Below are 52,600 nucleotides of genomic sequence, written 5' to 3'. Positions count from 1 at the left end.
AAACGATGGAAAGCAGCACTGTCCTCACGGGAATAAATAGCGACAGTGTTGATCTTAAGCTCCGTACATGCACGGAAAATACGAATTGCAATTTCCCCACGATTAGCTACAAGAATTTTACGAATTGTCTTCATTTTAACTCCTCCAATATTTTGTATTTAATCACCATTTTTGAATCATCCAAGCTAGTACGTTACTTTACAAGAATGTTAGAATAGAAACAAATAACTGTAGTATCACACTTTACTTCTACGCAAAACGCAGCAATTTCGATTATTTACCGTGAATCCCATCTAAACGTGCAATGTCGTAAAACTAGTCATATGTACTTTCAATTTTTTATTGCTAAAGCCTTACTTGAATACCAAAACCCCTACCCCCAGAAGGTTACTTCACACAACAAAAGATTAGGTCGTCGGACGACCTCGTGTTATGATTATATGTACTAAATTCTTAAAATTCAATATCTTTTTTATTTTTCATCAATTACTGAACTCTAATTTGTAAAAGATACGTATACGACTATACTTCATGATTAATAAAACAAATTATTGAAAGAACTAATGTGGTATAGTGTTTGAAATTTAATAAAATTCAACAAAGAAATTTTCTCACGTGAACTGATGCCCAGAGATTGTCTAAGTATTGTGGAGCAACTAGCAGACCAGTAACAAATAAGTATATGTGTCATATGAGAGGCACTTTCCGCAATAAAAGCAATGGGCTTAATAGAAATCAAACAAGACACTGGAACATTTATGAAAGAAATCCCCAAAAGTCAATTGTTTTCCCCATTATCTACATCGATGCTAACAAATAATCAAAGTTGTCTAATCTTAATATAGCAGTTTATATTTTAAGAACACTAAATTAAATACTTTCATAATTCTGAAAAATTGTAGTATTATAATAGACAATAAGTTTTTTACTAAGTCATCTGATGACCGGTTGTTTGGTTGTCTTTAAGAAAAGAGCTAAGGAGCGATGAATATGAAAGTAACACTTTTTGCGACTTGTTTAGTCGACATGTTTCAAGGGGATGTAGGAAAAGCAGTCGTCGAAGTATTGGAAAGACTAGGCTGCGACATTGACTTTCCTGAAAGTCAAATTTGCTGTGGTCAACCAGCCTACAATAGTGGCTATGTAGAGGATTCAAAAAAAGCGATGAAAAAAATGATAACTTCCTTCGAGCATGCACAATATGTCGTATGCCCTTCTGGTTCATGCGCTTACATGTTCAAAGAATATCCAGAAGTATTTATGGGCGACCCTGTTTGGGAGAAAAAAGCACAAGAACTTGCAGATAAAACATATGAATTTACTGAATTTATAGTAGATGTTTTAAAAGTAGAAGACGTAGGTGCGCAATTAAAAGGCACAGCAACGTTTCATACATCTTGCCATATGACACGCTTACTTGGTGTGACGGAAGCCCCTTTTACTTTGCTAAGTAATGTAAAAAACTTGAACTACGTTGATTTACCAGGAAAAGATCGTTGTTGTGGATTTGGCGGCACATTCTCTGTAAAAATGGGCAATATTTCAGGACAAATGGTCGACGAAAAGGTACTTAATATTGAAGAAACAGAAGCTGATATCTTAGTTGGCGCCGATGCAGGATGCCTACTCAATATAGGCGGTCGTATTAACCGACAGGGTAAACCGATTAAAGTCATGCATATTGCGGAAGTTTTGAATAGCCGTTAAACGATTTCGAGGAGGGATAACGTATGTCCATGAAAACAAGCAATGATCCATTTAAAAATCGGGTCTCAAAAGAATTAACAAATACATTTATGCGTGGAGCTGTGTCAAGTGCGCAAGAACGGTTCCAAACACGCCGACTTCAACAAGCTGAATACCTAGGACATTGGGAAGAATGGCGCTCACACGGTGAAGAAATTCGCCAGCATGTACTCGAAAATTTAGATTATTACTTAAATGAATTAAGTGAAAATGTTGCCAAAAGAGGTGGAAACGTCTTTTTTGCACAAACAGCTGAAGAAGCAACTGCTTATATCCAAAACATCGCCAAAGAAAAAAACGCCAAAAAAATCGTAAAATCAAAATCAATGGTAACTGAGGAAATCAACATGAACGCTGCCCTCGAGCAGCTTGGTTGTGAAGTGATTGAGACGGACCTTGGCGAATATATTTTGCAAGTAGACGATCATGAACCACCCTCTCACATCGTTGTTCCTGCGTTACATAAAAACAAAGAGCAAATACGCGATGTTTTTAAAGAAAAGCAAGGTTACGACAAAACGGAAAAACCTGAGGAACTAGCACTGTATGTACGTGAGAAACTGCGTAATGAATACTTAACAGCTGATATTGGCATTACGGGCTGTAACTTTGCCATCGCAGAAAGCGGTTCCATTACATTAGTAACAAACGAAGGTAACGCTGATTTAGTGACAGCATTACCAAAAACACAAATTACTGTAATGGGGATGGAACGAATTGTCCCAACATTTGAAGAAATGGAAGTACTCGTTAGTTTATTAACAAGAAGTGCTGTTGGTCAAAAACTAACAAGTTATATTACAACATTAACTGGTGTTAAGGATGAGGGCGATACCGACGGGCCTGAAGAATTCCATTTAGTCATCGTAGATAACGGCCGCTCCGATATTTTAGGTAGTGAATTCCAGCCGATTTTACAATGTATTCGCTGTGCTGCCTGTGTAAACGCTTGCCCAGTTTACCGTCATGTTGGTGGTCATACGTATGGCTCCATTTATTCAGGTCCTGTCGGTGTTGTCTTATCACCATTATTAGGTGGCTACGAGGACTTCAAAGAGCTACCCTATGCCTCTACATTATGCGGCGCTTGTACAGATGCATGTCCTGTGAAAATTCCATTGCATCAGCTAATTCATAGACATCGCCAAGTAATTGTGGAAAACGAAGGAAAAGCACCCGTTTCTGAAAAGCTTTTAATGAAAGCATTCGGTCTTGGCGCCTCTTCCCCATCCTTATATAAAATGGCGACGAAAATGGCTTCACCTGTCATGTCACCTTTTACAAAGGACAATAAAATTTCAAACGGACCTGGTCCATTAAAGGCCTGGACAGAGGAAAGAGATTTCCCTGCACCAAACAAAGAAAATTTCCGTAACTGGTTCCATAACCGTCCAAAAGGAGGCAATGAACAATGACAGGTATCATTCAAAACAAAGATGCATTTTTAAATAAAATTGCCAACCAACTTGGGCGCGCACCGAAGACAAAAATCGAGCGCCCTACGTGGCAATACCAACCACAGGACCGCGTACTCAAAGATGCAACAAAGGACGACTTAGTGGCCGTCTTACAAGAGCAATGCAAAAATATTCATACGAACATGGTCCTTACAAACACAGTCGACCTACCAAATGCACTCCAAACAGTGGTCGATGGCTTTGGCGGTCGTTCCATAATCACATGGAAAGACGAACGTTTTACGCAATATGGTCTAACTAATTTAATGACCGAACAATGGGCCGGGGATGGCATCGAGCTGTATACGTGGGATGAGAAACAGCCAGAGGAAAATATCCGACAAGCAGAACAAGCAAATATCGGCATTACAATCAGTGAAATGACTTTAGCTGAATCCGGAACAGCTGTGTTATTTAGTGACAAAGATAAAGGTAGATCTGTCAGCTTCCTACCTGAAAAATCGATAATTTTGATACCGAAAAGTACAATTGTTCCACGTATGACACAAGCAGCACGATGGATTAGTGAAAAGGTACAAAAAGGTGAGAAAGTCGCTTCATGCATCAATTTCATTACGGGTCCAAGTAACTCGGCGGATATTGAAATGATCCTAGTAGTTGGTGTACACGGACCGATCAAAGCTACTTACATTGTTATAGAAGATCAGTAAAACGATTTATTAATGAGGCTGTCCAAAAAGTCTCTAAAAGCAAAACAACTAGATTTCTATATGGTAAAAACCCGCTACGCTTTCCGCGGGCAAGGCACGAGCCGCATCGCTCGCTGACGCTCCCTGCTGGGTCTCGTGCTCTTGCTTTTCCCGCAGGAGTCTACGCGGGTTTTTACCTGTATATCAAAAAAAAACAGCATGATAGAGCGCTCAGCATAATATTATCACTTTCAAGACAGTCCCCTTCTTTTAGCCTCAGCATCAAATTTCCTGCTTGTTTGTAAACTTCTATCGCTAAGAGTGTGAAATAAAAATTACCTACGCCAAAATTGTGTAAACCTCATGTATTTATTAATTTACAACTTCTTCTACTACTTTACCGTAAAATTCAGGATGCGCCTCTTTTAGGACAGCTGGTCGTAGCAATATGAGTGTTATTACAACAACAATTGTACTCGTCACAAGCAAAATACCCGTCGCTGGTAAATAATCAAACAGTACACCGTAAACTAACATACCAATTGGCATCATTGACATCGCCATCGTTTCCATTAGCCCGAGTACCCTCCCTCGATAGTCCTCTGCAATGAGCTTTTGCATATAAACCCCAAGTGGCATATTAATACCCATTTCAAAAATCGCGAAGATGAAATATAACCCAATAAAAAATAAAACTATATTCATATATGAGAAGTCTACAATTAATGGTAGCACTGCAAATAGTAAGCTACCCGATAGTAGCAATAAATTGATTTTTGAAAAGCGCAATGGTATTTTGATTTCTGCCCGGGTTGCAAAATATAAGGAGGCTGCGAGCATTCCTGCAGCTCCTGCACCCTCTATAAAACCAAAATGTCTAGAATTCACCTCTAGTAATTGGATAATTATATACGTACTACCTATCGCCACCCCAGAGAAAAATAAATTAATCCACACTGAAAGCAACATGATAATCATTATAATTTTATGTTGTTTGACATAACGGAAGCCACCCTTCAAACTAGCAATCACCTTTTCCTTTTCCACATCTTTCTCTCGTGTACTATATAAAGTGAAATTCATTGTTGCCTCTAAACAAAATGCAATCCCATATGCTACCATATGCACAATTAAGAATACATTCATTGGTAAGAATCCATACATCATCCCACCTATTACAGGGCCACCAATTGCGGCTATTGAGATGGACATTTGGTTAAATGACATAGCACTTTGCAAACGCTCAGGATTAACGAGTGTGGCAATTGCAGAACTAAACGTTACCCCTGAAAATGCCGAACATAACGTATATAAAATTGTTGCTACATAAATCGCATTTACCGACATACCGATTGTTTCCGTATAAAGTAACAAGCCACCTGCTGTTAGTATTCCCCCAGCCTGCGCAAGTAAAATCGTACGCTTTTTCGGGAAATTATCTGCTACATAACCTGCAAATGGCGCAACAAGTGCTCTCGGTAATACAGAGCAAATCATATTAATCGCAAAACTCATTGCTGAACCGGTCAACGCTAAAATATACAAACTAATACCGAAAGAAAGGACACTCGATCCCAACATTGCAATCATTTTACTCGCCGTAAATGTCCACAAATGATACGTCGCTTTTCTATACTTCTCTGCTTCACTCATCAAACCCCTCCAATTGTTTAACTTAACTAAAATGTTTAATTTAATTAAACAAAATATACCATATTCTTCTCTTTTCACGCAAGTAAAAGTTTAATATAATTAAACATATGAAAGGGTGAGGCTATGGAGTCTTTAGGCACGCGTATTAGAAAATTACGTAAAGAACAAAAATTAACATTAGAGGCACTAGCCGGAGATCGTTTGACAAAGGGCATGCTGAGCCAAATAGAAAACGATAAAGCCAAGCCTTCGATTGAAAGTTTGCAATATATCGCAGAGCGTCTCGGTGTCGAGGCAAGTGAATTATTGGAACAAGTAAATCCAACTTCATTACGCAATCTTTTAGAGGATGTTGAGTCATTATTTACGAAGTTGAAAAACGGTGATCAGGACAACCATCAACAAATTGTGGATATGATTGAGCCATATGTGACGGAATTGCCACTTTGTTATGAGTCAGGTCGATTACTTTATATTTATGCTGCTGCTCTAAATACGGCTGGTATCGGGACTTGGGAACCTCCACTTATCCAGGCACGTGCAATTTTCAAAGACATTAATTTACTAAGTCATTGGTTTGAAACCTATGTATTACAACTCGGCATATTATTAGAAGACCGCCAGTATGACGCTGCATATGACTGTATTTTGCAAGCAAAAATGGAAAGCGAGCAAGACAACGTTCAATTAGATACACGTGATGCAAGCAAACTGTCGTACTATATTGCCATCATGCAACTAGCAATAGGTGAATACGAAGCCGGGAAAAAGTTAATAAATGAATCAATTACTAATGCACACCAAAATCAGTTGTATTATTACATTGACGATATGTATCGCATTGCTGCTTACTGTGACATGATTGATGGTGATTTCAAACAAGCAGAACATATGTTGAAGAAGCTGGAGCAGTATCGAGTGTTTGCAGAGCATGAAATTGTGGATGCATTGATATTTGTGTTAAAAGCACATTATTATAGTAACTATCTACAGGATTATCAAAAAGCATTAGAAGAAATAGAGTGTTTTAAAGCACTCACACATAGTGATTCTCCACAAATTGATGAAAGCTTTTATTTCGCAGAAAAAGGGAAATCATTGTATTTACTCGGACGTTATGATGAAGCAAAAAAAGCATTTGAACAATTTACTAATGTCCCTGCTTTCATTTTACATCCGTACGATATACTGAGTATGAATGAGTGCTTCTCTTACAAAGCACTTTGCTACGTACAGTTTGGCGAGCTTACAACTGCTTTTGAAATTGCGAAAAAAGCCTATGTTGATACGCTAGATTTAATTGATTTACCGTATAAGCAAACCATCGAGCGTGTTTACTTTGACATTAAAGCACAAATTGACACGAAAAAGGACCTGTAGAAAATTCTTCTACAAGTCCCTTTTTTAAGCCGATTTATGTTGGGCCCTTCTTATTTCGAAAATTTTCGAACCTGAAAACAATAGTAAAGCTAACCAAATAATACTGAATGCCAGTAATTCTACATTACTAAATGGTTCTTTATACAACACTACCCCTAAAATTAACATGGTCGTTGGTGACACGTATTGAATAAACCCTAATAAGTATAGTGGTATATTTTGTGCGCCTTTCGCAAATAAAATTAACGGCACTGCTGTGACGACTCCACTCAAGATCATCAAAATATTTGTTTTTGCATCTACATGTAAAAATGATGCCTGCTCCGTCATAAATAAATAGACATAATAACCAAGCGCAAATGGCAAGATAAATAACGTCTCAAGGGCTAAGCCTCGTGTGGCATCGAACGTAATTTTCTTTTTCAGCACACCATACGTAGCAAATGATAATGCAAGAAGTAAAGCTACCCAAGGGACTGTACCATAATTAATCGTTAAAATAAGGACGGCGATAAACGCAATACCTGTTGCTGCCCATTGTATGCGATTCAGTGATTCTTTGAAGAAAATCACGCCAAAAATAACTGATAGCAATGGGTTGATATAATACCCAAGGCTTGTCTCAATGATACGCTCATGCGTCACAGCCCAAATATATAAATACCAGTTCATCGAAATGAAAAATGAAGCCGCTGCTAACAACCAAAAAACCTTCTTATTTGTCCATAAGTACTTTATATCAGCTACTAACATCTTACGTTTACCAATTAGTATCACGACTAATACCGTAAAGACAAAGGACCAAATAACGCGTCCTAATAATATTTCCATACTGTCCACATGCTCAAGCATTTTCCAGTAAAGTGGGAAAGAACCCCAGATGGCATAAGCTAGAAACGCTGCCCATACCCCTTTTTTCTCGTTTGACATTGCACTATATCTCCTACTCTAGTTGTATCTCTGCAGATTAGACTAATTATAGGACTTAAGCTAAGTACTGTAAATGCTCATTTTGTGTTTGTTGCATTTCAATGTCTATGCGAGCGATATAATAGGTTGATAAGCGTATATAAATGGTGAGTAGCTCTACTTGTTACCCCCTCAAAAAAAGCATCCTGATTAGATTTCATTAATAGTTAAGCTATTGGGGATAATCATGTTATAAAATATCGCATGTTATATAGCGTAAAATGATGGGCTTCAACAAGCGATTGTATCACTCATTAGGTATATTAATTAAGGATGAACTGAGGATTAACCTTATTGATTAATTTACTTAAGTGGCATGAATGTCTAATTAGTTCGAAAAAAACGAACTGGACGTATGGGAGGTAAATATGAATATACAAATATTGAGCTTTAAAGAAAGCGATATTAAAGAAATTGTTTCACTGTTTTACGAAACAGTCCATTCAGTCAATTTAAAAGATTATTCCCAAAACGAATTAGATGCTTGGGCACCAAGAGAGGATAAAGAATCGAAAATTAATTCTTGGAGCGTTTCACTAAGTAAAAATTTATCATTTATAGCAAAAGTCGAGGGAAAAGTTGTGGGCTTTTGCGATTTAACCTATGATGGGCACTTAGACAGATTATATGTTCATAAAGATTATCAAGGTCAAGGTATAGCTTCCGCTTTAGTTGATAAGCTTGAAAGTGAAGCGAAAAAGTTAAATCTGTTTGAAATTGATACAGATGCAAGTATTACAGCCAAGCCATTCTTTGAACACAAAGGCTACTTTACTGTTTGCTCACAAACGGTTGAGCGAAAAGGTGTCAAATTGACTAATTATAAAATGGTAAAAAAGATAATTTGTTCATCCCCTTATACTCTCTTATAAAGTAAAACAAATTTTCTAATAAATATCTAGTTGATTGGAGTGGAAGAGGATGACTCCTAGGGGATCGGCGAGCACTTTGAGACCCTGCAGTAGCGATAGGGGAACGAAGGCTAAAAACGTCACGTCCTGTGACAACGCCTTCATGACCAACATCCTGTAGCTGACGCTTCGCTTTCGCTACATAAAACATCTGTTGACCCAAGCGGCTCAAAGCTCGCCCCTGGAAAGCACCGTCTGTAACGGAAATCAACGGGTCATTCATCTATTACCCTTTTTTGTTCGATTCTAGCTCAGATATGTATTTTCTCACCATACTGTAGCTGATATCAGGGTTAATCTGGCGTTTAATGCGAATGTGAATTTCTTTAATGCCTACCCCCTGCTCGCGTAAATCACGGATCATTGACTTAAGTGGGCCTGAAAGTGATTCCTTTGAGAAAACCGTGAATTTACTTAGCTCAATCAGTAATTCAGTATTTTGGCTACGAAGCTCTTTCATCTCATCTACAATGCAATTATTCTCCGTTATCTTTTTTTGTAACACAACATTTTTCTGTGTCAATTTTTGTATATCTGTTGTAAGTACATCATTTTGTTTTTTTAAGTTTTTTCGCTCTTGCTCTAATACGTATTGCTTTTCACCCAATCCCTCTTGAATGGCGTTGTATAATGCTTCTACTTGCAATAGCTCTTTGTAGCGATCTTGTGGTAACAGCATTAATGTATCAGTTGCTTTCACAGCAAGCGTTCCGTCTTTCAGCGTTTCATAGGATAGTGCTAATTGGTCCATTTTTTTGATCATTGGTCATTCACTCCATTACAAAGATGTTTGTGTAATGGTATAACGTACTTTAACATTCACTAACTTCCTTCGTTTTTGATAATCATTCTCAATTATGTATTATCATAGTTTCTTAAATTCATTTTGTCAAAGCAAAAAGCTCTTTGTACGCAGCTGGTACAAAGAGCTTCACATTTACATTTTTTTTAGTTTTTCATATTCGAGCTGTAATTGTTCAATACGCTTGCGGCCTTCTTCACGGTTTCTCGCTGTTTCTGCTTGAATTTGCTTCGTTTCTTGAATACCACTCATAATTGTTTGCCATGTTGTTTCAATTGTTTCAATCTTAATGCTTGGGCTACCTGCTGTACGTGCAATATTGACGCTATTTTTACTAATATTTTCAGCATTGCGCACTAGCATTTCGTTAGTACGACGATCAAGCTCACTCATTGAATCTGCGATTAACTTTTGACGCTGTAATGTCACCGCATGAATAAGGCCTTGCTTAAAAATCGGAATCGTCGTCACAAATGCTGAGTTAATTTTACCGATAAGGTGATTATTGCCTTGTTGCATTAAACGAATTTGCGGTGCCGATTGGAATGACACTTGCTGCGCCATTTCTAAATCATAACGACGTTGTTCAAGTAACTCAATCGCACGTTGCATAGACTCATATTCCATAGCCGCTAATTGGTCACCAGTTTGCGCTTTTTGCTCAAGTGCAGGTAGTGTCGCACGTACTTGATCTGCCTTTACTTCAATCGCCGCTACATATTTACTTAATGTTTGGAAGTAATTTAAGTTTTGATCATATAAATGTTCAAGGTCTACTGTATTGCGTTTCATTTCGACCTCATATTTTTGAATTTCATTGAAAATCACATCGATTTCCTTATTCATACTGTCATATTTAGAGAGGATTCTTTCAAGTTGCTCCTTACCCTTACTGAAAAGTCTTGTTAGGAAGCCGCCTTTTTTCTCCTCTGTAAAATCTTTCGGGTCGAATTTATCCATAATTTTATTTAAATTATTTAATAGCACACTCGATTCCTCAAGCTTGCTTGCTTTCATCGTAGCAAGCATTCTATCTGAGAACGTGGAAATACCACTTGCCGTTTCCTTCCCAAGTTCAAGCATTGCAATTTGATCTTTCACGTCAATTTTTTGCGCAAGTGCGTGCACTTCTGGATCTTGCTTTAACGCAAGCTGATTTTGTGCAATTTGCGAACGCTCTTGCTCAGACACAAGCTGTGTTGGTGCTGGTGTAGGTTGTAATAACGGATTTGACTGTGGCTGCAATAATGGATTTTCTGAAGCGAATGGATCTTTTGGTTTGAATAAATCATTGTCGAATTCTGACATGCGTAATACCCCCTGCAATTAATATCTATTATGTTAATACGATTGGAAGGTGAAAAAGGTTTCATTTTTTCGAGCACTATTAAAATTGACCATTTATGCCCCTTTAACATCTTCTTTTCCTAAATTATAGCTTGTTTGAAATACAAATACGACTGAATTGCCGAAATAACTCACATCATTTGTTTTGAACTTCAAAAAAGCAGCCACATTAAGTAGCTGCTTTTCCTCATCATGTAGTCACTTTTAGCACCGTTTTAATTTTTTGAATCAGTCCACCTGAGCTATATGTCAGTACACTTCGTTTGTAGAACGATAAGCTAAATAAGTACACGACAACAATTGTGCCAATTAAAAGACCAAGTGATAACATTGGCTCTATCACACCAATATCCGTCGCACCGATTCGCATTGGCATCACCATACCTGATGTAAATGGTATATACGAGAATACTTTGATAAGTATTGTATCTGGGTTACCAATGCCCGACAGCATGACATAAAAGCCGATCAGTGTAACCATTATCGCTGGCATTAAAACCTGCCCTGCTTCCTCCACTTTTGATACAAGTGAACCAAATAATGCCCCGACAATTAAAAATAGCACAATCGTTGAAAGTAAAAAGACAACTACATAAATCAAATACCCAATAGATAAGTCTTGAATGATACTTGTCGCCATATCCCAAATAGCGCCGTCTTTTGCAAACTTCGCGTACAGTAAGAATACCCCGAATATTATGGCCATTTGTGTAATTGCCAGTAGTAGTACCCCTGTGATTTTCGCTTTGAAATGTGTAGTTGGTTTAACACTTACTAGCAACATTTCCATTGCGCGCGAGCCCTTCTCAGATGCAATTTCAGTTGTAATCATCGATAAAAATGTTGAAATGAAGAAGTATATTAAAATACCAACCGCGTACGATACAAATTGACCTGCTTGCTTCTCTTCTTCGCTTTTCCCGCCAGTTGTCTCTTCATTTAGATTCTTATTCGTAATAATCGTTTCTGCCGCCATAATTTGTGCAGCTTGTTCTGGAGACAGTGATAATTGCTGTACAGCATAATGCTGACCTGCATATTGTAACAGTGAAGAAATCGTCGATTGATCATTTAGCTTCAACGGTGTGAATGTTGCAATTTCAGCATGTAATTGACCTTTTTGATCACTTACCTCAACAATTGCTGCTATGTCTCCATCTTTTGCCTGTTGCTCTAACACGCTTAAATCCGTTTCATCCTGAACAAATTCCATATCACCATTTGATATAAAAATCTCACTTAAATCAGCCTTCGTATCATTGATGATGGCAATTTTTTGCGCCTCGTCATCGCCTGTAAAGATTTCTTTAATATCCGACCAGAAAATTGCAACGGACATCACAGCGATATAAAGTAAAGTCATTAACACAAAGGACTTTGACTTTATTTTCGACATATATAGTTGCTTCATTAATAAATTAAACTTCGACAACGTTGCCACCTACCTTATCTTTGAATATTTCATCTAGTGATAAATAATCTAAGCTGAATTTTTCGATGTACTTCCCATTTGAAAGCTTTTCGAAGATAGCTTGTGCAAAACGCTCATCCTCAAGTGTTAACACAGTTTGCTCTTTTTCATCACGTACTTCTTTGACACCTTCAAGCGATTGTAGTTCCGCAATCGACCAATCTGTACGCACAGCGAGCTTCGTTTTACCATACTGTTTCTTCAAGTCTAGTAAGCTTCCTGAAAATAGTGAGACACCACGTTTTAATAAGCATAAATGGTCACATAGTTCCTCGACATTATCCATTTGATGACTTGAGAACAAAATCGTTGTGCCCTGCTCTTTTAAAAGTAAAATGGCATCTTTCAATAAATCTTTATTCAGCGGATCGAGCCCACTAAATGGTTCATCTAAAATTAAAAATTGCGGCTTATGAATGAAACTAGCGATCAACTGTACCTTTTGCTGATTCCCCTTCGACAGAGTCTCCGCTTTATCCTTACGCTTTTCCTCTAAATCAAAACGGCTAATCCAAAAATCGATATCCTTTTTCAGTTCTTCCTTCTTCATGCCGCGTAGTTCACCGAAAAATTGCAGTTGCTCATCTACTTTCATCGTCGGGAAAATACCACGTTCCTCAGGTAAATACCCGAGTACATCACGGTTAATGCTATTAACAGGCTGGCCGTTCCACGTTATCGTGCCAGCAGTCGTTTCCTGTAAATCTAAAATCATACGGAACGTCGTCGTTTTCCCCGCTCCATTTTGGCCAATCAGTCCGAAAATCTCACCTTTTTCAATCGTGAAATTTAAATTATCGACTGCTGTAAAATCCTTATACTTTTTCGTGACATGTTGTAATTGTAATGTCATCTCATATCCTCCTTAACCTTCATATACATGTAGTACTTGCTTCAGTTGTTTTTTACGACCTTGAATTTTCGAAATAGGTATCCACAACAGCAGCCCAACTACTAAACTTATGACACCTATTCCAAATGATGATAAACCTTCTGGAAATTCTGTTAATCCAATGCCTATATTGATAAAACCCAGCAAAATATTTAACAATGTTAATGGAATAAAGAGCTTATTCATTGATTGTAAATAATAAATTTTTGAAGGTGCATCTGAATACAACTCAAATTCTCCATCTGCTGCTTCTTTCCGGAAATAAGCCCAACCTGCGAATTTAGAGACACATTCAATATTCATCGTCTCTAAAAACTCATAATAATCTTTGCTTTTCTTATTGATCCATTCATTACGATAAATGTATTTACCTGGCTCACCCTTCACAAATGTAAAGTAGCCTAAAACATTTTTTCGGAGGTGCCAACCTTGTGTAGCCATTTCATTAACCCATTTTTCTTCTTTTTCATAGTCTAGAAAAAATCGAAACATTTTCTTCTTCATTTATGCTCCTCCTTAACATTTCAGCTTTTAGTGATTGGCGGCATTTTATCGTTTTCATATGTAACCCTCCACTAATCTGTAAACAGATCCAGTTATTCTTTCAATTGCTATCGTAACTTGAACTGGCTTATTAAAGGTATTCCAAATCATACAACCTCAGGATTATTAACAGTACTGATTGTGACTAATCGATATTCCGGAGTATCACTAATCTCAAAACTAAATATTCGGAGATTGAAGACCTAACTATGTTTTGCGAATAATTACCCTTCCCCCTCCGTTATACGGATACCATTGTCAAAAAGTTCCCTTAATCTTAAAATTTCATGATTTACTACTTGTTTGCCTGTTGCAGTAATGATGTATTCCTTTTTTCGACCATCGCCCTCAAGCGCTTCAATCCATTCTCGTTCTTGTAGTGTTTTAATGGCACCATAAATTGTTCCCGCTCCAAGACGTACACGCCCGTTACTCATTTCCTCAACCAATTGCATAATGCCGTACCCATGGCGCGCTTCATACAGCGCCAATAAAATATAATAAACGCCCTCTGTTAATGGCGGATGCTCCTGTGTCATGATAAAAACCTCCTCTATATCGACAATCAATATATCAGCTGACGATACAATTAAAATATATCAGCAGTCGATATAGTTGTCAATTATTATTTTCCATAAAAAAAACAGTGTAGCTATTTTATCTTCGCCACACTGTTTTCATTCAAATTAATTTTTTCGAAAGAATCGCACATAGCCCTAAGAAATCTATGTCGTTCAACTGCCGCTCCGGCCACACAGGCATAAAAGCATCCATTTCAATTCCCTTAGCAATAACCTGTTGACGCCAGTTTGTATTTTGTAATAACACATGTACCTTCTCCGTCAATGCGTTTGTTGAAAAGATGATATTTTCCGTTGGTATTGTTGGGGTAAGCGCATGTCCAACATAAGTAGCCAGTACCTCCGCAATAACTGTACATATCTTGTCAAAGTGCTTCTCATATAATTTGACATCCTCAGCAGAATTGACAAAACAAACTTCAATCAAAATTGCCGGCATTGTCGTACCATTTAAAAAAGCAAGTTCTTGTCTCTTTTTAGCCCCACGATTTTTCAAACCTGAGGCATTTGAAATTGCTTTACTCATTGTAGCAGCTAGTGAAACTGCGTCATAATACAGCACTTCTGTTCCTATACCATGCTGTACTCGCTCCTTACTTACGTTAAAATGTACACTTACATCTACTTTCCGCTTCGTCGTATTATGTTGTCGTACCAAATAACTTAAATTATTGGCCTGACTCTTCGATACATTATCTTCAATTTTTATCGTTGGTATTTTATTCGCCTTCAAGATCTCTTCTACTCGATTGACAACTTTTCTAGCTTCCTCAACCTCATCCAATATATCACTAGTGCCTGATCCAACACACCAATGCCCCGGGCTTATTGTAATCATTTTTAACATCCCTTCTCCCTTTATGAACTATATACAGATTTAATAAGGAAAAAGAGACAATAAACTCAATTACACTCGTAAAAATTGTTCCTCGTATGACCAACTCTGAAAATCCAAGACTATTTTTCGTGTGAGTATTAAAGGAATATGCGGTATCCATATAATATAAAGATATGATTGAAAAAAGAGCGATTTCGTATGAAGTATCTAAAGCCTAATCTCTCATTGTTGTATGTGAGAAATTAGGCTTTTTATTTTTAGGTTTGCGTTATGTTGTGTATACGCATTTTCCGGGCGTTACCCCATATATACTTCATTTCATCTTTTTTAAGTCCCTATTATAATACTGGTAACTTCGTCTTACTGAAAGAACGAAAATTCATCACTAGATGTGCTAACATACCTGCAACCAAACCCCAAAATGCACCACCTACTCCTAAGAGAGTCACATTTGCAGCAGTAGCTAAGAACGTGATAAGTGCTGTTTCACGATTATTTGGGTCCCCTAAAGCTTCTGATAGGCTACTGCCAATCGTCCCCAATAATGCCAAGCCCGCTAGAGTTGCGATAAAAGTCGGAGGTAATATTAAAAATAGTGTTACGAGTGTAACCCCAAAAATACCAACAACTATGTACATCAAGCCACATATTATTCCGGCTAGATAGCGTTTTGATTTGTCTTTATGGGCATCAGGGCTTGTACAAATTGCGGAAGATATGGCTGCGATATTAAAAGCATGTGAGCCAAACGGAGCCATAATTAATGAACCAATACCTGTAACGGCCAATATAGGATTTGCGCTGGTTTCAAATCCATCTCTCCTTAATATCAACATACCCGGGATATATTGCCCGCTTAAAGTGATGATAAATAACGGTAAAGCTACACCAAATAAAGACGTTAAAGAAAACTCAGGCATTGTTAACACTGGTAGCGCAAAATCAAGTCCAATACCTCGAAAATTAACTTTATTAAAAAGGATGAGATATAATAAACCAACAGCTAAAATTCCTACTACAGCAAACCGTGAAACAAGACGCTTTAATACGATATACGTAATAAACAACATTATAACGAAAGCCGGTTCCACTTGGGCTCCGCCAAATGCCGCTATACCAAACTGCAGCAATATACCAGCCAATAAACCAGCTGAAATGCCAGGGGGAATGTATTTAATAAGGCGTTCAAACATTCCCGTCATCCCCAAAATAATGAATCCTATTGCAGAAATGATGTAAGCACCGATTGCTTCATTATATGAAGTAAACAATAATGCCGATGCTAAAAATGCTACCCCCGGAGTAGACCAAGCTGTAATAATAGGCTCTTTATATTTGTAACTCAACCATACTCCTGTTATTCCCACACCTATAGAAAGGGAGAAAACCCATGAGGCGGTTAATTCGGGACTTAGGTTCGCAACTTTAGCAGCTTGGAATACAATCGCAAAAGTTCCTCCATAATTAATAAGAACGGATACTAATGCAGCTATTGATGGAAAAAAAAGATCATCTACATTAATCACATTAGTTTTGGATTTCATCTTGTACTCACCTCTTTAAATGTTAGATTGTTCATCATACTCAGTAACTTTGTAATTCATAATTCGTATTATTTATGAGAAATACTTTTTACAATCTACTGGAAGCAATCGCAAATCTTTAAAAGATTTGTGTTCCATGTTTACAAGTTAGAATATAAAGGGAAGCGGCTTGTTAAAGAAGACACTCGCCTACTCACTTTCGATAGCTCTTGCTCATTTTCGATATTCTTAAGAGTTATTGCAACGAGTTCGCCAATCTCATCCATCGCTTCCTCGTCAAAACCACGTGATGTCACGGCTGCCGTGCCAAGACGGATTCCGCTTGTTACAAACGGTTTCTCTGGATCAAAAGGGATTATATTCTTATTAGCCGTAATACCCACTTTATCAAGCGTTATTTCTGCAGCCTTTCCTGTTACGCCAAGTGAACGCAAATCCAACAAAAGCAAGTGGTTATCCGTTCCATTTGAAACAATGTCTATACCTTCCGATTTTAACTTCTCTGCCAATCGTCTTGCGTTCGTAACGATAGCTTGTGCATACACTTTAAAGTCATCAGTAAGCGCCTCGCCAAGTGCTACAGCTTTTGCGGCAATCACGTGCATAAGAGGTCCACCCTGAATACCTGGAAAAACGGATTTATCAAGCTTTTTACCATACTCTTTTGCAGTCTCCTCATTACACAAGATCATACCTCCACGAGGTCCACGGAGTGTTTTATGGGTTGTTGTTGTCACAAAATGAGCATAAGGAATTGGGTTTGGATGTAGGCCTACAGCGATTAGGCCGGCAATGTGCGCAATATCCGCCATAAAGAAAGCACCCACTTCATCGGCAATCTCGCGAAATTTCTTGAAATCAATTTCTCTTGGATAAGCGCTGGCCCCTGCAATAATCAGCTTCGGCTTTGTTTTCTGAGCAACTTCAAGGACATGATCGTAATCAATATGTTGGTTATCCTCACGAACACCGTACTGAACAAAGTTAAATTGCTTCCCGCTAAAATTGACTGGACTTCCGTGGGTTAAGTGTCCACCATGAGACAAATTCATCCCTAATACAGTGTCTCCTTGTTCAAGAATTGTGTAGTAAACAGCCATGTTTGCCTGTGAACCGGAATGAGGCTGAACATTCACATATGATGCACCAAAAATCTCTTTTGCGCGTTCACGAGCAATCTCTTCAGCAATATCAACGTACTCACAACCTGCATAATATCTGTGTCCTGGATAGCCTTCAGCATATTTATTCGTCAGAACTGACCCTTGCGCTTCCATCACTGCCTTTGAAACAAAGTTTTCAGAGGCGATTAATTCAATTTTTGCTCTCTGACGCTCTAGTTCGTTTTTAATAGCTTCATAAATTTTCAAATCTTGCATTTTGATATGATTCATCGCTTGATTCTCTCCATTCACTAATTAATTGGTCACCCTAATTCCTATCCGAGTAGGTTTTAATATCTCATCTAAAAGTTGAAGGTAACTATTAAACCAAATTGGGCTTAAATATCTTTCCATCTTCAAACGGACTCTCTTTTGCGGTTAGTTGATGTGGTTTAATGCAATAAACTTGGACTGCCGATCCATAAACAGCAGATCTATATTTATCAACATGTTGTTTGGAAAGTGGTCGACTATAGTAACCTGGAACGTATTTATCCATCATCTCCTGCAACATACTTGTCGCTTCCCCTAAATCAATGACAGGCTCCGCTTCCCCGAAAAGCATGACACTCATATAAGCTGTATCTGTCTTTGCTGGAACGGGGTCAGTAATTGTGCCGTATTCCGCACATACTGTGAAACAGACTTTAGCATTATCCTTCATGATTTGGTTCCTTCTTCCTCCCTCTGCACCATGAAAATAGATCTTGTCATGCAACCATACAAAATTTAGAGGTACTACATATGGATGTTTCCCGTCTGATAAGCCAAGATGACCAACCCTCGAAGTACGTAGAAAATTCTCGATTTTTTTCTGATTCTTACACTCCCGCGCCTGATACCGTACTGAATTCAAATCGGATCCACTCCTTTTTTGTTCTTCCTGCTGTCATCCTTAATGAACATACATTACGCAAACCTTTCGCGTATGTGTGAAAGTGGATGTATCAACAGGTTTTTCCACTTGTATGTAGTTTAGTAGTTATTGGAATGGTATGATATATCCAAATATACAGATTTTTATCAGTCCATAAAGGAGTGCGATGTAAAGTGCTGCAAATAGATCGACACGATAATAAACCAATCTGGAAACAGCTACTTAATCAAGCTATACATAATATCACAAGCGGAAAATGGAAAGCTGGTTATCGGTTGCCCCCGACTCGCGAACTCGCTCAACAATTAGGAATCGCTCGTTCAACGGTACAGGCAATGTATGAAGAACTCTTTAGTAGAGGATATACTGTTACCTCACGTCGTGGAGGAACACGAGTAAGCGACTGGAACCAGCCCTTGATTTCAAAGGAAGAGAGATCAGTTCACCGCCTGACACCACCTTCCCTTCCTGTTTTAGAAGAAGCAGTAGACCGATTACATGATTGGTCCGGAGAGAAAAGCAATAACGCTAGTGATATTGATTTTTCCCCCCATGAGCCTTATCTAGATCCACTATTTCAGAAAAAATGGAGGCAATCATTTCTCCACGCTTCGGCCAAAGCTGACTTGTCCTGCTGGACGTATGGAAACTCTTTTGGATACGAACCATTACGATGCCAAATCCAACACTATTTATCAGTAGAAAGAGGAATCCATGTTGATATTGAACAGATTTTACTTACATCCGGAGCTCAGCAAAGCATAGACTTAATCACACAAGCACTTCTTTTAGAGGGAGACACAGTAGCTGTTGAGGATCCCGGATTTCCTCCTGCTTGGCTGACAATGATGTACCGAAAGATGAACATCATGCCTGTGCCAGTCGATGAACAAGGTATAGTGGTCGACTGTATTCCTAAACAATCTAAACTTGTCTTTGTTACGCCTTCCCATCAGTCTGCAACCGGTGTGATCATGTCTGTAAAGCGGAGAAGGCAATTATTTGAATCGGCCATTCGCAACCAATCCTGGATTATAGAAGACGATTATGATAGTGAATTTCGCCATAGTGGTGAGCCGCTTCCGACATTGTTTAGCCAAGAGCCTGCGTGTACAATCTACCTGATGAGCTTTTCCAAAATGATTGCTCCAGGAATTCGAATTTCAGCCATTGTTGGACCAGTTGAAGCAATAGCCCAAATAGCTCGCGTACAAAAACTCACTTCTCGGCAACTTCCTATCATGGAGCAGTTAACGCTTACTCATTTTATTGAGCACGGCCATTTCATGCTACATATGAGACGAGTCAGAAATGTCTACCGTCGCAGACACGAGGCCATGATAAAAGCGATCGCTTCGACCAAATTAGGAGAAGTTTTTTCAGTCAAAGGCGTAGAAACGGGTCTGCATATGTTACTAGAAGCAGGTGAAGATTTTAATGAAGAAGAAATGACAAATAAAGCATTAGAGAACGGGGTCCGTGTCTACCCTCTCAGCCCTTATTGTCTCGAAAGTACGCGAAAAGGGTGGGTATTAGGATACTCCAAAGTGGATGAAGAAGCGATTATGCGTGGCATTAGTCAATTGTCTAATATTATTAGGTAATGTCAGTTTTAAAAAATGAGGACTTTCCCAAAAGTCAGATATCACTGACTTTTGGGAAAATCCCTTCTTATATTTCAAAATCATCATTTTCTAGTTACGACTGGTAGAGAAAAGTCTATAAACTATCGTGCCTTAAGCCCTCCCTTTCATCTGACTCCAACGACCATGGTGCATCACTGTCTATCGCTCCCTCAAGGGAAGCACTCATAGGAGATTTATCTTATTCAGGTTGCTACTACCAGCATTTAATGTAATCGGCCATAGAAGGGTTGTTTCAAATGATAATCATCATTGAACGTGCATATGGTCAGGATATTCATAAAAATTCTATTATCGTACGTATTATGACAATAGAAGGCAAAGTGATTCAAACCTTTTCTATTGCATTTCATTGATTGGATTAAAGAACACGGTTGTAACACGTAGCTATGGAAAGTACAGGTGTATATTGGAAACCAATTGTTATTATTACTCATAGGCTTACTCAAGTATGATAGTCCAATTTTAAAATAGCTACGAGCTGTTCATTTAAATAGCATGCACTCTCCGTAAAATCATTGTTGTACCATTCAATGATCATGCCGATAAGCGCATTGGCATGATACGCACTTATATAATCGACACTAATCTCACCTATTTCATTTTGAGCCATGTCTCTTTTCAGTAATTCGTGAATTTTTTCAAACAACATATAATAATAGGTTAGTGGAACATTCTTTGAAAATACAATCAGATAAAACTTTTTATATTTCTCAATATGATGAAATATCCGCACTGTTTTAGCATCAAGCAAACTTTTATTGAACTTATAAACGGCTCTATATGGCTCCTCGTAGGATTGCTCTAAGTCCATCATAATTTCCTTAAAGTATTCTTCAAATAGCTTTTCTTTTTGTTCATAGTGTAAATAAAATGTTCCCCTATTCACCTTGGCCTCACGACATATTTCGGCGATTGAAATATTCTCTAAAGGTTTTTTCCCTAACAATGTGAGTAAAGCCGCGTGTAATGCTTGTTTTGTTTTCACCACGCGCAAATCTTGTCCAGTCATTTTTTCACCTCATAATTGAACAGTTTTTTTAAATGTGTTTATTATTGAACAGTTCCTATATTTCTGAGTATTGAAATCACTTACGCTATTATTATATTATTTTATTGAACACATGTTCAATACATAACCTGATTCACTGGTTGCCCTAGCACCCACTAAATCAGATTATATCCTCCGGCGGATGTCACAAATTTTGTAAAGGTGTTTATCGTGCGTGCACGATACAAAATTCGGACGCAATTTCACCGAGGCGAAATTGATATTAATAGGAGGTCTTTTTGATGAGATTAGAAGGCAAAGTAGCAATTGTTACAGGAGCAGCTTCAGGCATGGGTAAAGCAATTGCTGAAGGTTATGCAAAAGAAGGCGCAAGAGTGGTCGTTTCTGATTTAAATTTAGAAGGAGCGCAGGCTGTTGTCGATGCTATTCAAGCAGCCGGCGGCGAGGCAATCGCAGTACAAACAAATGTCGCATCAACTGAAGACTTACAACGCTTATTTGATGAAACAAAAAGTGCTTTTGGCAATTTAGATATTTTAGTAAACAATGCAGGTATTATGGATGGCATGGAGCCTGTTGGTGAAATTTCTGACGAACGTTGGGACAAAGTATTCGCAGTAAATACAACTGCAGTAATGCGTTCAATGCGTATGGCAACAGACATTTTCTTAGCACAAGGTCACGGTGTATTCGTCAATAATATTTCAGCTGGCGGTTTATATGGTGCACGTGCAGGAGCAGCTTATACTGCCTCGAAACATGCTGTTGTTGGCTTAACAAAAAACACAGCATTCATGTATGCTGATAAAAACATTCGTTGTAACGGTATTGCACCAGGTGCTGTTGCCACAAACATCTCTTCTTCTATGGCAAATATCAGCCATGCAGGAGTTGCGCGTCAGGGATTAGGGATGGCCATTAATCCACGCATTGGACAACCAGAAGAAATTGCACAACTTGCTATTTTCTTAGGCTCTGACGAATCTAGCTTTATCAATGGACAAGTAGTTACAGCTGATGGTGGCTGGACAGCTTACTAACAAAAAGAATGCACGTACATGGACCAAATCCTGTGCGTGCATTTTATATATTAATTGGGGTAGTAAAGCACTTAGATTAACAGTGTTTTAGGATTCACTAAGTCCATTGTGCTTACTGACGACATACTACTTAGCGAAACACTTTTTAGTATCCCTATTCGCTGTTGCCACTTCGTGTATCTTCATATTTGTGCTTTTGCACGCCAATATTGAACCCATAAGTACACTAAATTAGCTGTACCTTGATTTCAAGCTCTCTAACACTGCCATTAAAACAGTGCTAACGTTTGTTGTTCTACTTCTTCAGTTTAATGACTACGATCTTCCTCACGATAAGGATTCACATAGAAAATACAATCCTCTGCATTTGATGATTCATCCATGATTTAATTTCCGTGAACCACTTGTTTCTTCAAAGCCATTAACACATCATAATCCAAGAAAAGTCGATCCATTGTGCTCACAGACATACGTTAATCAAAGCCAAAATCATTGGCCAGCATCTGACTAATCGCCACCGCACTAGGTTGACCGTTCAATACAAGAGAATACGCTATATACTCAAAAGTCTCACCGTACGCGAGTTGTGCCTTCGTTGTTTTCACTAGTTCAACATCTTTTTCTATCTTTTCCTGCGCTATTAGGTATTTTTGAATAGATTGAGCGTTTCTTGAACTTTAAATACTGTAAAAAATCAGCATTCACTTTACCGAAATCACTTGATTTAGAGATACTAACCTTTGCTATATTGCCATCTGGCAATCCATTATTATCATTAGATTGGCAGCCCACAAGGATAAAAGACAATGAGAAAAGATATAACAAGAACTTTTTCATATAGTCCCCCTTCAATCCTATTTTTCTAGTACATTCAGACGAAACAGACCCTCTTTACACTTCTTAATATTACCATTATTCTCAAAATTTAAGGTTACATAGAATGATCGATTTGTTAGGACATATTTCATCGTATTCAAGGAATATATAAGGTAGGGACTATACAAATTACGATGAAGGGACGTGTAATAATGCCAGTCACAATTTACGAACAACAATGTATTAGTTGTAGGCATGTATGGACATTTAGAACGGACAATTCGATTGAGGCACATAATTCACAGTCTTGTCCAAGATGTAATGATTCAAATGCTACTTTGATTAGCGTGAATCATATAGATAAGTAATCCTTTTAACAGCATAAGAGAAAGTTACATCACTCGTTTTAAGACGATCAGCGATTGTAAATGGGGCTGTATCGAGTGAATCCTTTAATCTCTTATAATCATCGCTTCGTTCACGTTGAAAGGCTTGGTAAACATCCGCCTTACGCTCGCTACCAGAAACGCTTAAACGGCCTGAGCCCTTTAGAATTCAGGGCTCAAGCCGTTTAACGTATTTATATTATTTCCACTGTCTACTTGACGGGGAGCAGTTTATTTTATGTAATGTGGCTACTTTTGGGTTGTTTTATTTTAATGACATCATATTACCTATTTCTTTACGTCTACTTGAAGATGGAATGTTCAGTTCTTCTCGATACTTACTAATCGTACGCCTTGAAATAGTAATTCCTTTTTCATTTTTAAAATAACTTGCAATTTTTTGATCTGATAAAGGTTTTAATTTATTTTCTTGTGCAATGAAATCCTCTAACAGTCGCTTTACCTTCGTTTGGGATATGGCATTTCCATCTACAGTATCTAACTTTGATGTAAAGAATACCCGAAGGTCAAAAGTGCCTTTTGGCGTTTGAATAATTTTATTCATTGTAGCCCTGCTAACAGTGGACTCATGCATTCCTATTTCTATTGAAACTTCTTTTAATGTTAAGGGATTGAGTGCTGTAAATCCGTCCTTAAAAAAATTTTCCTGTTTTTCAATAATAACCTTTACTATTTTCAAGATGGTTTGACGTCGTTGTTCAATGCTGCTTAGCAACCACTGATAACTATTATAGTGAGTAGTAATATACTTTGACATTTCATCTTTATTTTTTTGAAAACTTGAATACTCATTATTAAAATGAATACTAGGCAAATAACTGTCATTTAGATAAAAAGAAAGGCCCTTCTCTTTTATCTCCACAATTATATCTGGGTTCACATATTCTACTGAAAAGTCAGATATATGAGCGCATGGTCTAGGATCGAGCGTTAGAATAAAGTCGTAAATTTCTTTTACAGTGTCTAAAGGTGTTTTCAGGTGAGTAGCAATTTGATCCCATTTTCTATTAGCTACCAGGTCCAAGTGGTGTTGAATTAGAAATTCAGCTAGTTCTACTTGAGGGAAATTTTTTGGTATTTGCAATAATAAGCACTCTTTTAAACTCCTTGCGCCTATCCCTAAAGGCCCTACATGTTGCAGAAGTTGAATTCCTCTGTCAATATCAATTTCAGCGTATTCGTCATAAAAAAATGGATCATTTTCATTGAAGTTTAAATATCCATTATCATCTAAATTATTTATGAGATATCTGATTAGCTTTTGATCTTGGCTATCCTTAAATAACAATACAGCTTGTTCATAGAGTTTATTTCTCATACCTATATCATGACTCGTTAATAAATCACTTGCCATGCTAGAGGAGCTATTCGAACTCAATTGACTGTTAGGTTTTCCTACATACGAAGGATCATTTTCTTGTTCTTTTAAGTATATTAAGGGATTTTCCATCTCTTGATCTTTTATGTATTGATAGAGTTCATATGTCGAATATTGTAATAATGAGATGGCTTGTCTTAATTCACTTGTCATTCTCAGATTAAGTTCCTGTCTTTGATGAGTTATAATCTCCATAATGTCCCCCCTGTCCATTCGTGTATATGGAACACTTATAATCATGTTTAGACTATTATAGTATAACTTGTATGACTACTCTATTATTAAATTGAATATTTAGAAATGATTTTTTCGTAGTAGAAATAACTGGAAAAATATCAAAAATATGCGGAAATAATTTTTTACAACGACTTAATGTTACATTAGTAGTGGTATCACCTTACTTGGTGAAATTCGGTTGGTGGAGGAACTGGAAGAAACCAAGTAGGAAGGTGAGGAAACTCATTGGATTAGGTGTGCCAAAGGGAAAGTAGATGAATAGGGTAATTTTCGGAAAAAATCACTAGCGCATATCCAAAAGTCCGAGATGACAAAGAGCCCTCGGAAACTCCTATTAGAGTTCCCAAGGGCTCAAAAGTCTTGTATCTCGTTATGAAACTTTGAATCATTACACCAAAATCTGTAATTGACAGCACATTCCACTCCAGGCGGACGCTTTCCTGGGGGCGAACCTTGAGCCTCCTCGTCGCTTCGCTCCTGCGGGGTCTCAAGCTGTTCGCTAATCCCCAAGGAGTCGCCGCCTTCCGTTCCATGTGCTTACTTCTTTTATGAAAACAAGTACAGGTTTCGGTGATAACCCATAATATTACTTAAAAAAGTATCTAAAAATGTTGAACGAAAGCATTTAGTCTATTTTATAAAGAACTTATTAAATTACACAACAGTGCTGTACGGTTTGGAATTTCACTTGCTACGATATGCTCATGTCTAGCATGAATACCTTTACCTACAGCGCCCAGACCATCTAATGTCGGTACCCCTAAGTTAGCAGTGAAATTACCATCACTTCCACCGCCTACATACGCTTCTTTTAAATCCATGCCTAAATCCTTTGCACCTTTTTTCGCAATAGTAAATAGCGCACTTGTTTTATTATTACGGTTCATAGGCGGTCGGTTAATGCCACCTCTTACCTTAAGCGTAATTCCTTCCGTATGGGGTTTTAATTCCCTTATAATTTTATCTATTCGTTGCTGTTCTTCCCGAGACTTTGCACGTACATCAACGCCAAACGTTGATGTATCAGATACGACGTTTAGTTTTCCGCCACCTTTTACGGAGCCAACATTAATAGTCGTTCCAAGATCATAGTCAGTCTGGGATTCTAAATAGACAATTTGCTGGGCTGCTTCCTTAATCGCACTAATTCCATCTTCATGATGATTCCCGGCATGAGCAGCTTTGCCTTCAATATCAACAAAATATTTGGATGTACCTTTTCTCCCCGTTTTCAATGCGCCAGATTCTGCTACTGGGGGTTCTGTCACTAAAGCAAATTCACTATTCATTGCTTCTTTTTCAATAATTTCCTTAGAAGAAGGGCTACCTATCTCTTCATCACTTGTACAAAGGAATATCACTTTTTTCGATAGTGGAATCTGTAAATCATGAAGCGCTTTTAAAGCCCATATAGCTTGGACGAGTCCACCCTTCATATCCAGAATTCCCGGTCCAAAGACTTTGTCTCCCTCTATTTTAAACGTCAAATCTCCCTCGTTCCAAACGGTATCAAAGTGCGATAACACTAGAATCGTTTCTTCTCCTTCACCATATTCAAAACGAAGATGATTTCCATAATTCTCTTGTTCAATTTCTTCGGCCTTGTAGCCAAAATAGCGTTGGAATAAGCTCTGAATTCTCTGATTGCAAATATCCGCCAATTCCTTATTGTTTGATGGAGAATCGCTCTCTACTAGGTATTGGATATCTCTAAGTATAAGATTCTGATTTTCTAGCATATATTTTTTTACTTGATCCATAATTACTCTCCTTTAACTTAAAATGGTCCATAATCAATAAGTACAGCGATTGCTATTAAAATAGCGGCAACAGTGGACCATAGAATTACGACTGGAAATATAAATTTAACCCATTTCAAGTATGGAATTTTCCCAACTGCGAGTACCGCCATTAAAATGCCAGATGTTGGTGTAATTATATTAGTAATACCATCTCCCAGTTTGAAAGCAAGTACCCCAGTTTGTCTTGTGATATCCAGCATATCAACTAATGGAACAATAAAAGGCATTACAATAGCTGCTTGACCTGAGCCGGAAGTTACGAGCAAATTAAACACTAAATTAAACAAAAATATTGCTTCTGCTCCCAATATCGTTGGTAAAGAACTTAACGGTGCGAACGCAGAATGTACAATGCTATCCAATACTTTACCATTTTCAAGTAGAATAACAGCAGCTCTTGCTAAACCGATAACTAAGGCGCCATAAATGATACTCTGAGCTCCTTTAATAAATACCTGAATAAAATCATTGGCTGTAATTCCTCCGATAAATGCTGCAACAATCCCCATCATAAGGAAAATAGCAGACAGTTCACCGAGACCCCATTCAAAACTAAATACACCATAAAGGAATATTCCGATGAATACAGCGAATGTTAGTAAGACTAATTTATGTCTACCGGTAAATGGTCCAATGTCTTCTGCTTTTTCATCTAAACCATCAGCGTCATCACCAAACGGCGTAATTCCCATTAAACTTTTTGATGGATCTTTGCTGATTTTTCTTACATAAAGACAAATATAAATGATTGTTACAATAAGCAATGATATAAATGCTGCAAATCGAAGACCTGCACCGGAGAATAACGGGAGTTCAGCAATCTTTTGTGCCAAGCCAGTGATCACCGGATCAAACGTACCAGTTGCTACCCCTACATATTGGCCTAAATAAACCATTGCCACACCAACGATTGGGTCAAGTTTCAATGCTTTTGCGAGAATAATTCCAATCGGAATAAAGGCAATAACGGCATTACCGCTTAACCCTGCCATATCCATACAAGCAAATAGTACAATGAAAGTAATGACGAGTGGATACTTCCTACCATTTGCTTTCTGAATCATTGCATTAATACCTGTGTTGATGGCTCCAGTGTGTTCAAATATAGCAACAACTCCACCAACAATAAGTACCATGAAGATCAAATCTGCACTGTCTACCATCCCTCGATGAATGGCAATAAAGATATCCATTATGGACGATGGGCTTGCTTCTGTAGCAGCATATGTACCATCAATAACGACTTGCCTGCCATCAATCTCTGTTCTCTCAAAAGACCCTGATGGTACAAGATATGTTGCAATTGCCGATAGGACTATTATACCAAATATGATGATAAATGCATCCGGCATCGAAAACCGTTTTTTCTTCTTTTTCTGTTCCATATAATCCCCCATTATATTACGATATTACGCTTGTTTTCAAAATTAACTATGTAATAGGAAAACTCACTACTAAACATATTGCAAGAAGCATGCCAATTTTTTAAGTTAGTAAATCCCTTTATTAAGAAGATCTTATATTTTTAAATCAGCATTTATAGGTCTTTTTTTAGGATGTAAACCATCCATAAAACAACCTAAATATACGAATATTTTCGATTAACCAAATGTGGGCATTCTTTTTTCGACACATTACGCTTAATACGATGAAAAATCGTACAAATTCTACATTTTTCTCTTCGACAGTAAATGTGACCATAAAAAAAGTACCCCGATTTTTAGCTGAGGCCTAACAATTGGAATAAAAAACACCTTTCTTGTATTACCGATGTACGTTTAATCGCTTAACATCGTATCAAAAAAGGTGTTTTTTCATGATTTTGTTGGGAAAAGCTAGCTAAACAACAGCCGTGATAGTAGGAATACCAGTAAATCCAGCATTTACACATTTAATCTATTAAATATTTCCACACCCATTTCCGTCATCTCAGTCCCTTGTTTTTTGATGCCAACTTTAATACATTTAGCTTTATTTAAAACCGATAATCGATGTCGCAACTGTGAATCAGACAAAGAATAAGGGAGCATTTCTTGTATGATTCCTCTTCCCACACTTTTTTCTCTCTTTTTACAAATCCAGAGTATTTGTAATATGGATTTGTAGTCTTCTATAAAATTCCCTGTTTTTAAATATAGAAGTGTCTCTTCAATTTCCGACAATGAATTATCAGATGAATTAACTTTCTTTTGTGAGAGTAAAATCTGATTGGGTATATGATTTTCAGTAACCACATTTCCTTCAACAATGACCATTAAGTAATGAATGAAACTTTCAAGTTCTCGGATATTACCTGGCCAATTATAGTTTATTAAGAGGCTTTTTATATCTGTTCTAAAAATTAAATCTCTCTTATTCAACGTTAAAAAGGAATCTATCAGTATAAATAAATCCTGTTTTCTTTCTCTAAGTGAAGGAATCTGCAATGGTAAAACATTTAGGCGATAATACAAATCTTCACGAAATGTACCTTCTTGCATCATTTGATATAAGTTTTTGTTGGTAGCTGCAATAACTCGTACATTGATCGGTATGATTTTGTTGCCACCTACACGCATGACTTGGCGCTCTTGAAGGACTCGTAGAAGGGATGCTTGAATACTTAATGAGGCATCCCCTATTTCATCCATAAAAATAGTGCCATTATGGGCTAGTTCGAATAAGCCCATCTTCCCTTCCTTTCTAGCGCCAGTAAATGCTCCACCTTCATATCCAAATAGTTCACTTTCTATTAACGTTTCGGTTAGTCCTGCAAAATTAACCGCCACAAATGGACCTTCTTTTCTTTCTGAACTAGTATGTATAGCTTGTGCAAAAACTTCCTTGCCCGTACCATTCTCTCCTGTAATTAACACTGTATAATCACTTTTAGCCAAACGAACGGCTTTTTGTTTTGCGGATATAATTAAAGGGCTATCGCCAATAATATGATCAAATGAATATTTTGTTGTTAAACCTAACTCTGTACTTTTTCGTCTAATTTCTTGCTCCATTCTTTGAACCCTTGTCACATCCTGAAATGTGATGACAAGGCCTACCAGTTGTTTGGTCAAGATTAAAGGCACTTTCGATACGAGCAATGAGCGATTGTTAATTTGAAATAAGTTATCAAGTTGTTCTTTTTGATCTAAATAGGTCTCATTAATCTGAAAGTCAGGTAAAATTTCTCTATAATGCTTGCCGATAAAATTGATAGAAGGGAGTTGTAGAATTTGATAGGCATCTTCATTGATTAATGTAATAATGCCTTTTTCATCTAGCCCTATAATCCCTTCATGTACTGCATTTAAAACAGAATCTAATTTTTTCGTTAATTTTTTTTCATTTTGGATGGAAAATGATAAATTTCTTCCTATTTTCACAAAATCTCTAAAAAATCCTGCCGTATAAAAGTGTGCATTTTCTAAAGAAAGATTTAAAAGACCGGCAATATCAAGCATAGTTGTTAAATCAATTGGTCGATTTTCTAAATTGATCGTTCTTCTAATATGCTTTGGTACAAGTTCTGGTTGTCCAAATGTAATAGCTAAGTCTAGATTCTCTGCCTGTTCACTATTTGTAACACCTGGAATATAAGGAATTAACGTTAAATGACCAAATCCAAATGCGTGTAGAACATCAATAGAGTCGCTAGTCACTTTCTTGGAGTTAGAAACTAATAAAATTTTTGTATTAGCAGGCAAATCCAAAAGCTGTTCTAACCTTGCAATTAGAACGGAACGTCGCGCAACCATTAGAGGGATATGTAAATTTATTTTTCTTAATTCCTCTTCTAACACTGGGTTAGACAGTAAAATTAAATCAGCTTTATGGATAAGCTTTTCATCTAATGGCAATTTTTCATAATATGTATCAATGTCAATTTTTGAACCAAAAAACATTTGAAGATTTTCTTCAAATGTATTACTCACTGTTTTCGTGCTCGTTACAATAAGTATAGTAGGCTTTTTCATCTTCTTCTCCTTACCTTACAATTACATTTTGCTCTTATTCTAACAGACTTCATACCCTTTTGGAGATCCAAAACTATTAAAAGCTCTAACTGCTACTGTTTGTTAAATTAGTTCTCAACTCATTCGTTGGTGTAAGATAACTAATTATCCTTTCATCGATTAAATCTGCTAGTTTATGCTCATATGTATTTCTATAAGGTTTAGGAAGCTCTTCTTTTAGCCAACTTTCCTTTGTCCCTTTACAGATTTCAAAAAGAGTAACCTCATTTGGATTATCAATATCATCTGAAAGAACGGCACTTACAAAAGCTGGTTCATGTTCCATCGCTCTCTTATTAGCCGATAATAGTTCTTTAAATTCTTCCTTTTTTCCACTTTTAATTCTAAATCTTATATAGAGAATTACGTTTTCTTTATTAGTACTCATCAATATCCTCCAACTTACTAATTTTAGACTTATCACCTCAGAAATCATATCATGTTGTAGGCACTGAAACCATGATATTGAATATGTGTTTAAATTAATGCAATGTTGTTCTATTTAGTGATTCTGCCTCGTTAGCACAATAACATAAGGATTAAAAGGAAGATTATTATTATCCTCATCACTATTTTCAAATATGAAAAAGTGGGTTTCTTGTCTTTTCTGAAATTTCGTACGTCATTTACAAGTAAACTGATAAATATTAAAATGAGTGCGACTTCTGTTAAATTGTCATAAGCAAATCCAAGTATTGCTAGTAGTAATGCGACGCTAGCAATAACAATTTGTATCTTATCTAACTTATTAAAAGTTTTTTTCATCGTTTCTCCCTTCCACCTTCATTTAAACAAATTTTACCATAATAAATAGTTACTTCTTGAACTAACTTGCATCGTTAGTTCAATATGAAAAAAAGAGCTGCCTATGCAACTCAATAATGTTCATTATCACTAAATAGTTCCCTTAACTCTTTGTTATTTTTAAAAAATCAGTACTATAATTTTATTTAAACGTTTGTAGCACCGTACCTTGACCATTATCTGATTCAACTTCAGCGTATGCTCCATTTATAAACGTCATTTGTGGTGGAACATGACCGCAATCAATATCGTACAAAATAGGAATTTGAAGCTCTTTCGAAAGTTCTTTATAAACATCTTCAACTGTATAATTTGCAACGGCTGTATTCGCTGAACTTCTCCCAAACATAATGCCACTACAATCCTCAAACCAACCAGCTAATTTCATTTGCACGAGGAACCTACGTAAGTCAGTTGTTGATAACTCACAATTTTCGAGATACCAAATGACAGCATCTCCTTCAATGTATTTCTCTTTAAAATGATGCACACTCCCATATGGTGTGCCAATCAAATGTCTAATTGTATCAATACAACCACCGAGTAATCGCCCCTGTATCTTAACGTTTTCGTTGACAGTTGATTTCCAGTAAGTTTGTTCTGTTAGATTGAAAATATAAGGCGTAGGGTTATCAGGTTGCCATTCTTTTTGATATTTTTCTGATGAATGTTGGAGAATTGATTCATTCATTTTAGTAGACAATACGGTTTGCCACATTGCTGTCGTATCATCAGAATACGCTCCTCTTAAATCCACTAAGTTGGTGCCGTGGGCTGTAGCAGTACCCGTTTTCAATGTAATTGCTAACAGTAGCAGACTAATGTCAGAATAGCCTAATATCCACTTACTTTGTATATTTTCAAAGTCAATATATTCAAGTGTCTCAATAAGTAGCTCTCCGCCCCAAGGAGGAATAATAAGTTGAATATGATCACTACGCATCATTTCATTGAACTCTTCTGCACGCTTTTTAGCTGATGCAGACTTTGCCTTATCTTGAGTCCATGCAGTTTCTCCACAGATAACATTAAAACCTCTCTTTTCCACGCTTTTGCATGCAGCTTTCAACAAATGATGTAATTCACTTGGGACTCCAGATGATGGTGCCGTTACGCCTATTGTTGCACCTTTTTGTAAGATTGGATATTTTATCATGCTTAGCCACTCTCCCAACGTTTATAGTATAAACATTGTAAATGTTATTAAAAAAACACTTCTTTTATTCCACTAACCTGCCTTTTCCATCATCAAAAGCCATATCCTGTTCAATGTCATTTCGACAAGGCCCAACGGAATTCCTTTTCTAAAATAATCCCTATGGTTATTGATTAGAAAAATGTAGTGATGAGGATTATTGATAGAATGGCGAGCGCAGCTTCGGTCTTTGAAGAACCAACAGAGTCAATTCATTATGCATTGATTGCAGGGGTGGATTTTGTAATTAAGTGAATTAGTGATGATCCTACATACCCAAACAATTATCTTTAGTAGACTTATAAGATTCTTGTTGAGTTAACCTGGTCCCTTAGTTCAAACAAGAAAAAAAGAGCTGCCTATGCAAATCAATGATCTTCAAGGAACGCCTCCGTTAGTTGAAAAACAACAATCTTCTTGAAAACAGCCATTATTAAATACTTAATGATTACACATACTTCATAAAAACTTAAGTTTTATAATAAAAAAACCTTAAGAACTTCTTGCTACAATGAACAAGTCAAATTATTTAGGAGGTTACGTTACATTGGATTTAATTAGTATTGTATTCGGTCTTTTACCCTATATAAAATATTCTATTATTGCCATCATTATCTTGATGATCGGATACTTTATATATAGAAAATTTTATCAGGAAAAGTATCCAATACGTCTATCTAAATTTGTTTTCATCACTTTACTTATTTGTTGGTTCATTGTTGTATTTGGGATCACTACTCTCAGTAGAGGGGCAAATTATACAGAACAGATTAATTTCAGTCTATTCACAAGTTATGTAAATGCATGGAACAAGTGGTCATTGACAGAATTTCAGTTAATCATCTTTAATATGTTAATGTTTGTACCGTTAGGCGTGCTATTACCGTTGATTCATCATAAAAACAAATCGTTTCGCCGTGTACTCGTCATATCAATTATTTTCACATCTTGCATTGAAGTTTTCCAATTAATTACAGGTAAAGGGATTTTTGAGTTAGACGACCTTTTGCATAATACCATTGGGAGTTTAGCGGGGTACTTTTTCGTGATGGTATTCATTTTATGGAGAGAACAACGAAAATTAACATTCGTACCGATTGTGAAAGCTATTTCTATTCCACTCGTTTTTATAGCGATGTTTGGTGTGGCAAATGTGGTGTATAACGCACAAGAATTTGGGAATTTGCCATTCAAACCTGCACAAAAACAAATTATGGACCAAATACAGATGCAACTGGAAACTGAACTTTCTAATAAATCACCTAACGCATGTGTTTATTACAATAAAGATGTGAATGATATAAAAAAAGGAAAATTAATTGCCCAATCCATTGCTAAACAATTTAATTTGAAACAACAAGGTGGCATACGGATTGATGGGGATAATCGTATATTTACATTTCAAGACGATGAAGGCAGTGCCTATTTTTTAACTTATTTCATGTCAAATGGTTCTTGGTCCTTATCATTCGATTATATAAATGATGCCCCCCTAAAAGTTGATATTAAACAGCAAAAGCAACTTTTAGAAAATTGGTTAAAAAGTGAAGGACTATTACCTAATAACGCTATCTATCAGCAACAAGATGAACGCACAATTCGCTGGGATTTAGCTGAACCAGAGAATTTACAATCCACATGTGAAGATTTCTCTAAAGGTCTGGTTATGATTAGACTTTTTAATCAGCAAGTGCCCGACATATTATTTGATATTAGTGACAATGAAATGGTTGCGAAAAAGCAATTAATTTCACAACAGCAAGCATATGAAGTATTGGTAAACGGAGAGTTTAGCACGTATCAACCTTTACAAAAAGGTGATACATTAACGATAACGGATGTTCGTCTAACCTATACTTATGATACAAAAGGTTATTATCAACCTGTATATGTATTTACAAGCAGAGTAAATGATTCAGACTCCCTGATTGAAGTTTTAATATCAGCTATTCAGTAAATAAAAAAACTGAACTTTCCCCGAATAGTGGACACTATAAAAGTGTAGCTATTCGGGGTTTTTGTTCAATACCAGTAATTCAATGAAAGATGCTTTTTTATTTGTCTATACTTTTGGGGTCAGTCCCTATTCGATAATTTTTATCCCATTCTTTTTTGTACTTGTCGACCCAGCAAATGCGTGATGAACAGTTGATTTACAGTTTAGATTCATGTAGATGATTACCATTTCAATATCTTCACCGTACTCGTGAAAGTAATCTTCAAAAGATGGTGAAATGTAATTCTAATTAATTTTTAGTCAAAATGTCCCCTATATCGATCAATCATTCTACAATTGACTAGTCAACTGAGTTCAAAGCATTGACATTATCTCGGTTTCGAGATAATGTAGTTACACAAAGTAACTTAGGTCTTAAAAGTTACTTACTAACTATCAAAAGGTAACTTGGTTTTTCAAGGTACATTTATAAATACTTATTCATAAAAGGAGAAATAAAAATGAAAAGACTAGACGGTAAAGTAGCAATTATTACAGGAGCAGCGCAAGGTATGGGTGCGGCACACGCAAAATTATTTATAGAGAACGGTGCAAAGGTTATTTTAACAGATTTAAATGAAGAAAAAGGCAATGCATTCGCAGCTGAATTAGGTGAAAATGCCCTTTTCATTAAACAAAACGTAGCATCTGAAGAAGATTGGGCAACAGTTATTGCGAAAGCAGAAGAAGCTTTCGGTCCAGTAAACGTATTAGTAAATAACGCCGGTATTACTATGGCGAAAAATATGCTTGATATTACAGTAGAAGAATACCGTCGCATCGTAGACATTAACCAGGTTTCTGTATTCTTAGGTATGAAAACTGTAGCAGCTTCAATGATGAAAGCTGGTGGCGGTTCTATCGTGAATATTTCTTCAATGAACGGCTTAGTTGGTGGTGCTGTAGGTTACACAGATACAAAATTCGCAGTACGTGGGATGACAAAAGCGGCAGCAATCAACCTAGCACCAATGGGCATTCGCGTAAACTCTGTACACCCAGGCGTTATCGCAACACCAATGGTTGTACAAGAAGATACAAAAGCTGCTGTAGAAGCATTCTCTCAACACATTCCATTAAAACGCGTAGCACAACCAGAAGAAGTTTCTAAAATGATATTGTTCTTGGCTTCTGATGAATCTAGCTACTCAACAGGTTCAGAATTCGTGATTGATGGCGGATTAACTGCACAGTAATAAACGTACATGAAAAAATCTTTATAGGCTTGATAAAGGCCGATTTTCTATTAGTATAGGAAATCGGCCTTCGTTTTTTATTTAAGGCAGTTTTCGTATAGATTGTTGCTTCTGGTTTGGCTATATTCTTCAACTAACGCATCCCGTTAGTTGAAGAAGAAAAGTAAAGCTTATTCAATTCAAGCCCCCTTTACTTTAAGTCCATTAATTCATATGTTTCTAATCTGTAAAGATAAAAAAAGGTGATACCTTTTAAGGCATCCCCCCTTAGAATATTAAACCCGAATAAAATAACTCAAACCTTAAAGTTTATTCTTGATTCATTACACTTTCATCCATATAAGCAACTTCCCATAAATGACCGTCTAAATCCTGAAACCCCCGTATATACATAAATCCATGATCTTGAGGCTCACTAAAAGATTTACCACCAGATGACAGTGCCTTATCTACTATCTCATCCACTTGTTCTCGACTTTCAGCTGAAAAACTGAAAATTGCTTCGGCAAAAGTAGTAGTATCCACAATTTCCTTCTTACTAAATCCTTTGAATTTTTCTTCAATCATAATCATAGCAAAGATATTGTCACTGATGATCATACAAGATGTGGTTTCATCGGAGAATTGTGGGTTGAACTCGAAACCTATCTTCTTAAAAAAATTGGTGGACTTGTTCACGTCTTTTACTGATAAATTGATAAAGATATTTTTCGATGTTAATGCCATTTTTCATTACCTCCTGCAGGAATTATAGTAAAGAATTCCTTGCTAATTAAGTTTTTCATTAATTGTAAATCTCATTTACTAATGGTTCGTTTTCACAAACAGAACATTAATTCTTGAAAATACCACATATTTAATGTGTATGGAAGCACCACATTAAAATATCTTGCCCTTTTATTTAATTAATAACCACATATTTCTTATTAAATTTTTCTTTGTTATTCGTATATCTTATTGCTTGAAAAAGCTCCTCCAAAATCTGCACCGTTAGTTGAATAGCTACAATCTTTGAGAAAACAGCCTTCTTTAATTTAAACCCGCACTTATTTGTGGTACGGTTCTCCGTAACTTGTATAAGTGCGGGTTTTCTCTATCAGCTTTATACTGGATTAAAGGATGTGACTATCATGAATTTAGGAATTGGCTTTTTACCAAAAAAGTATTATGAAAATGCACCTTCGACTGGTGGCTATAACTTTTTTATAAATGAAGGCATTCAATACGCCATTAATATTGGTGAAATGTATTACCCAGACTATACAGAACAACAACTTGCTTTATTTACAGAAAGTTTAGCCCCATTTCCACTGTATTTTTTATTTGAGCAACATGATAAAGATGTTATTGAGGAATTAAAACAAGATTTGTATGATGAACAACTATCGTTTGAAATATTTCATCAATCAAAAATTAACACTTATTTTATGATTACTGTTTCAAATCATCAAGAATTACTTCGACTAATTCCCCTTATGATCTGGCAGCATAATCATAATATGAGTTCACTTTGGTCAAATCAAAAAAATGCTTTTACGATTGAGAATAAAACGTGGGATATGAATCGTGCAAACGGGACATATGCTTCGATTGAAGAGACAATTTGCTTAAACTTTAACGAGCCTACAACCATATTTGGGTGAGGCCATGACTTTATGGGCACCAATATTTTTTCAAATGAAGAACGGTTTGCAAATTTAGCCGGCATTCGAAAGTGGTTACCCCCATTTATTAAAACCGAAGTCATAGAATTCGGCTAAACGAAAACCACCTAAAACGTATGATTTCAAGGTTCTAGGTGGTCTATTCAAAATCCTCATTTACTTATGATACGGTTCACCGAAACTAATATTAGACCTGGCCCGTTAATTGAACTGCGAGTTACGGTGCTGGCTGCTCGATGAATGATTTTGGCGACGATCTGCCAGCAATCACGTAATGCCCCCCCTAACACTGCTCTTAAAACAGTGCTAACGTTTGTTGTTCTACTTCTTCAGTTTCATTAATGCGCTCTTCCTCACGAAAAGGGTTCACATAGAAAATACAATCCTCTACAGATGAGGATTCATCCATGATTAAATTGCCGTGATCCACTTGTTTCTTCAAAGCTAATAACACATCGTAATACAAGAAAAGTCGATCCATTGTGCTTACAGACATATGTTGATCAAAGCCAAAATCATTGGCCAGCATCTGACTAATCGCCACCGCACTATGTTGACCGTTCAATACAAGGGAATAAGCTATATCCTCAAAAGTCGCACCGTACGCAAGTTGTGCCTTCGTTGCTTTCACTAATTCTGTATCTTTTTCTATCTTTTCCTGCGCTATTCTTTCCTCGCGCTCTTTTTTCTGTTGTTGTCTGCTGCATTCAGCTTCAGCCTGAACCTTTCTCGCAGCTTCCAACTTGTCCTCAATTTTTTTCTTTTCTCTAAGCAATTCTTCAATGCGTTTATTTTCTGCCTGACGCTTTTCAAAATCCACTTCACGCTGAATTTTTTGTTGCTCTTCCTCTAATGCTTCCATTTGTGTTTCAAAATGCTTCTTCAACCTATTTACTTGACTGTCTAAAAACGGCACATTTAATTCGAGATGCTTTTTAATGCTTTCAGATACTACGGTTTGATCCAGCAATCTTTCATAGTACTCATGATAGTACTGGTCATCTTTTATTTTCCACAACAGTTCATCCAGTTCATTGTCAATAACATCTAATTCATTGATATATCCATCAATATCTTTCACTTCGATATTTAAAAATGTACTCAAATGTTGCTTCCCATATTGAATTTTTTTACCTGTTTTTTGATGTTCCACGGTAAACATGTAGCGTAATCGTCGACCACATGCACACTGTCCCCCATAATTTCCTGGACCAAAATCATCAAAATCAGAAATCATCCAATCTACAACATTCATCTCATCTTCTTCTAGCTTGATCTCGTCTGCTAACCGGAGTGCTGTGATTTTTTCATCTCTCATGAAATTTTCAAATACTGTCCGTCTGCCACGTTTCACTTCATTCTCTAAAAAATCACGTTGATCTGCAGTAAGTACAGATAGCAGTTGTTCCCGTTCATCTACAGAAAGTCTTTCATACATAAACATTCATCTACTCTCTTCAATAATTTCATATAAACAATTCTCCTAATGATCGTACCATCTATTTTAAGTATATAGACAAAAATGTTTATTTGCTTTTTTATCTACTTAATTACCAAAAAAACTGCCTTGTTCTAGCGCAGTTTGTAAAACCTTGCGACTTTTAATTGGTCAATTTTTAAAAGATTGTTGCTATTCAACGAACGGGAGGTTTGTTGAATAATACATATTTTAGTTTATTTAACACAATCGACATAATATTTCAAAAACCTCACACAATAAAAATGCTTATGTGGCATACTTTTTTTCTTTTAACTATTGAATAGCTAGTAGAGAAACTGTTATTATACAATTGTTTGTCTGACGTCTGACTATTTATTTTCTAATTAAGATCTTTGGCTGTTCTTAAATGAACGAAAGAATGAATTTGTCGTCCTGGAGACAAACGCCCAAAAATTATCATATCTATTTATGGAGGACTTATGAGATACTTAATATCTTTTTGTGGATTGCTACTTGTTTTTGCTTTAGCGCTGTTAATCAGTAAAAACAAAAAAGAAATAAAATATAAAAATATAGTAATGATGTTAATCATCCAATTTATATTGGCAGCTTTACTGCTAAATACAACGTTTGGTTATGTGCTAATCAAAGGAATAACAAATGTATTTGATCATTTATTGGCTTATGCAAGTACGGGCATATCATTTGTTTTTGGAGGTTTAGCAAATGAAGGAGAATCGCCCTTCTTTATAGGTGTATTATTACCGATTGTCTTTATATCTGTATTGATAGGGATCTTGCAGCATTTTAAAATTCTTCCTTTCTTCATGAAATGGATCGGATTACTTTTAAGTAAAGTAAGTGGTATGGGGAAATTAGAATCGTATAATGCTGTTGCTTCTGCAATAGTAGGTCAATCTGAAGTATTCATTACTGTAAAAAAACAATTAGATAAGATTGCACCACATCGTATGTATACATTATGTGCATCAGCAATGTCGACAGTTTCTATGTCAGTTGTTGGCGCATATATGACGATGATTGAACCGAAGTATGTAGTAACGGCAATTGTGTTGAACTTGTTTGGTGGATTTATTATTGCTTCCATCATTAATCCGTATAAAGTAGAAGAAAGCGAAGATATCTTAACGATTGAAGATGAGCATAAGCAAACTTTCTTTCAAATGCTTGGAGAATATATCATGGATGGTTTTAAAGTAGCCATCATTGTTGGAGCTATGCTGATCGGTTTCGTAGCATTAATGGACTTAATAAATTCACTATTTGAAATGATTATCGGCATATCTTTCCAAGAAATATTGGGTTATATCTTTGCACCAATCGCTTTCTTAATGGGTGTACCATGGGCAGATGCTATTTCTGCCGGAGGAATTATGGCAACCAAATTAATAACGAATGAATTTGTTGCAATGGTAAGCCTTGGAGAAGTAGCTAAATCCATGAGTGAACATACACTGGGCATTATTTCGGTATTCCTTGTATCCTTTGCAAACTTTTCATCTATCGGTATTATTTCCGGAGCAGTTAAAGGGTTGAATGAAAAGCAAGGGAATGTAGTTGCTCGTTTTGGCTTAAAGTTATTGTATGGGGCCACACTTGTTAGTATCTTAACGGCTATAATTGTTGGTTTGGTGATTTAATTTTAAAAGAAGTAGCCACTATGTTTGAGATAAAGGTATTGGTTCAGGCAGTTCTATTTATGCGTAGCTCCAATGATATTGGTTTAACGTAATATCAAATTTTCGCTTTAATTTATAGAAAATAAACAATTATTAAGAGCCTTGCATCTAACTGTTGCAAGGCTCTTAAACTTTTTTGTCAATGTTTATCTCTTTATATTGTATTGTTATTTTACAACACTCAATATAAAACCGTCATACCCTTTACAACCTACCGTATGTATGGCTGTTGATTCTATGCGAGGGTCATTCTCCAGCAAGTCTATGAATTGGCGTACTCCTTGAACTCATTCATCGTGGCTTTCTTCGTCAACCACTTCACCATCTCGTACTACATTATCGGCAATAATTAGTGCCCCAGGATTCGCTAAATCCAATGCCCATTTCAAGTATTGAGGAATCCCCATAATCGGCTTTGCCCCGTTAACTAGGGATTTTCGATAGTTAATATGTGTTTCTTCTAGGTGTATATCCATATATATTTATATGATTAAAATAGACTAACTAAAAAAGCTGCTATATATAAGCAACTTTTCTAGTTAGTTATTTCTATCATTCTTACTATTTATATCAAAATCATAAAGTTATTTAATTTGGCCTGCAAATCTTTAAAGAATGCCCCCCTATGTAGAATTATTCTATTTCAATCTCAATATTCTTCACAAAAACAGCCGTACCCGAAATAGAGATGTCTAGTTGCTCTTTTTCTTCTTTTACATGTACATATACTCGTCCATCTTTATTGATTTCATGTCCTTGCTCAACAATCAGTGTCGCAGGCAAACGAATATCTTGATTGACATATTTTTTATAATACGCGCCCATCACGCCTGAAGCTGTTCCTGTAATTGCATCTTCAATCGTTCCCGAATAAGGAGATGAAAAATGACGAGCATGCAGATCGTTTTCATGATCGCGCACTTCAAAACAGATCGGGTGTACAGAAGCTTTTGGCATCTCTACTAGAACCTCCGGAAATTCGTCGGTGTTTGGTGTCATTTTTGAAAAGCTTGATAACTCTTTAATTGGGACAATTAAGGTCCAAATGCCTGTACTGCCATACACAATTGGATAGTCTGAATGTAAATCTTCTTCTCGTAATCCAATGGACGCTGCTAAATCAGCCTTTGAACCCCCAAATGATTGAAACTGTGGTTGCGCATGTTGCATCGAGATCAATAATTGATTATTTTCCTCACGAATCTGTATCGGCAATACACCTGCATTTGTTTCAACTGTTAAAGCTGATTTTGCTAATAATCCATTCATGCTTAAAGCATAAATCGCTCCCATTGTCGCATGGCCACATAAATTCATTTCTTGGCCAGGTGTAAAGTAACGAATGCGAAAATCCGCAACATTCGAAGGCACAACAAAAGCTGTTTCATTAAATCCCACCGCTGCAGCAATCGCGAGCATTTGTTTTTCTGTATAATCCTCGCCATTCAATACGACACCAGCTGGATTCCCTTTCTCTGGAATGGCACTAAACGCATCAATGTGCTTTATACTTACCTTTGCCAAAATACGTACCCCCTTCAATCGTAATAACCTGGCCTTACTTTAACTTTTCGTTCATCAATTCTTTTATTGTATCGTAAATGACAAGTGCTAACACTATTCATTTTGAAGGATCAGCTCATATTTTAAACGACTTTATTATGATGAAACATCTACTCCATATTGAAGTAAAGTCCTCCTTTATTTGAAGAAGGTACCTAATGATATTTAGCTGAATTAGTTTTTAAATGGAGTTAGCGATTAGAACTAATGTTTCAGGTGTTAATTTGTTATAAATTCCATGCATATACTGCAACTTATTTTTTTCAAAGAAAAAAAAGTCTAATAGTTGATGTTCAAAATAAATGGAATTTGAGACCTCTCAGAATCGTTTCCAAGGGGTTTTCGGTAAACGCCGTAAAGTTAATTCTTATACGGCTTCATATGTGTTTATATGAGGTGGAGGAAATGAGGTCATGCATTATAGATAGTTGCTGTAATGATCGTTGAAATAATGAATGGATCCTCTATATTCTGACTTTCATTTCGGACATCAACAGAGTAGGTATATACACCAGGGCCTGGATGATCGACATGTAATAGCGTAATTAGCGTAGTGAAGTTTTGATCAAACACTGGGTTTACTTTTACCATTGAACTAAATAGCCTTGTTTCGACATTAAGTGGAAGAGCGTTTCTATTTAGCGTCAGATAGATGTCTTCTATATAAGATGTAGGACCACTTGTTGTTAAAGCACCTACTTGTGATGATATATCTAAACGAACTTTTTGATTTCCTGTCAGGGTTATAGATGGCAATGTTAACGTAAAAAAGTCTGCTTCTACAAATCCTTCTTGTATGTTAAAGACAAAATTCTCAACAATGGACGGACGTGGAACTGGTTGGATATTACATTTATCTATTGCTTTCATCACACCTGATACTGGAACATTACAAGGTTTACAACGTTCACACGAACAATTTTTTTCACATGAATTCACAAAGGAACCCCCCTAATATATTTTCTAATAATGTATACATATTGTATTTTTTTTGCTTGTATGTGCGTTTGTATGAGATGGCGGAAATGAATCTATTCAGTGAGGTGATTTTATGAGAATGGGGGGCAATTGTAGAGCCGTTAAAGAAAGGTGTAGTAATCGAGGTAACACCTTACCCATTTAAATTATTTTTTAAAGAACGAATATCAATTTTATGAATATTATCACTTCAATCTTTGTTCAATACGTTTATCCGTACCTGAAATTTTAAGTAGGATTATTCACAAACCAATCGCTGATCTTGTCACATTTTTTTAATATTTTTCTGACCCCTCCTAATTGAATTTTTTTTTGGATAATGCTATTTTATAAGAAAGTTATTTTTGACTTTACTAAGTTGCAAATCTGTGATTTTCGTCTTATGTAATTGAACAAGAATAGAAATTAAGTGCGGATTACGCAACGGAGGTTTTTTCTCATGGAAAAAGGTACAGTAAAATGGTTTAACTCAGAAAAAGGTTTTGGATTTATCGAACGTGAGGGTGGCGAAGATGTATTCGTACATTTCTCAGCTATCCAAAGCGAAGGATTCAAATCTTTAGACGAAGGTCAACCAGTAACGTTTGAAGTTGAAGCAGGACAACGTGGTCCTCAAGCAACTAACGTTCAAAAAGGATAAGTAACTTTTTCCTAGAAAGAGGATGTAATTCTGTCATTGACAGAGTTGCATCCTTTTCTCTTTCTCGACTTATCGTAGATCCATACACCGTTAAATAAATAGGCTTTAAGTGGCCTGTCATAAAGTCGCTTTATCCCCCGTCCCCTACTTTGCTCCGTAGAATGATCTGATTCTGGCACATTATTGTTCGATGATCTCGCCGTTTAATGGAATAACGTTCAGCTTCTTTTAGTTGCTTTAGCTTAATAACATTCCAAAAAAAATAACGATCGTTAAAAACGTTGATAATCCCAAAGTAAGTATTACAGTAGTTATACTCCTCGCCATCCCTTTCCAATCCTCAACACCCGCAAAACCTATCAATCCTACAAAGAAAATTATCACTGTAAAATATAAGAGCAGATTTAAAGAGTTCATCCCCCAAATGGAGGAAGCTATTGGTCCCCAAGAATTATCTAACATAAACATAAAAATACATATTACGGAAAAGATAAATGCCCAAATGTTAATCTTTTTCGTCATTTCAGCAACTCAGCTCCTTTCCAAAAGGGATGTTTACATATATTACCGGAATTAAAATAATAATTATTCATATTTCCTTAAGCAGTTATCCAACTAACGTGCATCTTTCTATAAAAAAGATCAAATCCATTCTCTGGAAATGCACCTAATTGTGGAAGATCTTTTTCTATTGAATAGTATTGTTGTACTGCGCAGCTGGAAAGTTGTTCTTCTTAAAGATAAGCGCCCTACAGAGCAAAAAGAGATAAGTGGGTTTATTTCACTAACTAGCTGCCATAACGCGTTGTTTTCTTTATTTTTCGGTCCAAGCCTATTACAATTTTCATATTGAGGCTTTGAATTCCTTTATTTTTCACATTAAACCCTAATAAATTTTTCAGAGGTAACTAATTATTAAGTCTTTTGTTAACTTCAATCGTAATGAACTCCGGCAAATAGCTGGGCGTACATCCTTTTGCTACTATTTCATCTTTGTAAAGACCCGTTTTCTCACCCAGTTTAATACAACGTGCACGATTCTTTTCATCATAAACGCCAATCCAGCCTGCGGTGAAATTCATAGCCCATTGAACTTCCGGTTCTTCCTGCGTAATATTAGCTTCTAATGCAGATAGCAAGTCTGCGGTGTTACCAGGCGGTGTTTGTCCAGTCCATCTCAATCGCCCTTGATAATACCAGAATGCTCGCCTTCGAAGAGCAGAAGGACTATTTTCCCATGACTCCATCAATGCAATCATCTTCTTGTCTTTGGTGAGTTGATTAGCCATTAACCAATCCATTAAGTTATTTCGCTCATCAAAAGTGTGAGTCTGCATATCCTGATCAAGCTTATTTAGCACATCATGTGAAAGAAGTTTTTTGTCCATAATTAAGATTGCTAATAGTCTGGGCAAAAACTCTTCGGTTGACCAAAGTTCCATAGCTAGTTCGTGATCTTTTTTTATGTCCTTCGCGATTTTTCGTAAGTCGCCTAGCTTAGTTTTACTATTGATCTGAGATAGAATGTTTTCTGCTTTTGAAGAGCGTTTTATTTCTGTATCTTTTTTTTCATCCATTTTATACAACTCCTTTATTAAAGCACTGTTTCATAGTATGTCCTTGACGGGATATATCAAAAACTTAATTTCGTTATATGCCTTATTGTAGTGGTATTCCTCCAAAGTTTACTTTTTTAAATTGTAGCATATATCGTATTAAAGCTTTCTCCACCTATAATAGAAGATCAACCATCTTTAATATAATAATAACATTTACTTCCTTTTAATTGGTTACGAAAAGAGCATTCCTATTTAAAGAAACGCCTCCGTTAGTTATACATAAAGACTTACATATTAATTGCATATTATATAAATGATATGACAATAAGTCATTGTTTCTTACCGGGTTTTCGGTTGTTTATATGCGCTTTCATAAAGTATATATCGATATATGTGTATATCAATTTATATGTATGATTAAAATAGATTCGTTAAATAATAATCATATTATCACTTTCAAAGAATAATATGGGATAGAAGAGATTAACTATAACATTTTAGGAGTGATTGATATGGGGAAATTTGATAATAAAGTAGTTTTAATTACAGGTGGTTCTCGTGGACAAGGTGCTGCACATGCGCGGGCGTTTGTTGCAGAAGGCGCAAAAGTAGTGATTACGGACGTACTGGTGGAGGAAGGACAAGAGTTAGCCGCTGAGTTAGGAGAAAATGCGACATTCTATAAACATGATGTAACATCGGAAGCTGAGTGGTTAGCAGTGGTCGAAGACACGGAAGCCAAATACGGGCCCATTAACGTACTTGTCAATAACGCTGGGATCGTGATTAGTAAATCGTTAGAAGAAATAACAGAAGCCGAATATCGCAAAGTCATTGACATCAACCAAGTCGGGGTATTTTTAGGCTTAAAAACGGTAGCACCTTCCCTAAAGAAAGGCGTGGATGGGGCAATTATCAATATCTCTTCTATTAACGGCTTAAGAGGAAGCTCTTCTACGATCGCTTATGATGCCTCTAAATTCGCAGTCCGCGGCATGACCAAAACAGCTGCAATCGAATTAGCACCCTACGGCATTCGTGTCAATTCGATTCACCCGGGTGTTATTTTAACGCCCATGGTCCAACAAGAAGGGATAGAAAATACGGTAGACCAACTATCTGCATCCATCCCGTTACAGCGGGTCGCTCAACCTGAAGAAGTATCTAAATTAGTATTATTCTTGGCCCAGGATGCCAGCTATTCAACAGGTTCTGAGTTTATTCTAGATGGTGGGTTAACCGCAAAATATTAATTGAGACCTTTCAGGTAATATTGAACTGCACTAAAAAAGCTCAACACTTATACATGGATAAGTATAAAACTTTCAATGATTTCACCAATCTACATGTGGGTATCCCCTTAGCGACAACACTATCGCTTAGCACAAGTACTAAAGCCTCATTATAAATGGTTTGATCCAAGAAAAAAACATTTGTTATAAATTACCAAGGTACTTTCGTGTGTACATGTTGGATCTAAGTTTTTTCAATTTCCAACAATAAATCCCATCACAAACCTAAAAAACAGGGATGACATTTGATGAAAATACGTATTGATTTAAGAATGCTTGTTTTTCCTTGTCCTGTTGTTCGACTACTGGTGGATTAGCCACTCATCGGACGTCCTCGAAAATCAAACCCGAGGTATGGTGATAAGTCCATTTAATAGAAAAAGCCCTGCACGAGTTTCCCCTCATGCAGAGCTTATTTGAATTATCATTTTTTTAAGAACCTGGTACTTAATTAGCCACTGACCATTCGACATGATCTAAGAATTTGTAAACGTCTTCATAAACTTTGTCACGTTCTTTGTCTAGTGTAATGATATGTCCAGAGTTTTCATACCAGATAATTTCTTTATCATCCGTATCTACTGTGTTTAGAATGAACGGTGCACTTTCTTGGTATAGCTTATCATCAAGCAAACCTTGCATAATTAGTGTCGGTGCTTTAATAGATGGTAGTTCTTCGCGTGTTTCAGTTGTTAAACGTGTTACGCCATCAAGTGAATCTTTTGGCGAAATACGTAATTCATGTAATTCAGAAATAATTTGATCTTTTGATTTATTTTCAAAATGCTTGTAAAGACGTGCATAATTGTATAAACGCGTAAATAAACCTTTTGAGTTATCACGTGAAATCGGTGCGCACATTGAAACAACTGCTTTTACTGGGAATTGTTCTGCTACTTTTAATGAGAAAACGCCACCTAGTGAAATGCCTACAACAGCAATTTCTTTGTGTCCCTTATTTTGTAGGAAATGATAGCCTTCCACGACATCGTTCCACCAGTCTTCTGGTCTTGTTTCAAGCAATGCTTCCGGTTCCACACCATGCCCACTATAAATTGGTGCATGAACTGTATAACCACGTTTGGATAAAAATTCTCCTAGCTTTTTCACATCTTTTGTGCTACCAGTAAATCCATGCAGTAATAGTACGGCTTTTTCGCCCCCCTCGATAGTTAAAGGTTGCGGCTTTGATAACTTCATTTTATAATATCCCCTTTACGGAAATTCGTATTTGTGTATTTTATGTGTCTATCTTATCATCATTTATTCATAATGTATAATTTATAGTTTTTATCATTATGATGCATACTATGCATCAATGATGTGATGTTTATTGGGTGCAAATAAAGTAGTTGTAAACGATTCCAAAAGCTGCTAATCCCTTATGTATTCTCGCTTCTCCTGACTATTATAATTCCCCAAATTGTCACCTATACTTCCATAGTTTTTATCGTTATAATGCAGATAACTCAAAAAATTGTGGAGGTGACCAAAAATGGAGTGGCAACAATTAGAATATTTTGTAGCAGTGGCAAAACTTGAACATATGACGCGTGCTGCTGAAGTACTAGCAATTTCACAACCTGCACTTAGCCGTTCAATTTCTAAATTAGAGGAAGAATTAGGTGTCCCATTATTTGATCGTCAGGGACGTTCTATCATGCTAAATCGTTATGGTGAACTATTTTTGTACCGAGTGCAACGTATGCGCAAGGAATATGAAAAAGCAGTTATAGAATTACAGGAATTAAACAACCCTGAGCTAGGTGACGTGTCTCTCGGTTTTTTACATACTCTTGGTACGAGCATAGTACCCGATTTAATACGAGCATTTCGTCAGCATCATCCACATATTCGCTTTCACTTTACACAAAACTATTCTCACTCTCAGCTCAAGCAATTATTGGCGGGAGAGCTTGATCTATGCTTACTTTCTGCTATCAATACGGAGCCACCTGTCTGTTGGAAAGAACTATGGCGAGACGAATTATACATCATGGTGCCAATAGATCACCATTTAGCAAAACGTACAAGCATTAAAATGAAAGAGCTTGAAAATGAAAATTTTGTCCTGATGAAGAAGGGCTATACGCTTCGTCGAACAGCTGATAAATTATTAGCTGCTGCTGGCATTAAGCCAAAAATTACGTTTGAAGGTGATGAGGTAGCTACTGTGACAGGATTCGTCGGGGCTGGTCTTGGCGTTTCACTCCTACCAGATGATGAAAATCTAAATCCAGCGAAAGTCGTAAAAATTCATGTAGAGGATATGGTATGTGAACGCATCATCGGAATGGCCTGGATCGAAAATCGTTACCTCCCACCCTCTGCAAGGCAATTCCAACAGTTTATTTTCGATTTTTATGAAGAACAAAAGCGTTAATTATTTATATACAAAAACCGGTCTATCTTCATTTTAAAGATAGACCGGTTTTATTATTGTCCAATATATTTTAATTGATATGTGTGCATATCAGTGGGATCACCCTCTATTTCAAACTGACCTTGTTTGGCTAGTGCGAAAATTCGCTTTTCCATAAATGCCTCGCTTATATAGTCATCTATAGATCCAAATGTTTCGCCAATGATTCGTGCCGGTGAAATCCATTCCTCCGCTTTCGCTTCGTGTATTCGTTTTGCACATTCAATAATTACAGCATCAAAAGCACTTTCATCTGCGTGAACAATACCGTCTTGCCAAGTACGCAGTGTACTCGGGTTTTGCTGTAAAGCTTGCCATTCTTTTGCTAGCCTATTTTCCTCTTCTACAGAAAAACGCTTGGCATCAGCACGTAACTTCATTAAAATATTTGCAGATAACTCCCCTGTATGGCGAATACTCATGTTCGACTGTATACGCTTTAGCCCCTCTGTTGCATCAATGCCAAATACCATGTTGCATTTATTTGCAAACTCACTCATTACAAACCTCAAACCGATTTCTTCATGTGAATTTTGACTATACCAAATCCATACATCAACATCACATGGAATTGCTGGGATTTTCTTCGCCCAATCCTTTTGCATATCCTCAAACAATTCACGCTCATCTACATCTTTTAGTATATACGTATTTAACCAATTTTTTCGTTCTTCTGGACTCGTTAGTGGTCCTATGGAGAAAATATCATTGACACAAATCACCGACTCTTCTCTTTGTAACTTTTTTTGTCGTATCGCTTGTTTTAGACCGCCTTGTGTCGATAAGCTAAAGGTAATATGTAAAATTGCCATGAAAATTTCCCCCTTTTATTGTTTGCTAAGTGCAATTTGAATCCCAATAAATGTGAATAATACACCTTGGATCATATTTAAACGCTTAGCAATAGCAGGCTTGCCAATAATGAATGTTCGAACCTTCCCAGCAAAAATACTAATCAATGAAAATAGCACCAATGCCTGTACTAAAAAAACGATACCCAGTATGAACATTTGCAGAGCAACATGCCCCTGTACCGGATTTATAAACTGTGGTAATAGTGCTAAGAAAAATAATGATACCTTAGGATTTAAGACATTCATCAAGATCCCCTTTTTATAAAGAGAAACATAAGCTTGTGTATTTTGTTGATTCAGAGTAAATGGATCACCTTTTGCCCGGAAAGATTGCCATGCTAAAAACAACAAATAAGCTGCCCCAGCAAATTTAACGATTGAAAAAACAACCGTCGATTGATAAATTATCGCAGAAATACCAAGCACTGCCGCCGAAATATGTACCAATAATCCTGTACATAAGCCCAGTGAAGTTACAATACCTGCTTTTTTATCCTGTACAATACTTTGTGCGAGCACAAACAAATTATCCGGTCCTGGCATTAATGTTAAAATGATTGCAGCCCCTAAAAAGGCCGTTAACGTTGAAATCTCCAACAGTGTCCCTTCTTTCTACTTAGATAAGAAAGCTATCATTCTTACAATGATTATATTTTAATTATACTATACGTTTCATCCTCTTTTTGTCATAAGTTTATGACTTTATTCGTAACTTTAAGAAAAAGAATATATTCTGTAAAATACTTTTTTATACAATACTTTCCACTATAAATACATTATAATTAATGCACAACAAGCAAATTCAATTTGATTATTTCTCAAGAGTGATCGACAAATACAAGTCACTTTCGAGGGTGAGCGACTCAACCAAAAAGTTGAGCAACCTATCGCTAGTTTTAACATCAAATACATCATTCCATCAGATATCGCAGGGGCTGTATCCAAATTTCCACATTAATGAGTAAGTTAGATATCTATTGGGAATTCTAAATATTAACAACGTTTTACTTCACAAATACGAAGCTACGAATTATACCGAATCATTATTGATAGGAAGGAGAGATTTTATGGCAGTTAGTGATATTGTAAAAGAGCATATCGACGATAATGGTGATGTTTATTACACAATGTGTACCTATGATATCGATGTAAAGGCGACCAATTCATCTGGTTTAGCACCTGTTATTAGCTATTGGATCAATGAAAAGGAAATTACCGATGATATCCGTAAACTGCGTTTTAGTCCCCGTTTACCGTCCTCTTACATCCAGGATTACGACGCATTTCAAGCAATGCTTTACACAAAGGAACAGCAGGCGATCAATCAACTTTATGAACAACATAGTATTAAGCCAAAAAATATGTCTACACCTAAGCAAATTCTATGGAGCTTTTTTGTTATGATTTTAGCAATGCTCCCGCTTCTCGTTGTCATTTGGTGGATTAAATAAGGCTGAATTTTATCAGAATTATTCAAAACTATCTACTAACTTCGCTATTTTGCTTGACAGATAAGCTGAATTAGTGCATTCTTTAGACAATTCATATCTAAAAAAAACGAACGAAGATTAGTACTTAGACACTGATTGGTTAGAGAGCAATGTTCACCGGCTGAAAGACATTGTACAAGAAAGACTAACGAACCTACTTCGCAAAACGTCCTAGCAAAACTAGGCGCAGTCTCAAGCGTTATGAGGAAAGTGGAATGTTTACGGACATTCAAGCTAGGTGGTACCACGGAAAGCAAACCTTTTCGTCCTAATTTATTAGGATGAGAAGGTTTTTTTTATCTTCATTCAGCGGAAAACTCCCACCTCTATAGGTGGTGAGATGAATGTGGTTTTAGTCCTTTTTCAGTGGGTATTCAAACGCCCATTGAATGAAGATAAAGCCTCCGGCGGATGTCACAATTTTTTTTGCGCGAAAGCATAGCGACAGCAGCAGATTTTGAAAGGAGTGAATTTAGGATGTTAGCCTAAGAACGTCGCATCCATGCGACAGCGGCTAACTGACCTGCATCGTGCAGGCCTAAGCACAATTCAAAATCTGGACGCAATTATGCCGAGGCGTATTTGATTGTAAAAAACAACAAGACGTTGGCGAACTGGAGGAATGAGTTATGGAAAGAAAAAGAATCGTCGTAAA

At 36.6% G+C, this 52,600-nt stretch carries 46 protein-coding genes and 1 pseudogene (1 of these 47 cut by a window edge); 16 read left to right on the top strand and 31 right to left on the bottom strand.

All coding sequences use genetic code 11. The features are described from left to right. On the bottom strand, positions 1 to 134 hold a 134-nt coding region (locus ACIQ2D_RS15775), incomplete at its 3' end, for a biotin carboxylase N-terminal domain-containing protein (RefSeq protein ID WP_402865660.1). Between the two features lie 856 nt (positions 135 to 990). Here ACIQ2D_RS15775 and ACIQ2D_RS15770 point away from each other — a divergent pair. The 3 genes from ACIQ2D_RS15770 to ACIQ2D_RS15760 are packed head-to-tail and all read left to right on the top strand — an operon-like array spanning position 991 to position 3,874. Next, positions 991 to 1,707 (top strand): (Fe-S)-binding protein, encoded by a 717-nt coding sequence (locus ACIQ2D_RS15770; protein ID WP_402865650.1) that lies wholly within the window; start codon positions 991 to 993, stop codon positions 1,705 to 1,707. Between the two features lie 23 nt (positions 1,708 to 1,730). Further along, positions 1,731 to 3,161: a LutB/LldF family L-lactate oxidation iron-sulfur protein gene (locus tag ACIQ2D_RS15765; protein WP_402865648.1), complete on the top strand. Its 1,431-nt coding sequence runs from the start codon at positions 1,731 to 1,733 to the stop codon at positions 3,159 to 3,161. Beyond that, complete coding sequence (locus tag ACIQ2D_RS15760) at positions 3,158 to 3,874, top strand: LutC/YkgG family protein (protein ID WP_402865646.1); 717 nt, start codon at positions 3,158 to 3,160, stop codon at positions 3,872 to 3,874. Before ACIQ2D_RS15765 ends, ACIQ2D_RS15760 begins: the two co-directional genes overlap by 4 nt. 351 nt (positions 3,875 to 4,225) lie before the next feature. On the opposite strand, the gene ACIQ2D_RS15755 is transcribed toward ACIQ2D_RS15760, so the two are convergent. Beyond that, positions 4,226 to 5,506: an MFS transporter gene (locus ACIQ2D_RS15755; protein WP_402865644.1), complete on the bottom strand. Its 1,281-nt coding sequence runs from the start codon at positions 5,504 to 5,506 to the stop codon at positions 4,226 to 4,228. Between the two features lie 123 nt (positions 5,507 to 5,629). On the opposite strand from ACIQ2D_RS15755, the gene ACIQ2D_RS15750 reads away from it, so the two are divergent. Further along, on the top strand, positions 5,630 to 6,886 hold the full coding sequence (locus ACIQ2D_RS15750) for a helix-turn-helix domain-containing protein (RefSeq protein WP_402865643.1): 1,257 nt from the start codon (positions 5,630 to 5,632) through the stop codon (positions 6,884 to 6,886). 24 nt (positions 6,887 to 6,910) lie between these two features. On the opposite strand, the gene rarD is transcribed toward ACIQ2D_RS15750, so the two are convergent. Beyond that, positions 6,911 to 7,816 carry an EamA family transporter RarD gene (gene rarD, locus ACIQ2D_RS15745; RefSeq protein WP_402865641.1) on the bottom strand — a complete coding sequence of 302 codons (906 nt, stop codon included), beginning with the start codon at positions 7,814 to 7,816 and terminating at the stop codon, positions 6,911 to 6,913. A gap of 413 nt (positions 7,817 to 8,229) precedes the next feature. Between rarD and ACIQ2D_RS15740 the strand changes: the two genes are divergently transcribed. Beyond that, positions 8,230 to 8,727 (top strand): GNAT family N-acetyltransferase, encoded by a 498-nt coding sequence (locus ACIQ2D_RS15740; protein WP_402865658.1) that lies wholly within the window; start codon positions 8,230 to 8,232, stop codon positions 8,725 to 8,727. Positions 8,728 to 8,992: 265 nt separating this feature from the next. On the opposite strand, the gene ACIQ2D_RS15735 is transcribed toward ACIQ2D_RS15740, so the two are convergent. The 10 genes from ACIQ2D_RS15735 to ACIQ2D_RS15690 all read right to left on the bottom strand — a co-directional run bounded on the left by ACIQ2D_RS15735 (position 8,993) and on the right by ACIQ2D_RS15690 (position 18,803). Next, positions 8,993 to 9,529, bottom strand: coding sequence for a hypothetical protein (locus tag ACIQ2D_RS15735; RefSeq protein WP_402865639.1), 537 nt, complete (start codon positions 9,527 to 9,529; stop codon positions 8,993 to 8,995). 174 nt (positions 9,530 to 9,703) lie between these two features. Continuing rightward, positions 9,704 to 10,876 carry a toxic anion resistance protein gene (locus ACIQ2D_RS15730; RefSeq protein WP_402865637.1) on the bottom strand — a complete coding sequence of 391 codons (1,173 nt, stop codon included), beginning with the start codon at positions 10,874 to 10,876 and terminating at the stop codon, positions 9,704 to 9,706. A gap of 229 nt (positions 10,877 to 11,105) precedes the next feature. Then, positions 11,106 to 12,356, bottom strand: a complete 1,251-nt coding sequence (locus tag ACIQ2D_RS15725) for an ABC transporter permease (protein WP_402865635.1) — start codon at positions 12,354 to 12,356, stop codon at positions 11,106 to 11,108. Beyond that, complete coding sequence (locus tag ACIQ2D_RS15720; RefSeq protein WP_402865633.1) at positions 12,334 to 13,239, bottom strand: ABC transporter ATP-binding protein; 906 nt, start codon at positions 13,237 to 13,239, stop codon at positions 12,334 to 12,336. The genes ACIQ2D_RS15725 and ACIQ2D_RS15720 overlap by 23 nt, the downstream gene beginning before the upstream one ends. Before the next feature lie 12 nt (positions 13,240 to 13,251). Then, on the bottom strand, positions 13,252 to 13,782 hold the full coding sequence (locus ACIQ2D_RS15715) for a DUF2812 domain-containing protein (RefSeq protein ID WP_402865631.1): 531 nt from the start codon (positions 13,780 to 13,782) through the stop codon (positions 13,252 to 13,254). 263 nt (positions 13,783 to 14,045) lie between these two features. Next, positions 14,046 to 14,360 carry a PadR family transcriptional regulator gene (locus ACIQ2D_RS15710; protein ID WP_402865629.1) on the bottom strand — a complete coding sequence of 105 codons (315 nt, stop codon included), beginning with the start codon at positions 14,358 to 14,360 and terminating at the stop codon, positions 14,046 to 14,048. 142 nt (positions 14,361 to 14,502) lie between these two features. Further along, positions 14,503 to 15,240: an N-acetylmuramoyl-L-alanine amidase gene (locus ACIQ2D_RS15705; protein ID WP_402865627.1), complete on the bottom strand. Its 738-nt coding sequence runs from the start codon at positions 15,238 to 15,240 to the stop codon at positions 14,503 to 14,505. Positions 15,241 to 15,578: 338 nt separating this feature from the next. Next, a complete protein-coding gene (locus ACIQ2D_RS15700) occupies positions 15,579 to 16,784 on the bottom strand; it encodes a benzoate/H(+) symporter BenE family transporter (RefSeq protein ID WP_402865626.1) in 1,206 nt (401 codons plus the stop codon). Positions 16,785 to 16,924: 140 nt separating this feature from the next. Then, positions 16,925 to 18,178: a serine hydroxymethyltransferase gene (gene glyA / locus ACIQ2D_RS15695; RefSeq protein WP_402865624.1), complete on the bottom strand. Its 1,254-nt coding sequence runs from the start codon at positions 18,176 to 18,178 to the stop codon at positions 16,925 to 16,927. Positions 18,179 to 18,269: 91 nt separating this feature from the next. Further along, on the bottom strand, positions 18,270 to 18,803 hold the full coding sequence (locus tag ACIQ2D_RS15690; RefSeq protein ID WP_402865622.1) for a pyridoxamine 5'-phosphate oxidase family protein: 534 nt from the start codon (positions 18,801 to 18,803) through the stop codon (positions 18,270 to 18,272). A 194-nt stretch (positions 18,804 to 18,997) separates the two neighbouring features. Here ACIQ2D_RS15690 and pdxR point away from each other — a divergent pair, with 194 nt between their 5' ends. Beyond that, positions 18,998 to 20,428 (top strand): MocR-like pyridoxine biosynthesis transcription factor PdxR, encoded by a 1,431-nt coding sequence (pdxR, locus tag ACIQ2D_RS15685; protein WP_402865620.1) that lies wholly within the window; start codon positions 18,998 to 19,000, stop codon positions 20,426 to 20,428. A 484-nt stretch (positions 20,429 to 20,912) separates the two neighbouring features. On the opposite strand, the gene ACIQ2D_RS15680 is transcribed toward pdxR, so the two are convergent. Then, positions 20,913 to 21,479 carry a TetR/AcrR family transcriptional regulator gene (locus ACIQ2D_RS15680; protein ID WP_402865618.1) on the bottom strand — a complete coding sequence of 189 codons (567 nt, stop codon included), beginning with the start codon at positions 21,477 to 21,479 and terminating at the stop codon, positions 20,913 to 20,915. Positions 21,480 to 21,760: 281 nt separating this feature from the next. On the opposite strand from ACIQ2D_RS15680, the gene ACIQ2D_RS15675 reads away from it, so the two are divergent. Beyond that, positions 21,761 to 22,519, top strand: a complete 759-nt coding sequence (locus ACIQ2D_RS15675; protein ID WP_402865616.1) for an SDR family oxidoreductase — start codon at positions 21,761 to 21,763, stop codon at positions 22,517 to 22,519. A 609-nt stretch (positions 22,520 to 23,128) separates the two neighbouring features. Here ACIQ2D_RS15675 and ACIQ2D_RS15670 read toward each other — a convergent pair. The 7 genes from ACIQ2D_RS15670 to ACIQ2D_RS15640 all read right to left on the bottom strand — a co-directional run bounded on the left by ACIQ2D_RS15670 (position 23,129) and on the right by ACIQ2D_RS15640 (position 33,111). Continuing rightward, positions 23,129 to 23,356, bottom strand: a complete 228-nt coding sequence (locus tag ACIQ2D_RS15670) for a hypothetical protein (protein WP_402865614.1) — start codon at positions 23,354 to 23,356, stop codon at positions 23,129 to 23,131. Positions 23,357 to 23,986: 630 nt separating this feature from the next. Further along, positions 23,987 to 25,315, bottom strand: a complete 1,329-nt coding sequence (rpoN, locus tag ACIQ2D_RS15665; protein WP_402865612.1) for an RNA polymerase factor sigma-54 — start codon at positions 25,313 to 25,315, stop codon at positions 23,987 to 23,989. Positions 25,316 to 25,992: 677 nt separating this feature from the next. Continuing rightward, positions 25,993 to 27,117: a M20 family metallopeptidase gene (locus tag ACIQ2D_RS15660; RefSeq protein WP_402865610.1), complete on the bottom strand. Its 1,125-nt coding sequence runs from the start codon at positions 27,115 to 27,117 to the stop codon at positions 25,993 to 25,995. Between the two features lie 17 nt (positions 27,118 to 27,134). Continuing rightward, positions 27,135 to 28,544 (bottom strand): YfcC family protein, encoded by a 1,410-nt coding sequence (locus ACIQ2D_RS15655; protein ID WP_402865608.1) that lies wholly within the window; start codon positions 28,542 to 28,544, stop codon positions 27,135 to 27,137. 498 nt (positions 28,545 to 29,042) lie between these two features. Then, entirely contained in the window at positions 29,043 to 31,112 is a 2,070-nt protein-coding gene (locus ACIQ2D_RS15650) for a sigma-54 interaction domain-containing protein (RefSeq protein ID WP_402865606.1), read from the bottom strand. An 85-nt stretch (positions 31,113 to 31,197) separates the two neighbouring features. Next, positions 31,198 to 31,539 (bottom strand): putative quinol monooxygenase, encoded by a 342-nt coding sequence (locus tag ACIQ2D_RS15645; RefSeq protein WP_402865604.1) that lies wholly within the window; start codon positions 31,537 to 31,539, stop codon positions 31,198 to 31,200. A gap of 558 nt (positions 31,540 to 32,097) precedes the next feature. Further along, entirely contained in the window at positions 32,098 to 33,111 is a 1,014-nt protein-coding gene (locus ACIQ2D_RS15640; protein WP_402865602.1) for a S66 family peptidase, read from the bottom strand. A 586-nt stretch (positions 33,112 to 33,697) separates the two neighbouring features. Here ACIQ2D_RS15640 and ACIQ2D_RS15635 point away from each other — a divergent pair. Next, a complete protein-coding gene (locus tag ACIQ2D_RS15635) occupies positions 33,698 to 35,107 on the top strand; it encodes a VanZ family protein (RefSeq protein WP_402865600.1) in 1,410 nt (469 codons plus the stop codon). Positions 35,108 to 35,607: 500 nt separating this feature from the next. Then, positions 35,608 to 36,342, top strand: a complete 735-nt coding sequence (locus ACIQ2D_RS15630; protein ID WP_402865598.1) for a glucose 1-dehydrogenase — start codon at positions 35,608 to 35,610, stop codon at positions 36,340 to 36,342. A 309-nt stretch (positions 36,343 to 36,651) separates the two neighbouring features. Here ACIQ2D_RS15630 and ACIQ2D_RS15625 read toward each other — a convergent pair whose 3' ends face one another. After that, positions 36,652 to 37,068 carry a VOC family protein gene (locus ACIQ2D_RS15625; protein ID WP_402865596.1) on the bottom strand — a complete coding sequence of 139 codons (417 nt, stop codon included), beginning with the start codon at positions 37,066 to 37,068 and terminating at the stop codon, positions 36,652 to 36,654. Positions 37,069 to 37,472: 404 nt separating this feature from the next. Between ACIQ2D_RS15625 and ACIQ2D_RS15620 the strand changes: the two genes are divergently transcribed. After that, positions 37,473 to 37,985, top strand: a complete 513-nt coding sequence (locus ACIQ2D_RS15620; RefSeq protein ID WP_402865594.1) for a hypothetical protein — start codon at positions 37,473 to 37,475, stop codon at positions 37,983 to 37,985. Positions 37,986 to 38,301: 316 nt separating this feature from the next. Here ACIQ2D_RS15620 and ACIQ2D_RS15615 read toward each other — a convergent pair whose 3' ends face one another. Next, entirely contained in the window at positions 38,302 to 39,450 is a 1,149-nt protein-coding gene (locus ACIQ2D_RS15615; RefSeq protein WP_402865593.1) for a cell envelope integrity TolA family protein, read from the bottom strand. A 476-nt stretch (positions 39,451 to 39,926) separates the two neighbouring features. Here ACIQ2D_RS15615 and ACIQ2D_RS15610 point away from each other — a divergent pair, with 476 nt between their 5' ends. After that, complete coding sequence (locus ACIQ2D_RS15610; RefSeq protein ID WP_402865591.1) at positions 39,927 to 41,108, top strand: NupC/NupG family nucleoside CNT transporter; 1,182 nt, start codon at positions 39,927 to 39,929, stop codon at positions 41,106 to 41,108. Between the two features lie 206 nt (positions 41,109 to 41,314). Here ACIQ2D_RS15610 and ACIQ2D_RS15605 read toward each other — a convergent pair. The 3 genes and pseudogenes from ACIQ2D_RS15605 to ACIQ2D_RS15595 form a co-directional block, all read right to left on the bottom strand. After that, positions 41,315 to 41,545: pseudogene (locus ACIQ2D_RS15605) on the bottom strand (O-methyltransferase); the annotation flags it as partial. A 235-nt stretch (positions 41,546 to 41,780) separates the two neighbouring features. Beyond that, positions 41,781 to 42,671, bottom strand: coding sequence for a PhzF family phenazine biosynthesis isomerase (locus ACIQ2D_RS15600; protein WP_402865590.1), 891 nt, complete (start codon positions 42,669 to 42,671; stop codon positions 41,781 to 41,783). Positions 42,672 to 43,121: 450 nt separating this feature from the next. Next, positions 43,122 to 43,649: a hypothetical protein gene (locus ACIQ2D_RS15595; protein WP_402865588.1), complete on the bottom strand. Its 528-nt coding sequence runs from the start codon at positions 43,647 to 43,649 to the stop codon at positions 43,122 to 43,124. 478 nt (positions 43,650 to 44,127) lie between these two features. On the opposite strand from ACIQ2D_RS15595, the gene ACIQ2D_RS15590 reads away from it, so the two are divergent. Further along, complete coding sequence (locus ACIQ2D_RS15590; RefSeq protein WP_402865586.1) at positions 44,128 to 44,328, top strand: cold-shock protein; 201 nt, start codon at positions 44,128 to 44,130, stop codon at positions 44,326 to 44,328. Between the two features lie 237 nt (positions 44,329 to 44,565). Here the strand turns inward: ACIQ2D_RS15590 and ACIQ2D_RS15585 are convergent, their stop codons facing one another. Next, a complete protein-coding gene (locus ACIQ2D_RS15585) occupies positions 44,566 to 44,850 on the bottom strand; it encodes a hypothetical protein (protein ID WP_402865585.1) in 285 nt (94 codons plus the stop codon). A gap of 386 nt (positions 44,851 to 45,236) precedes the next feature. Continuing rightward, entirely contained in the window at positions 45,237 to 45,905 is a 669-nt protein-coding gene (locus tag ACIQ2D_RS15580) for a DNA alkylation repair protein (protein WP_402865583.1), read from the bottom strand. Positions 45,906 to 46,399: 494 nt separating this feature from the next. On the opposite strand from ACIQ2D_RS15580, the gene ACIQ2D_RS15575 reads away from it, so the two are divergent. Next, positions 46,400 to 47,140, top strand: coding sequence for a glucose 1-dehydrogenase (locus ACIQ2D_RS15575; protein ID WP_402865581.1), 741 nt, complete (start codon positions 46,400 to 46,402; stop codon positions 47,138 to 47,140). A 486-nt stretch (positions 47,141 to 47,626) separates the two neighbouring features. On the opposite strand, the gene ACIQ2D_RS15570 is transcribed toward ACIQ2D_RS15575, so the two are convergent. After that, positions 47,627 to 48,379 (bottom strand): alpha/beta hydrolase, encoded by a 753-nt coding sequence (locus ACIQ2D_RS15570; protein ID WP_402865579.1) that lies wholly within the window; start codon positions 48,377 to 48,379, stop codon positions 47,627 to 47,629. A 295-nt stretch (positions 48,380 to 48,674) separates the two neighbouring features. Between ACIQ2D_RS15570 and ACIQ2D_RS15565 the strand changes: the two genes are divergently transcribed. After that, positions 48,675 to 49,562 (top strand): LysR family transcriptional regulator, encoded by an 888-nt coding sequence (locus ACIQ2D_RS15565; protein ID WP_402865577.1) that lies wholly within the window; start codon positions 48,675 to 48,677, stop codon positions 49,560 to 49,562. 53 nt (positions 49,563 to 49,615) lie between these two features. On the opposite strand, the gene ACIQ2D_RS15560 is transcribed toward ACIQ2D_RS15565, so the two are convergent. After that, positions 49,616 to 50,413, bottom strand: a complete 798-nt coding sequence (locus ACIQ2D_RS15560) for a DUF1835 domain-containing protein (RefSeq protein WP_402865575.1) — start codon at positions 50,411 to 50,413, stop codon at positions 49,616 to 49,618. A gap of 15 nt (positions 50,414 to 50,428) precedes the next feature. After that, the gene (locus ACIQ2D_RS15555) at positions 50,429 to 51,052 is read right to left on the bottom strand and encodes a LysE family translocator (protein WP_402865573.1); all 624 of its coding nucleotides are present in this window, start codon (positions 51,050 to 51,052) and stop codon (positions 50,429 to 50,431) included. A 470-nt stretch (positions 51,053 to 51,522) separates the two neighbouring features. Between ACIQ2D_RS15555 and ACIQ2D_RS15550 the strand changes: the two genes are divergently transcribed. Continuing rightward, on the top strand, positions 51,523 to 51,906 hold the full coding sequence (locus tag ACIQ2D_RS15550; RefSeq protein ID WP_402865571.1) for a sodium:proton antiporter: 384 nt from the start codon (positions 51,523 to 51,525) through the stop codon (positions 51,904 to 51,906). A gap of 668 nt (positions 51,907 to 52,574) precedes the next feature. Then, positions 52,575 to 52,600, top strand: the 5' end (the start) of a protein-coding gene (proB, locus tag ACIQ2D_RS15545; protein WP_402865569.1) for a glutamate 5-kinase. The gene runs 1,069 nt beyond the window's last position; only the first 26 of its 1,095 coding nucleotides appear in the window; it begins with the start codon at positions 52,575 to 52,577; its stop codon lies off the right edge, out of view.

Origin of the sequence: Lysinibacillus sp. NPDC097287 (assembly GCF_044761695.1) — a bacterium.
Taxonomy (GTDB): Bacteria; Bacillota; Bacilli; order Bacillales_A; family Planococcaceae; genus Lysinibacillus.
Note: the sequence above shows the minus strand (reverse complement) of the source record. Positions and strands in the feature narration are given on the sequence as shown.

Excerpts from the sequence above, each read along its gene's own strand:
- ACIQ2D_RS15710 (WP_402865629.1), bottom strand. The coding sequence starts at position 14,360 with ATGACACAGGAGCATCCGCCATTAACAGAGGGCGTTTATTATATTTTA.
- ACIQ2D_RS15755 (WP_402865644.1), bottom strand. The coding sequence starts at position 5,506 with ATGAGTGAAGCAGAGAAGTATAGAAAAGCGACGTATCATTTGTGGACA.
- ACIQ2D_RS15645 (WP_402865604.1), bottom strand. The coding sequence starts at position 31,539 with ATGAGTACTAATAAAGAAAACGTAATTCTCTATATAAGATTTAGAATT.
- ACIQ2D_RS15735 (WP_402865639.1), bottom strand. The coding sequence starts at position 9,529 with ATGATCAAAAAAATGGACCAATTAGCACTATCCTATGAAACGCTGAAA.
- ACIQ2D_RS15590 (WP_402865586.1), top strand. The coding sequence starts at position 44,128 with ATGGAAAAAGGTACAGTAAAATGGTTTAACTCAGAAAAAGGTTTTGGA.
- ACIQ2D_RS15680 (WP_402865618.1), bottom strand. The coding sequence starts at position 21,479 with ATGACTGGACAAGATTTGCGCGTGGTGAAAACAAAACAAGCATTACAC.
- ACIQ2D_RS15630 (WP_402865598.1), top strand. The coding sequence starts at position 35,608 with ATGAAAAGACTAGACGGTAAAGTAGCAATTATTACAGGAGCAGCGCAA.
- ACIQ2D_RS15765 (WP_402865648.1), top strand. The coding sequence starts at position 1,731 with ATGTCCATGAAAACAAGCAATGATCCATTTAAAAATCGGGTCTCAAAA.
- ACIQ2D_RS15705 (WP_402865627.1), bottom strand. The coding sequence starts at position 15,240 with ATGATTACAATAAGCCCGGGGCATTGGTGTGTTGGATCAGGCACTAGT.
- ACIQ2D_RS15750 (WP_402865643.1), top strand. The coding sequence starts at position 5,630 with ATGGAGTCTTTAGGCACGCGTATTAGAAAATTACGTAAAGAACAAAAA.
- glyA (WP_402865624.1), bottom strand. The coding sequence starts at position 18,178 with ATGAATCATATCAAAATGCAAGATTTGAAAATTTATGAAGCTATTAAA.
- ACIQ2D_RS15560 (WP_402865575.1), bottom strand. The coding sequence starts at position 50,413 with ATGGCAATTTTACATATTACCTTTAGCTTATCGACACAAGGCGGTCTA.
- ACIQ2D_RS15620 (WP_402865594.1), top strand. The coding sequence starts at position 37,473 with ATGAATTTAGGAATTGGCTTTTTACCAAAAAAGTATTATGAAAATGCA.
- ACIQ2D_RS15715 (WP_402865631.1), bottom strand. The coding sequence starts at position 13,782 with ATGAAGAAGAAAATGTTTCGATTTTTTCTAGACTATGAAAAAGAAGAA.
- ACIQ2D_RS15565 (WP_402865577.1), top strand. The coding sequence starts at position 48,675 with ATGGAGTGGCAACAATTAGAATATTTTGTAGCAGTGGCAAAACTTGAA.
- rarD (WP_402865641.1), bottom strand. The coding sequence starts at position 7,816 with ATGTCAAACGAGAAAAAAGGGGTATGGGCAGCGTTTCTAGCTTATGCC.
- ACIQ2D_RS15615 (WP_402865593.1), bottom strand. The coding sequence starts at position 39,450 with ATGTTTATGTATGAAAGACTTTCTGTAGATGAACGGGAACAACTGCTA.
- ACIQ2D_RS15675 (WP_402865616.1), top strand. The coding sequence starts at position 21,761 with ATGAGATTAGAAGGCAAAGTAGCAATTGTTACAGGAGCAGCTTCAGGC.
- ACIQ2D_RS15720 (WP_402865633.1), bottom strand. The coding sequence starts at position 13,239 with ATGACATTACAATTACAACATGTCACGAAAAAGTATAAGGATTTTACA.
- ACIQ2D_RS15550 (WP_402865571.1), top strand. The coding sequence starts at position 51,523 with ATGGCAGTTAGTGATATTGTAAAAGAGCATATCGACGATAATGGTGAT.
- ACIQ2D_RS15730 (WP_402865637.1), bottom strand. The coding sequence starts at position 10,876 with ATGTCAGAATTCGACAATGATTTATTCAAACCAAAAGATCCATTCGCT.
- ACIQ2D_RS15660 (WP_402865610.1), bottom strand. The coding sequence starts at position 27,117 with ATGGATCAAGTAAAAAAATATATGCTAGAAAATCAGAATCTTATACTT.
- ACIQ2D_RS15585 (WP_402865585.1), bottom strand. The coding sequence starts at position 44,850 with ATGACGAAAAAGATTAACATTTGGGCATTTATCTTTTCCGTAATATGT.
- ACIQ2D_RS15770 (WP_402865650.1), top strand. The coding sequence starts at position 991 with ATGAAAGTAACACTTTTTGCGACTTGTTTAGTCGACATGTTTCAAGGG.
- ACIQ2D_RS15700 (WP_402865626.1), bottom strand. The coding sequence starts at position 16,784 with ATGAAATCCAAAACTAATGTGATTAATGTAGATGATCTTTTTTTTCCA.
- ACIQ2D_RS15640 (WP_402865602.1), bottom strand. The coding sequence starts at position 33,111 with ATGATAAAATATCCAATCTTACAAAAAGGTGCAACAATAGGCGTAACG.
- ACIQ2D_RS15650 (WP_402865606.1), bottom strand. The coding sequence starts at position 31,112 with ATGAAAAAGCCTACTATACTTATTGTAACGAGCACGAAAACAGTGAGT.
- ACIQ2D_RS15610 (WP_402865591.1), top strand. The coding sequence starts at position 39,927 with ATGAGATACTTAATATCTTTTTGTGGATTGCTACTTGTTTTTGCTTTA.
- ACIQ2D_RS15570 (WP_402865579.1), bottom strand. The coding sequence starts at position 48,379 with ATGAAGTTATCAAAGCCGCAACCTTTAACTATCGAGGGGGGCGAAAAA.
- ACIQ2D_RS15625 (WP_402865596.1), bottom strand. The coding sequence starts at position 37,068 with ATGGCATTAACATCGAAAAATATCTTTATCAATTTATCAGTAAAAGAC.
- ACIQ2D_RS15655 (WP_402865608.1), bottom strand. The coding sequence starts at position 28,544 with ATGGAACAGAAAAAGAAGAAAAAACGGTTTTCGATGCCGGATGCATTT.
- ACIQ2D_RS15580 (WP_402865583.1), bottom strand. The coding sequence starts at position 45,905 with ATGGATGAAAAAAAAGATACAGAAATAAAACGCTCTTCAAAAGCAGAA.
- rpoN (WP_402865612.1), bottom strand. The coding sequence starts at position 25,315 with ATGGAGATTATAACTCATCAAAGACAGGAACTTAATCTGAGAATGACA.
- ACIQ2D_RS15575 (WP_402865581.1), top strand. The coding sequence starts at position 46,400 with ATGGGGAAATTTGATAATAAAGTAGTTTTAATTACAGGTGGTTCTCGT.
- ACIQ2D_RS15760 (WP_402865646.1), top strand. The coding sequence starts at position 3,158 with ATGACAGGTATCATTCAAAACAAAGATGCATTTTTAAATAAAATTGCC.
- ACIQ2D_RS15670 (WP_402865614.1), bottom strand. The coding sequence starts at position 23,356 with ATGAAAAAGTTCTTGTTATATCTTTTCTCATTGTCTTTTATCCTTGTG.